The organism is Parabacteroides sp. AF14-59 (assembly GCF_003479515.1).
Classification (GTDB): domain Bacteria; phylum Bacteroidota; class Bacteroidia; order Bacteroidales; family Tannerellaceae; genus Parabacteroides; species Parabacteroides faecis.
Window position 1 is genome coordinate 57,672 of sequence record NZ_QUHH01000012.1, and the last position, 43,330, is coordinate 101,001.

Here is a 43,330-nt window from a genome sequence, read left to right on the forward strand (position 1 = left end):
GGTTTCTCTGTCGTTTGCTATCTGACCGCCAAAGCAAAAGCATCGATTGAGCCACCGGCATCGACCAAAAAGCGTTCCGAACGTTCTTCATCACAACCGGCAAAGGTTACCGTTTCCAGCGATATCTTACATCCGGATCTTTACAACAGCATCAGAAACTGGCGTTACGAACTAGCCACGGAAAAAGGATTACCGCCCTACACGATCCTACAACAGAAAGCCCTGTTAGGTATCGTCAATACATTACCGACCAGCTCCAGAGAGTTATTGGCTATTCCGGGAATAGGGAAAAAAGTAATTGAAAACTACGGAGGCGTATTGTTGGAACTTGTTGAAAAATATAAGAATAAATAAAAGAGGAACAAATCTTCTTTGAAATATCATTATGATCGTATATCAAATATATTCGATAAATTTTGACACAAATAACAGCAAAACGAAAACAGACATATTTTACAAAACGACATTACAGAGATTTGACAAATACATATTTTAACACGCCTCAATAATAAGTCATTTTGAAAATCTCATTTAAAACAAATTTCACATTCGTTTAAAACGAAATTTTTCCCGTTTTAAATGGATGTGATCTTTATTTTAAAGCAAATTTTTGTTAATTACACGAGATTTCATTCCAAACAAGCAGTATAAATAGGCCAATTTTTATGCTATATAGCATATTACCCCATCTAAAAGGGAGCTTGTCTCATGCGTTTCCACAATAACAAAATACACCTATTAAGCTTCAATATGAAAACAAACAAATACAGAAACAAGTATAGTAGTTCTTTTTGATAGCAAAACAAGTCTAACAGCATCTAAACATCAACCATAAACTCACTAATAGCGACGTACACAACACCTCAGCCGATGCCAAACCCAAACAGGAGAACCATTCGTATGTTAAATTATCATTTTGACACCAATTTATCAATCCCGATCATTTCGTTTTAATAAAAAAAACCGGATCTTTGTATATCTTTTTCATAACGACAAAAAATGAAAAGATCAGGCAAATAGAGATTTAATATGGATATAAAAGATTTATTAAAAAAGTATTCGGTTTTCATTTTAGGATTATATTTTTTAGCTGTAGGTATTGTATTGATTGTACGTTCTGCTTTAGGCACCACTCCTATTTCCAGTGTAAATTATGTGCTAAGTCTTAATACTCCCTTCTCGCTGGGAACGTGGACTTTTATCGTGAATCTCTTATTGATCATGGGACAATTCTGGCTGATCAGAAAAGACAGAAGCCGACAGGATACGATAGAAATTCTTCTTCAGATACCATTCTCTTTCATATTCTCGGCTTTTATAGACTTCAATATGGCCCTGACAAGTAATTTGCAGCCTTCCGGTTACGGCATGTCAATGGCATTATTACTCACAGGATGTCTTATTCAGTCTGTTGGCGTCGTACTCGAAATAAAACCGAAGGTAGCCATGATGAGTGCCGAAGCTTTTGTTAAATATGCATCCCGCTGTTATAATAAAGAGTTCGGAAAATTCAAGGTGTATTTCGATGTTACATTAGTTACTTTAGCCATACTAATTTCACTTATATTCACTCAAGGGATCGAAGGGATACGTGAAGGATCGCTTATCGCAGCCTGTATAACGGGATATATCGTTAGCTTTCTGAACCAGAGGATTATGACAAGAAAAACGCTTTACAAGTTATTGCCAGGTTTAAAATAAACAAAGTAATTTTATGATCATCGCTCTGAAAATGCCGGAAACTAAAATCTAAACAATTCAAGTCCCAACATCATTCCTTCATATTCATTGGCTCATTTATTAACTATCTACAATAAATCAAATTCTCCTTAACAGTCCGAAACCAAAGATACAACGATGAAAATCAAGCGTTCATAGATTATATTTTCTTTTTAGAAAAAAACTGCGTCTCTTTGCCTATAATATTTAAACAAATTGAGGACAGACATAATTCACACCTAATCAATATACTAATGATATATAAACTAACAAGCATATTATTACTAACTGTAGCTTTTTTCAGTTGTAACAATGAAGATGTAGATTCTTGCACAGATAATTGTATTTATTATTCATTCAACGAATCTGAAAAACAAATACTAAATGCAGATGATGCAATATACGGATCGATTGGGAGTACCTTTACACTCTATCTCAACTCCATCAACGATCCCAGATTCTATTTTAACTCGATGACAGATTCGTATCCCGTTAATGTCACAGATAACAAAAATGGAGAATACACCATTAACTTCACGGAAGCATCACGATTCATTGTCATAATTGAATATTATTTAGAAAAGAACAGCCTGGAAAATAAATTGTTTCGTTTTTATATAAACTTACAAACGGATTCTACTTACCAAATATTAAATAACACCTGCGTAATTGATGTTGAAAATGATTCTTTGAAAAACATTATTTCAACAGAAGTAAGAAATATATATATGCCTCTGGAACTCTGTTCATACAAGTTAAGTTATGAATACTATGATACAAATACAGAAACGGCAAGTGGAAACCTGATATATAGTTCAATCGGAGTAGAAAACGAACATTATGAAGGTTCGTTTACCAAGAAAAAAGATTCTATCAATGTGCAATACAACAACTTAAATTTAGACTTTACCAGAATAAAACGAAATTCGACTTATTATCTCAAACAAGATCTGACAGGTATATTCAAAACAAAATACTCTTTGGATACAATAAACGAAATATCAATCACCTCAGAAGTATTAATAAAGTAAATAATATGGAAATATGAAAAAGATAAATACCAAATACCGGGAAACAAAAACATTATTCACAATCTTATTTCTCTTTATTTTGATCCTAGCGGAATGGAGCTGTAAGGATGATGACACATCGATTGAACCCGACAAAAATATTAAAAACGAGAAAACTGAAATTTATTATTACAACAATAATAATAAACAAGTCATATCCGCAAACGACACATTATCCCTCAAATTAGAATCAACACTAACAATCTATATTGACTCTGTAAATAGTCCTTCAATACATGCTCAAACTCCAATAGATATCCAGAATAACAATAACTTCAGCTATGATTGCCATGCTAGGGAGGTGGCTTTATCCGGAGTAATGGTGACATGGAATAACAATACAGAATCAATGGCATTTTATATTGACATATTACCTTTAAACGCTTACTTCTATGTCCAAGGTACAAATTTCATTATAAATGTTACGGATGAAACAGTAAAAGAAGCGATTCAGGACGAACTCATCAAAAATTACATTCCGAATTATTCTGCAATCAAATTATCGTATAAAACACTATCTAATGGAGACCTGGTATTTGTATATGGATCAGAAGAATCAACCAACGGTACATTCAATGAAGATGGGGAAAATATCAGTTTATTATGTAGCGACCATTCCTATACGATTCTTTATGCAGGAGAAAACAGTAAAAACGAATATTCAATCACACAAGATTTAACCAGGAAATTTAAAGAACAATACGCTACAGAAAACATTCAGGAAGTATTGACGGTCACAACACTTCTAAAATCAAACAACTGAAAGCCAGCATGTTCTCGGACTTGATAAATATTGTCTTGAGTTGAACATTATGCTATTATACTGGATTGTTCCGCTATCTATCGATAAACATTACCATTATGATAGCGGAACAACACATTTCACAAACCGTTCTGGTTGTTATTTCTTCAATTCAAACCCTAGCATCATCCCATCATATTCACTGGCTAATTTATTCACCATTTTCAATGTGGTGTTGTCGGAAATGGAAGATATCTTCGACAGAAAATCAAGTAACTTATCGGCATTGAACAACAACGACAGTTCATCGCCGGAGATAACGACATGAGCAGTCAAAGTCGTCACTTTCAGTTTTCCGCCTAGAGCATATTTCAGCTCGACTGTTTTTTCGTCCGGATTAACAGAAAAGGTACCTTTTAAGGTTTTCTTCTTCAATGCATTCGTAAATGTACTGTCATTATTGAATACATAGTTGAACATGCCCTCTACTATACCCACTTTGGCACAATATGTCTTCAGCTTCTTTTCCAGTTCACCGGCAGCAACACTTCCGGCCACATTCTTCAAAGCATTATCACCTTCCAACTGAACAGCCGGATTCGTATACGTCCAGGTTCCCGCCAGATTCTCAACAGTCAGTTTCTTACCTCCAGTCACGGAAGTCACCGCATCTTTTACTGCAGACGAATTCAATAAATCTTTCAACGATTGTCCGTATGCCTGACCGGATACAGACAGCAGGATGCTAATAGCAACCATTAATCCCCACGCTTTTTTCATTTCTCTAGTTTTACTCTTTTTAAAAACGTACAAAGATACAAATATTATCCCTACATTTGTTCCTTACATTTATTTACGCAGCAAAAGATATTGAACTAAACAACATGAGTCTTATGGAAAATCTAACTAAACGCATTTGCATCATGCTTATTTGCTCATTAGCCTATTTGAACGGACAAGCGGCAATCGACCCGTCCATCGTACAATCGACCATTAACACGCTAACCGCAAAAGACAACAGTAACAAAAACGGAATCGAGAAAGGAGTTAACCAGGTAGCCCGTCTCTGGCTGGAAACAGACGGTGACAACGCTGCTTTCCAGACATTCTGTGAAACAAACTATATCACCGATCCGGAGGTGAAATACCAGACATTTCTTAAAATCAGTGATTATATGGAAACTATCGACGGGCATTTCAATGAAATGTCCCTTCGGCTTCAAAAGAACCTGCATCTGGATAACGGCCCATTGCTATCTATCGATGAAAAGTTCGGTTCGTACAGTCCGTCCAGTCACCTGAGCGACGACTTATATGATAATAAAATCGCCTTTATCATAGCCCTGAACTTTCCCCATCTGACCCTCGAAGAAAAAGAGGCACTCGGCACTGATCGTAAAGCATGGGCTTATGCACGTATGGGCGATCTGTTCACCGAACGTATCCCTGCTCCTTTGAAACAAGCAGCTTCAAACGCAGAAAGCGATGCCGATATTTATATTTCCCAATACAATATTTATATGGGACACGTGGCAAACAAAAAAGGACAGTTGTTGTTTCCGCAAGACATGGTCCTGTTATCACACTGGAACCTGCGTGACGAGATTAAAGCCAATTATAACAAAGGGAAAGAAGGGTTGGATAAACAACGCACAGTTTACGAAGTAATGAAACGCATCATATCGCAGGAAATACCGGTCGAAGTGATCAACTCAGGAGCCTATGAATGGGATCCGTATGCAAACACGATCAGGAAGGACGGAAAAGAGATCAAGTCGACTCCTGAATCGACTATCCGTTACCAGAAGATGCTGAATAATTTCAAAGCCATGCAAGGTATCGATAAATACACAGGAGATACCTATATCGACCGTAAATTCAACGATGACATGGAAGTTGCTTTACAGGATGTCGAAAAACTGTTTGACGAATTCCTTTCTGCCCCCGAACTGAAAGAAGTCGGTAAAATGATCTCAAAACGTCTGGGACGTAAGTTGGAAGCTTACGATATCTGGTACGATGGTTTTAAGGCTCGCAGTAACCTGGATGAAACCAAGCTGGATGCACAAACGCAAGCTCTTTACCCGGATGCAGCGACATTGGATAAGAAATTACCGGACATTCTGATAAAACTGGGATTCAGTGCCGAACGTGCTAATTATCTGGCTGATAAGATCACGGTCGATGCTGCTCGTGGTTCAGGTCACGCATGGGGAGCATCGATGAAAGGACAGCAATCACGTCTTCGTACCCGTATCCCTTCTTCCGGGATGAATTATAAAGGATACAATATTGCTATTCATGAATTCGGACATAATGTGGAACAGACCCTATCGCTCTATGACGTGGATTATTATATGCTGCATGGCGTTCCGAACACAGCTTTCACCGAAGCGTTGGCTTTTGTTTTTCAGAAACGTGATCTTGAAATTTTAGGTATCACCGATCCCAATCCAGAAAAGCAAGCAATGGATGTACTGGATAAAATCTGGAGTATGTATGAAATATGCGGTGTTTCCATGCTGGATATTTCTGTTTGGAAATGGATGTATGCCCATCCGGATGCTACTGCGGAGCAACTGAAAGAAGCAACCATCGCGCTGTCAAAAGAGATATGGAACAAATATTATGCTCCTGCTTTCGGAGTAAAGGACGAAACCGTATTGGCTGTTTATTCACATATGATCAGTTATCCGCTGTACTTATCAGCCTATGCATTCGGACAGATCATCGAATTCCAACTCGATCAGTATCTGGAAGGAAAGGATTTTGCCAATGAGGTCGAACGCATTTTCCGACAGGGATGTCTGACACCGAACCAGTGGATAATACTGGCTACCGGCAGCCCGCTGACAGTCGAACCAATGCTGGAGGCGGTAAGAGAAGTTATTAAGTAATGACGATCAAATGATATTACAAAATCACGCCATAACTGTAAATGAGAACGACGGATTACCGTTACCCAAGCGTTACTGGGCCATATTAGCCACAGCCTTGGGCGTTGGAATGTCTGTGATAGACGGCACCATCGCCAATGTGGCTTTACCGACAATAGCCCGCGACCTGGGAACTTCACCGTCCGTAACGATCTGGGTGGTCAATGCTTATCAGCTGGCGATCACCATTTCGCTTCTCTCCTTCTCTTCATTGGGAGATATTTACGGTTACCGGAAGATTTACTTATCAGGGATCGCCCTGTTCAGCATCACGTCTGCCATCTGCGCCCTCGCCGATTCGTTCTGGATGCTGACAGCAGCCCGTATCTTACAGGGATTCGGGGCAGCAGCCATCACAAGCGTGAATACAGCACTGCTCCGGATCATTTATCCAAAACGTTTCCTCGGTCGTGGCATGGGGATCAATGCCCTCGTTGTTGCCGTCTCGATTGCAGCCGGACCAACGATCGCTTCAATCATTCTCTCGCTGGGTTCATGGCATTGGCTTTTTGCCATTAATATTCCGATCGGAATCGCCGCACTCATTATCGGCCTGATGCATCTGCCTGACAATCCGGTGAAAGTAACCGGACGCCGTTTCGACAAACTCAGTTGCCTGATGAACGCAGTCACCTTCGGCCTGCTTATTTTCTCGCTGGAAGGTATTGCTCACAAAGAGAGCACAACATTGATCATAGCCGGAGTCCTTGCTTTGTTCATGATCGGTTATTTCTTTGTACGCCGTCAATTGCAACAGCAGTTTCCGTTACTTCCGGTCGACCTGATGCGTATTCCGATCTTCTCCATGTCGATCGGCACATCGATCTGTTCCTTCACCGGACAGATGCTGGCAATGATATCCCTCCCCTTTTTTCTGCAAGGCTCGTTGGGACGCAGTGATGTGACAACAGGATTGCTCCTGACTCCCTGGCCGCTGGCTACCATGATCATGGCTCCCCTTGCCGGACGCTTGGTGGAACGGATTCATGCGGGCATATTGGGTGGCATCGGCATGACGATATTCGCAGCAGGTCTTTTTTTACTAGCCATTCTACCTGAAAATCCGACAGACATGGATATAGTATGGCGTCTGTTTATCTGTGGAGCTGGGTTCGGACTTTTCCAGACCCCAAACAACAGTACCATTATCTCATCCGCCCCATCCAACCGGAGCGGCGGAGCCAGTGGTATGTTGGGAACAGCCCGTTTACTGGGGCAGACTCTGGGTGCCACATTGGTCGCTATGATATTCAATCTGGTTCCAAACAATAATACGCAAGCATGTTTATATTTAGCTACAGGTTTTGCAATTGTAGCTGCAATAGTCAGTTGTCTAAGGATCTCACAACCGCGACCGTTAAAAAGTTTTAAATGAGAATTGATGATATAGCACCAGTTATTAACTAATATTTTTATTGAGAAATAAAACAAACACAAGATGACTGAAAAACAAGTCTCATTCAACCAATTCCTTATTTTTCAACCCATACAATCAATTAGTATAGAATTTCAAAATTAACTTAGTTCTAGACGAACTCCGTCAGAATAAAAAAATACGTACTCACTATTTTTCTCTACAGACGCGAAAACATCACTGATAGCTACATTTGACAACTCCAAAGACAAACGTGTAGCTTGTGCATAGGACAACTCCGCTAAAAGAGATGAATTCACAGTAAAAAGCAAACACAACATCACACAAACGGCGTGTATTTTTCTTTTAATTTTTAGATATTCCATAATAATATAATAATTTTTTTCCTTGATATTAAAATTTCACTTGTTAACAACACAATGGTCTATTGTTTTGATACAATACTAAATTACGACATGTTTTATCTATTCATAGGCACTTATTTTTGATTATTAATACTATTTACTTCTATTAAATTATCTTTGCGATGGAATGAAATTGATAATGTTTTCTGAAGTGTTTGAAGCACTTGATCCATATTATCAAACAATACCAACTTCCCTGAACATTTTATCTGTTCTATATCGGAAGGACAACTGAATTGAACGCGATAATAACGTGAAATACTACGTAATACCTCACCCAAGTTTTTCTCATTAAATTGAAGGATACCATCTATCCATGAAATATAATCGTACACATTCACTTGTTTAACAGATATTTGATCGTTTTCAAGAACTAAAAGATCGTTAGGTTTTATGACTTGTTTTCCACCTTTATTTCCTTCGACGGCGACACTTCCTTCTTTTAGTATGACGGACTGATAATTTTCATCATTATATGCTACAACACAAAATGATGTTCCCAAAACTTTAACCTCCATTTGATTCGTTTTGACATAAAATGGACGAGATTCATCTTTGGTGACTTCCAGGTAAACTTCTCCTTCCACATAAATCATTCTTTTCTCTTTTTCAAAGATTTCAGGGAATTGAACTACCGTACCAGAATTTACCCATACTTTCGTGCCATCCGGTAAAATCAATGAAGAATGACGTCCTTTAGGCACACTCAACAGATTCATATGAATTTTCTTTTCCTCCCTGTTTTCCGCATAACTTTCACTGTCTACAGCCTCCACATTTTTATTACTTTTATCTGCAACCTTGATTTTTCCTTGTTGATCAACTAGAATAGTAGCATTATCCGCAACTTCCATTTTTTCTTCTGCCAAATGGAGCTCTACCTCTGTTTGATCAGTATCCAACTGGATATCGTCTACCAGGGAAAGAGCCTCTCCTCCTTGAAACACATTTTCTTTATTGATCAGATATAATGAACCTAATGTACATACAATAAGAATACAAGCTGCTGCATATTGCCATATCAAACGGATTTGCCTTGATTTTCTGCGTTTTTCCAAATCTTTGGTAATGTTCTTTTTGAGAGAGTCTTTTTCAAAGGATGACAACTTACTATTATTCAATTTTAGTAAACGAACCATTTGCTTAGCCTTTTCTATATTTTCTCTTTCTTCCGGATAAAGTGTAAGATAGTCATCAATCCACACCTGTTCCAGCTTTTCCGTAGGAAACAGGCACCAAAGAATAAAAGAATCGTCATGTATTAACTGATCAATCGTTTTTATATGTTGTTTTTTATTCATTTTTATTATCAATTTTGAATAAGACAAAAAACACTCTGATTTGGCCCCATTTTATTTGTTAAATAGGGTTAATAAGATACCCTCCCCTTGAATTAGTTCGTCTAGAACTAAGTAAAAATGTAAGCATTAATATCCAATCTCAAACAATTGACCAAATCTTATCTGAAATTCTGAAGAACACAGGACTGACCTATGTTCTCAACGACAGACAGGTGATGATTATACGAAAGGGAGAAACACAACAACAAAAAAGTATCTCTATCAACGGAACAGTAAGAGATGCTCAACAAATTCCACTCCCTGGTGTCAACGTCCTTATAAAAGGAACTACAACGGGTACAACTACCGATATTAATGGTAATTACTTCATTAATGTTCCGGATAAAAATGTTGTACTTGTCTTCAGTTACATCGGTTTCGAAGCGCAGGAAATCAAAGTTGGAGACCAGATCAACATCAATGTGAACATGTCTGAAGAGTCAAATAACCTGGATGAAGTAGTTGTTGTAGGTTATGGTTCCCAGAAAAAAGTATCTGTAGTAGGATCTATTACTACGATCGAACCAAGCCAGTTACAACAAGGAACGACCCGCGCTGTCTCCAACAATTTGGCAGGCCAACTTGCCGGTGTGATCGCTGTACAACGTAGCGGTGAACCAGGGTCTGACGGTTCCGAATTCTGGATTCGTGGCATTTCTTCTTTCAAAGGAACAGGTATACAACCGCTGGTATTGGTAGACGGTATAGAACGTACACTGGATGACCTTTCTGCAGCAGAAATCGAATCATTCTCTGTATTGAAAGATGCTGCAGCCAGTGCCGTTTACGGTGTACGAGGAGCGAATGGTGTTATCATCGTTAAGACCAAAAGAGGTCAATTAGGTAAGCCTAAAGTAAATTTCCACCTCGAACAAGGTTTTACACAACCTACACAACTTCCTAAATATATCGGATCGGCTGACTACCTTTCATTGATGGATGAATTATATATGGATGCCGGAAACCCGAATCCGCTCTACGGAGAAGAAAAGATCAATAACTACCTCAACAATGTCGACCCGGAGCTTTATCCTAACGTAAACTGGCTGGATGCCGTTTCTAAAGACATGGCTTCAAATACACGAGGCGACTTGACTATCACGGGTGGTAGCGATATTCTCCGCTATGCATTGGTTGCATCCTACTATGGCGAACGTGGTATCTTTGTGACCGATAAAAGCAAAAATTGGGACTCATCAACACGCTTAAACAAATACAACATCCGTTCAAATGTAGACATCAATGTAACGAAAACAACTGTCGTCGGTATTAGTATCGGCGGATATTTACAGGAGCAGAACGGAATGGCAGTCAGTAGTCAGGATATATGGAATTATGCATTCGATACACCTCCTTTCTACCACCCGATCCAGTATTCCGGTGGACGCGATGTACGTGTAACAGAACGTCATAACCCTTGGGCGGAAGCCACACAACATGGCTATCAGACAACTACCAATTCAAAAGTCGAATCCTTATTTTCTATCGAACAAGACCTAAAATTTATTACTCCTGGTTTAAAGATTAAAGGACTTTTTTCTTTCGACCGTTACTCCAGTTCATGGGTTAAACGATCAAAAACACCGACTTACTATAATCCGGCAACTGGAAGAGACCCGGAAACCGGTGACTTGATCCTGACTGTCAGCACAGACGGACAAGAATTTCTGGATAGCAAAAGTGAATCTGCATGGGGTAACAAAGCAACTTACCTGGAAGGAAATATCACTTATGACCGCACGTTTAATGAAAAACATACTGTCGGAGCTATGTTCCTCTACAACCAGCGTGATTACCAGGATGGTAATATTGTTCCTTTCCGCCGTATGGGTATTGCAGGACGTGCTTCTTATACTTTTGACAACCGTTATATCGCCGAATTCAACTTCGGTTACAATGGTTCGGAAAACTTTACGAAAGGACATCGTTTCGGCTTCTTCCCTTCTGTAGCTGTCGGCTATATGCTCTCAGAAGAAAAATTCATGGAACAGTTCAAAGAAACTTTCTCCAAAATCAAATTCCGTGCATCATGGGGGTTGACCGGTAATGATCAATTAGACGGACGCCGATTCGCTTTCTTACCCACAATCGATACGGACGGATCCTATAAATGGGGAGTCAACAACGATTACAACCGTTCATCCCGTTTTGAAGGTGAATTCGGTGTAACGGATTTGACATGGGAAACTGTTGAAAAGTTGAATGTCGGAGTAGAGTTAGGTCTTTGGAACGCCTTAGACTTACAGATAGACTGGTTCAAAGAACAGCGTCGGGATATCTTCATGCAACGTAACAATATTCCTTCTGCCGCCGGTTTCCGTAAAACACCGTGGGCCAACTACGGAAAGGTAAACAACAACGGTGTGGATCTTTCATTGACTTACAACAAACAGATAAATAAAGACCTGAATATCGGCTTCCGCGGAACTTTCACTTACGCACACAACGAGATTATCGAAATGGATGAAGCGATGGGTGTTATCGGTACAAACCGACAACGTACGGGAAGAGCTGTCAATGAACTTTTCGGTCTTGTAGCAGAAAGATTATTTACAGACGACGATTTCACTACAAACGATAAAGGAGAATTAGTACTGAAAGAAGGTATACCTTCACAAACGTTCAGCGCAGTACGCCCCGGTGACATCAAATATGTCGATGTCGATGGTGACGGTGCGATCACAAGTAAAGACGAAAAAGCAATGGGCGGAACAGTCAACCCAGAAATTGTTTATGGTTTCGGAGCTACAGCACGCTATAAGAATGTAGATTTTAATGTCTTCTTCCAAGGAAATGGTCGGACTTACCGTTTCGTCGGAGGTGTTGCTTCTAATTTCTTACCAGGTTCGTCTCAAGGTTCTATAGGAAACATTCTGACTAACTATAACGACCGCTGGACTGAGGAAAATCCAACACAGGATGCTTTCTATCCACGTCTGAGCTATGGTGCAAACACAAACAACAGCCAGAATTCAACCTGGTGGTTACGTAACATGAGCATGCTCCGCATGAAAGATATAGAAATTGGTTACACACTTCCCAAACGTTGGATCAATTCGATCGGCCTTGCCAACATCCGTGTATATGCAAAAGGCTCTAACCTTCTGACATTTTCAGCGTTCGACCTTTGGGACCCGGAATTGGATACTGCAAACGGAGCAAAATATCCGATTATGAAATCTTTCTCTTTCGGATTGGATGTTAATTTCTAATAGAGTTATAATTATAAAACACAAAAAAGATGAAACTACTCAAATATATAGGCCTATCATTTTTAGGTTTATCTCTCAATAGTTGTTCGGACTATTTAGACAATGCACCGGACGATACATTGACGATAGAAATGGTATTTAATGATAAAACCAGAACAGAAGACTGGCTTTCCGGTGTTTATAACAAAATTCCCGATCCTTATTGGGGTCTGCTGAGGGATTATGGTTATGACTCTATGGGAGACGATCTCGATCCTTCTCAACGCTGGTATCAATGGTGGGGAAATTCATTGAATTTTGTAATCGGACAATGGTTTACCAATTCGTCCTGGGACGCTGCTCTTTGGAATTCATGCCCGATACGTATCCGTTCCGCATATTTATTCATTGAAAATGCGCATGCACTTCCAGACCAGGGAGTTTCGGAAGAAAAGGTTGAAAGAATGAAAAATGAATGTCGTTTTCTGATCGCCTATTATTATTGGATGACGCTCGAAGCCTACGGTAGTATTCCCTTCTTCGACGGACTGGCGGATGTAAACGACCCGACTTTAATGCGTGGCCAAGTTCCTTTCGACGAAATGGTAGACTGGATCGACGGACAGTTAATCGACTTATCTAAAAAATTGCCGGCTTCTTGGGTAAGCGAATCGACACAGTTTTACGGACGCGCAACTTCAATTATGTGTCTTGCTGTTCGTGCCCGCATGTTATTGTTTGCAGCCAGCCCGCTGGTCAATGGCAACGATTGGTATAAAGGTTTTAAGAATTATGACGGTAAAGATCGTTTCAGTCAGACATATGATGCTACAAAATGGAAACGTGCCGCGGATGCTTGTAAAGAATTGATTGATGCAGCTCATGCTGCCGGTCATGGGCTGGTATATGCATATAATGCAGACGGAAGTATTGACCCATTCATGTCATGCTATAATGTATTGTTCTTACGTGGAGACCAGAATCCGGAAGCATTGTTCATACGTGCAGACAGCAACTATAGTGAATTTGAAAAACACGCAACTCCGCGCGGAGCATCCGGCAACGGTGGTTTGGGAGTTTACCAAAACTTAGTTGATGCATTCTCTATGAAGGACGGATCATTACCCATCACCGGCTATAAAGGCAGCTATGCTTCTCCTGTTATCAACGATAAGTCCGGTTATACAGAACGAGGCTTCTCAAACGAACCGGATATCCGTAAAACAAAATACAATCTGTACCGTAACTGCCCGGGAGCAACAATAGATTCTCTTGGTACAGACGGTAACACTTACAACCAGGTTGCAGCGGCAGGTACATATAATATGTATGTAAACCGCGAGCCTCGTTTCTATTTGACTGTTATGTGGAACAGACAATGGTATCACCAGGCTAACCGTGAAGTACAAATGATGTCTAATGAACAAGATGGAGGGCCTACGCACGATGCACCGCAGGCTGGTTATCTGAACCGCAAAAAGGTATCGTTGGAACAGAATCAACGTGACGGTATCCACCCATATCGTCCGGGAATCCTTTATCGTTTAGGTGAAGCTTACCTGAACTATGCCGAAGCATTGAATGAGGCAGATCCTGGAAATCCGGATATTTTAAAATATCTGAACCTGATTCGTGAACGTGCCGGTGTTCCACAATACGGAACCGGAGTCGATAGCAATGGTTTCAACAAAATTACTTTAAACGGACAGGAAGAAGTCAGACAGGCTATTTACCACGAACGCCGTGTAGAATTGTGCTGTGAAAACGGTATCCGCTATTTCGACCTGCGCAGATGGAAAAAAGCAGAAGAAGTGTTAAACCAGCCGATGTATGGTATGAACTTCGGCGGAACAGAATTATCTGATGATCCAAATAACGATAAGGCTTTCTTTGTCCGCAAACAATACATCAAACGTGTTTATGAACGTAAATTCTATTGGTATCCTATCTATCAGGAAGAAATAGATAAAGACCCTACGCTTGTTCAAGCACCATTCTGGGATGAATAAAGACCAATAAATAGACTGAAACTACAGGTGAGTTTTTAATTCGAAAGGGTAACTCGTGACGGGTTACCCTTTTTTTATTCCTTATACTATATACTATTCTACCAAAAAAATAAACACCAGCCAGAGCGGAGCCACTCCATCCTGCATACGCTCCAATGCGCGATAAATAATTTTGCGTACACTTTTAGGCGTTATATGAAGTATTTCCGCAATTTCCTGATAACTCAAATCCTGCATAAAATGCAGATAGACCACCTCACGTTGTTTATTCGTCAATAAACCGAATAAACTTTCCAGTTGCTCTTCATAAGCCAGCCTCTCCTCCTCGTCTTCCATTAATGCAAGGGCATCCACCTTTATCTGAAAATCATAATTCACATTGTCGTCAAGGCTTAACAAGTTCGAACTCTTTTGTTTAAAAGATATAATTCTATTTTTCAGAGAGCGAAGCAGATAAAACTTAGGATTATCCGTTATCTCTATTTTATCTGCCGATTCGTATAAATGCAAAAAAATATCATGTATAACATCCAGCACATATTCTTTCTCTATACCAAATGCCATTCCATACGAGAACAACTCATCAACGTATTGTTCATACCATTTATCGAACTCACTAATTTTCTGCTTCATTTATACCTTGCCAGTTGTCATGTAAAACCTTAATATTCAAATGCAAACTTACAAATAATAAAATACTTAATTTTATATTTACACAACAAAATAGGACAAAAAATAAAAAAGCCACTCCGCAAATGCAGAGTGGCTTTCTATATATAATCTGTAACCTGGATTAAAGTTTGTTGTCAGAACCCAAAACGTTAAGAATTTTGTGTTTGTACAGTTTTTCCATGTTGTCACGAGCCGGACCCAGATATTTACGCGGGTCGAATTCAGCCGGTTTTTCAGCGAAAGTCTTACGGATTGCAGCAGTCATAGCCAGACGAGAGTCTGAGTCGATGTTGATCTTGCAAACTGCAGACTTAGCAGCCTTACGCAATTCTTCTTCAGGAATACCGATAGCAGCCTTCAAAGCACCACCGTATTTGTTGATAGTTTCAACTTCTTCTTCAGGAACAGAAGAAGAACCGTGAAGAACGATAGGGAATCCCGGAAGTTTTTCCATTACAGCGTCCAATACTTCGAATGCCAATGGAGGAGGAACCATCTTGCCAGTCTTCGGATCGATGTGGCACTGTTCCGGAGTAAATTTGTAAGCACCGTGAGAAGTACCGATTGAGATAGCCAAAGAATCACAACCTGTGCGAGTAGCGAAATCGATCACTTCTTCAGGGTCAGTATATGTGTGATGGTCAGAAGATACTTCGTCTTCAACACCAGCCAATACACCTAGTTCACCTTCAACTGTTACATCGAACTGATGAGCATAGTCAACAACTTTCTTTGTCAAAGCTACGTTTTCTTCGTAAGGCAGGTGAGAACCGTCAATCATTACAGAAGAGAAACCTGAGTCGATACAGCTCTTACAAGTTTCAAATGTATCACCATGATCCAGGTGAAGAACAATCTGAGGATTTGCACAGCCTAATTCTTTTGCATATTCAACTGCACCCTGAGCCATGTAACGCAACAGAGTTGCATTAGCATACTGACGAGCACCTTTAGATACCTGCAGGATAACCGGAGATTTTGTTTCAACAGCAGCCTTGATGATAGCCTGCATCTGTTCCATGTTATTGAAGTTGAAAGCCGGAATTGCATATCCGCCTTTGATGGCTTTAGCAAACATATCTCTAGTGTTTACCAAACCTAAATCTTTGTAATTTACCATTGTAGTATATATTATTACGTTAATGATTGAAAATCCTGCACAAAGATAAGAACTCTCTGAAAACTTTATGCTTTTAAGCATATAAAAATAACACAAAAGTAGTTCCACAATAAAAAATAGTTGGAAATTCTTTGTTAGTTTGAAGCAAATCCATACCTTTGCAAGCCAATTTACCGGTTACCAAACTAATAAGAGTATAAATTAAATTAGATAAAGAAGCAATGAAAAAAGGAATTCATCCTGAAAACTATCGTCCTGTAGTATTCAAGGACATGTCAAACGAAGATGTATTTATCACTCGTTCAACTATCAATGCAAAAGAAACTATCGAAATTGACGGTGTTACTTATCCGTTGGTAAAGGTCGAAATCTCTAACACTTCTCACCCGTTCTACACTGGTAAGTCTAAACTGGTGGATACAGCAGGACGTGTTGATAAGTTCATGAGCCGTTACGGTAACCGCAACAAAAAATAATTGGAAGTTGACCTGAGTCAACCGACAATTCAAATGAATTTATAAAAAAGGCAGCGAACAGATTCGTTGCCTTTTTTATTTTATCAAAGATTATTTTTACATTTGCAAGCATGATTGATTATGACACAGTAACCGGTCGTTTCCAATCTGCATTTATCAATTGTCAATTAATAAAATACCATGGCAAAAACAAAAGAAGAATTACTGAACATTCTCGACCAGTTCACACTGGCAGAAAAAGTTGTTTCCGCTGAACCTTTCGGAAACGGACACATTAACGATACGCTGAAAGTAACGAACGAAAAAGGCGAAATCAAATACGTATTACAACGTATCAACCATCTGATATTTACAAATGTAGATATGTTACAGAGCAATATCAACACTGTAACGACACATATCCGTGAGAAACTGGAAGCAAAAGGCGAAAACGATATCGACCGTAAAGTGCTGACTTTCCTTCCGACAAAAGATGGCAAACCTTATTACTTCGACGGCGATAGCTACTGGCGTGTATGCCTGTTCATCCCGAACAGCAAAAGCTATGAAGAAGTGACTCCCGAACTGTCTTATGAAGCAGGAAAAGCTTTTGGTGATTTCCAATCCATGTTGTCAGACTTGCCGGAAGGATCGCTGGGCGAAACAATTCCTAATTTCCATAATATGGAATTCCGCCTGCAACAATTCCATGATGCAGTAAAAGCAAATGCCGCAGGACGTCTGGAAGAAGTAAAAGACCTGATCGAAGAAGTAGAAAAACGTGCGGAAGCCATGTGTATCCAGGAACGTTTATATCGCGAAGGAAAACTTCAGAAACGCACAAACCATTGCGATACAAAAGTGAACAACATGATGTTCGATGCCGACACAGACAAAGTGCTTTGTGTGATCGACCTCGACACCGTTATGCCGGGATTCGTTTTGTCGGATATCGGTGACTTTATCCGTACAGGAGCAAACACCGGTGCAGAAGACGATGAAAATCTAGACAACGTAAATGTGAATATGGATATCTTCAAAGCATATACCCGTGGTTACATGGAAACAGCAAAGGCATTCCTTTCTCCGCTGGAAATCAGTCTGCTTCCTTATGGCGGCCGTCTATTGACTTATATGCAAACCGTACGCTTCCTGACAGACTATATCAACGGTGATACCTATTATAAGATACACAGTCCGAAACACAATCTGATCCGTACAAAAGCTCAGTTCAAACTGCTGCAAAGCCTCGAAGAACATGCTGAAGAGATGGACGGCTTTATGAAAGAATGGCTGTAAACAGGTGATAGTGGACAGATGACAGTGGACAGTTAATAGACACTCGGCGTTCAGCCATACTATTCAACTATTAACTGTCATCTGTCACTTGTCAACTCAATAGGTGAAAATAAAGAAGCAACGGCAAATAATCTTTCAAATCCTTTTTTAGTATTTCAATTGCCTTTGCTTTATAACGTTCCACCGTACGTAAAGGTATATTCAGTTTTTCGGCAATCTCTGTATTGCTATTGTTCTCCAACCGACTCATTTCAAAAATAAGACGATACGTCTGCGGTAGTTTTGCCAGTGCTTCATCCAGGAGTTTCTGAAGTTCGGTCAGCAGATAAAATTCATCATAATCGGACTGATCTGCATTCTTTGCCAGATAAGCATCGATATAATTTTGCTTGTACCCTTCCCGCTTCAGGTAATTGAGGCATTGATTCCTGACACTGACAACCAAATAATTTCTGGCAGACGATTCCACTCTTATTTTCTTCCTGCTTTCCCACAAAGTTACAAATACATCCTGAACCAGATCTTCGGCAACAGCCCGCTCTTCGACATAGCGTTTGGCAAAGAGACATAATGCCGGATAAAAAAGATCAAAAAGTATTCGATAAGCCTCTTTATCATCGTTTATGGCAATCTTCCATAACAATTCATCAGGATTCTGTATTTGAGTAGTCATTTTCATACAGATACAAATGTATTGAAAATTTTCTGAAAAAAAATCATGAAATAACTGGCGGTCTTTTTACAGTCAGTTATCCTATATATAAAGAAGCATATTTTTCATCTATCAAAGACAACATAATCGACAATGAAAGAAAAAGATTTTTTTGATTTGGAAAAGGAGACATTATTAATAAAATATACGCAGAAGCAAACCACACCGGAAGAAACCAGGCAAGTAGAATTCTGGCTGAAAGAATCGGATGACTGTCAAAAGGAATCAGACGTTCTCCGTCAGGCCCTGGAATTAAAAACGAAGATAAACGAGCATAATTCGTTCAATTCGCAAGAGGCATTTGCCGAAGTGAACAGAAAGCTGGAAAAGAGAAACAGAAGAAGGAGCCTGGTAAATTATTTATCGCGTGTCGCTGCGATTATTAGTATACCTCTCCTACTCTCTACACTGACTTTCGGATATCTGTTCTTTGAACGACAAGCACCGGCGATCGAAAGCTCCGTACAATTCATGGAGGTTCTTTCCGCCCCGGGTATGGTCACACGGCTGGAACTGCCGGATCACTCGAAAGTCTGCCTGAACGCAGGAAGTACATTACGTTACCCGACCGTTTTCACCGGAAACACCAGGGAAGTGGAATTGACAGGAGAAGGTTATTTCGAAGTGCAATCGGATAAGGAACACCCTTTCTTCGTCACTACCAAATCCGGTCTGAAAGTGATGGCACACGGTACGCAATTCAATGTAAACACATACGATGAACGTGAAGAAGTCGAAGCAATCCTGGTAGAAGGACTGGTGGATATTCACTCATACGATAAGTTCATTGCCGAGCTGAAACCGGGAGAAAGGTTGTCTTACAACAAACGAACGAATAAATATGAGATCCGGAAAGTCAACATCTATGAGAATACAGCCTGGAAAGACGGTAAAATCGTTTTCAGAAATACTTCTCTTGATGACGTATTCCGGGTGCTCGGTCAGCGTTTCAATGTAGAAATAGTGCTTCACAATCAGAAGAAGGATAAGGAATATAATTGTTGGGCCACATTTACCGACGAAACGATCTATCAGATATTCAGTTATCTGGAACAAGCCACACCGATCAGGTGGAAAGTGAATGCGATGAAACAAAACAGTGATGCCACATTTGCTAAACAGCGAATCGACGTTTGGTTAAAATAAAACAGAATGAATTGTTAAACTTAAATGATTAAAGCCTATGGAGAGAGATTGAAAATACAGTCATAAGAAAAACAAGAGCGAGGTGCAACTCACTCTTGTTCGCGAAAATCACATCTTTGGCACAAGATCCAAAGACATAATTAATCACTAAATCAGCAACAAAGTTATGAAAATCCAGAAATTATTCGGGGATATAGGATCCCTATATTTCTTTAAAACTTGTCGAAAAATGAGAATAGGCATATTTTTATTGTTAATCACGATCCTGCAGATAAGAGCAGAAGAATCCTATTCACAATCTGTGTCGTTATCGCTCGCTTTTTCAAATGCGACGGTCGAACAGGTATTGGAACAAATCGAAAAGGAGACCGAGTTTACCTTCCTGTTTACCGACAATACGCTCGATATCAGTAAACCGGTAAACATACAGGTTAAAAATCAGGAGATAGGCAAAGTACTGAACCAACTATTCAAAAACACGGATGTACAATACAGCATTGTAGACCGTCAGATCATTTTGTCTAAAAAAGGAGCTCCGTTTACCACCCAGCAAAGTAAACGGGTACAGGGAACAGTCAGAGATGAAGCCGGCATTCCCGTTATCGGTGCCAACGTTTCCGTCAAAGGAACTACGATCGGCACTATTACGGATATGGACGGGCACTTCAGCCTGGATGTTCCCGAGAACTCCCTCCTGTTGATATCATATATCGGATATCTATCCCGGGAAATCAGAGCCGAAGCCGGTAAAGCACTTACCATCACACTTTCAGAAGATACACAAAGCCTGGATGAAGTCGTGGTAGTAGGTTTCGGTACACAGAAGAAAGTAAACCTGACAGGTTCCGTCGGGATCGCTAATGCAAAAGACCTGGAAGCACGTCCGGTAACCACCGCTACACAAGCCTTACAGGGTTTAGTCCCGGGTTTGCAGATCACACAACGTTCCGGCGACCTGAGCCAGACAGCCGATATAAACATCCGTGGTATCGCCACGATCGGACAAGGTTCAAGCGGCAGCCCGCTGATCCTGATCGACGGGATGGAAGGAGATATCAATGCACTGAACCCGCAGGATATAGAAAATATCTCTGTATTGAAAGATGCGGCAGCTTCCTCCATCTATGGTTCGCGTGCACCTTTCGGTGTGATACTGATCACCACGAAAACCGGTGTCAGCGGCAAACCCGTCATCAACTATAACAACAGTTTCCGCTGGAACGATCCCGTTCTGTTACAGGACCAGGTAGACTCCTATAAATTCGCTTTATACTTCAACGAAGCGAGAGCGAATGCCGGACAAACACCTTATTTTGATGCAACATGGTTACAACGGATCAAAGACAACCGCGATGGACATCCGTCCACTCCGACCATGATCGAAAACCCCAGCAATCCGGGTTACTGGATGGACCCTTACAGTTCGGGTAGCGCCAACCAGGATTGGTATAACACGATTTTCGGGCATTGGGCTTTTTCACAAGAACACAATTTCAGCCTGAACGGAGGGAATGACAAAGTGACTTATTATCTGTCTTTGAACTACCTCGATCAGAACGGTTTGCTAAAGATTTCCGATGATAATTTCGGCCGCTATACCGCTACCGGAAAGATCAACGTCAAGATGACGGACTGGGCGCAACTGAATTACAGCAGCCGTTTTATCCGCGAAGATATATCCAAACCGACGACACTGGACGGTGTTTACGAAGGTTTAACCCGCCAGGCATGGCCATTTATGCCGGCTTACGACCCGAACGGTTATCTTTACAGTGCTCCTACTCCGGCACTCGACCTGGTGGAGGGCGGCAGGATCAAGAAACAGGCCGACTATCTGTATCAGCAGGCACAGTTAGTTCTGGAACCGATCAAAGACTGGAAAACATTCGTCGACGTAAACTATCGTATCTACAACTCGACACAGCATACAGACCGCCAGATCACCTATAACCACAATGTTGCCGGCGACCCGTATGTTTATAATTCAACCAGCTATGTATCCGAAGACATGTCGAAAGAAAATTATTTAAACTTCAATGCCTATACGGAATACAGCAAGCAACTGGAATCTGGTCATAACTTCAAAGGCATGTTCGGTTTCCAGTCTGAGTTATCGAAGAAAAAGTATACCTACCTGCAACGCAACGGTATCATCGTGCCGGGATTACCGAAAACAGATATTACTTCCGGCGTCGATATCAATGGCAACCCGATCACACCGACTGTAAAAGGCTCTTCCGATCATTGGGCTACTGCCGGTTTCTTCGGACGTATCAACTATGATTACGAGGGAAAATACCTGGCAGAAGTCAACCTGCGTTATGACGGGACATCACGCTTCCGTTCATCGGAACGATGGAACCTGTTCCCCTCTTTCTCACTGGGGTGGAACCTGGCACGTGAAAATTTCTGGGAACCGATCGCCGATCACGTAGGCACATTCAAACTCAGAGGTTCTTACGGAGAATTAGGGAACCAGAATACGACAAGCCTGTACCCGACATATGCACAGATGCAATTCCAGGCCTCGAACGGAACGTGGCTGATCAACGGAATGAAACCTAATATCGCTATCACACCGGAACTGATCGCCTCCTCCCTGACGTGGGAAAGGGTAAAAACATGGAATATAGGTCTCGACTTCGGTGCATTGAACAACCGGCTGACCGGATCGTTCGACTACTTCGTCAGAAACACACTCGATATGATCGGCCCGGCTCCGGAACTACCGATCACGTTAGGAACAAACGTACCGCGCACCAATAATACCGACTTGAAAACCTACGGTTGGGAACTCTCTGTCGGCTGGAACGACCGCCTGCAAAATGGACTGGGTTACGGTGTACGGCTAATGCTGTCCGACTCACAGACTGAGATCACCCGCTATCCGAACAAAACCGGTGTCATCGCAAGCGATACATACCGGAAAGGAATGAAAGTCGGAGAAATATGGGGTTATACCACAGTCGGCATCGCCAAGACACAGGCCGAAATGGACCAGCATCTTGCCAGCCTGCCTAACGGCGGACAAAGTGCCCTTGGTTCGCTCTGGGCAGCCGGTGATATTATGTACGCCGATACGAACGGTGACGGCAAAGTAGATGCCGGTGCCAACACGATCAGCGACCACGGCGACCTTTCCATCATCGGAAACTCGACACCGCGCTACCATTTCGGTATCGACCTGACAGCCGATTGGAAAGGTATCGACTTCCGCGCCTTCTTCCAGGGTGTGATGAAACGCGATTACTACCAGAACAGTTCTACGTTCTGGGGAAGTCACGGCGGCATCTGGTGGTCGACCTGCTATGCACCTCATCTGGATTATTTCCGTGACGAGAATTCAGTTATGGTACAGGCTGGTGAAGCCGGTGTGAATCTGGATGCTTATTTCCCGCGCCCCAGTTTCCGTACGAACATGAACCATAACATACAGACCCGTTACCTGCAAAACGCAGCTTATATCCGTCTGAAGAACGTACAGTTAGGCTATACATTGCCTTCGTCTCTCACCAACAAATTCTATGTATCCAAACTGAGAGTATTCGTCTCCGGCGAAAACCTCTGGACAGGAACCGGTTTATTCAAAACCCTCGACCCGGAAACGATCGATGCCGGTTACGGTGGTAGCGGATATCCTTTGTCCAAGACTTTATCGTTTGGCTTAAGTGTAACCTTATAAAACAGAATCATTATGAACCGTATAAATAATATATGCAAACAGACAGCAGGCATTATCCTGGCCGGACTCTTATTCTCGTGTAACGATTATCTGGACAGAGAGCCGCTCTCACAGATCACACCCGAATATTACCTGACGGAAGAAAGCCAGCTAGCTTCCTATATAAATAACGTGTATCCGGATATCCTGCCTTCACACAATACAGACATCAACTGGTACGGCACATTCGGATGGGATGTCGGAACAGACAATATGATCGCCAAAGGTGATTATAAAGACTATGTTCCCGGCGAGTTGAAAACAGCACAGACCGGTGGCGACTGGGAGTTCACCAAGATATACAAATGCAATTATTTCCTCAGCAGAGTTGTAGATAAATGGAAAGCCGGAGAGATCAGCGGAAACGAAGAGAATGTGAAACATTATATCGGTGAAGTCTATTTCCTCCGTGCCTATGAATATTTCAATAAGCTACAAGCTTTCGGCGATTTCCCGATCCTTTACCGTCCGGTCATCGACGAACAGGAAGCATTGACCGAAGCCAGTAAACGGGCACCGCGCAACGAGGTGGCACGTTTCATCCTGGCAGACCTCGATTCGGCGATCGTTATGCTGAAAGACGCTTCGCCCGACGGTAAAAAGAACCGCCTCTCCCGTAACTGCGCCTATCTGTTCAAATCGAGAGTTGCATTGTTCGAGGGTACCTGGTTGAAGTATTTCCGCAATACCCCATTCGTGCCCGACGGTAGCGGATGGCCCGGAAAAAGCAAAGAGTATAATGCTAACTTCCAATATCCTTCAGGAAGTATAGACAATGAGATCGACTATTTCCTCGGCCAGGCTATGGATGCGGCAAAAGTCGTAGCCAATGCCGTTTCATTGACAGAAAACAATGGTATTTTACAACAAAGCACGGAAGATACCTCGAATCCATACTATAATATGTACGCTGATGAAAATATGGCTGGTTATGACGAGATTCTCATGTGGCGCCAGTATGACAAAGGATTAACATTGACACATGGTGTCGTTCAATTCGCACAAAAAGGAAATGCAGGCCAGGGTATCACACGCGGTATGGTCAATACCTTCCTGATGGCTAACGGATTACCTATCTATGCTGCCGGTTCGGGTTACGCCGGCGACGATTATGTCTCCGATGTACGTAAAGAACGCGACGGCCGCCTATGGCTCTTCCTCAAAGAACCGGGACAGACCAACGTGCTCTATCCTTCTTCCGACGGAACACATGCCACCCCGGTTGAACCGGTTCCCGACATCACTATCGGTAACGCCGACGTGTATTATTCCACAGGATATGCCATCCGTAAAGGCGGCAACTTCGATGCCAAGCATTGCGCCAACTTCGGTTCGTATATCGGTAGCATCACCTTCCGCGCAGCCGAGGCTTACCTGAATTATATCGAAGCCTCTTACGAAAGAACCGGGGCGATCGACGGAACTGCCGCTTCCTACTGGCGGGCCATCCGCACCCGGGGCCATCTCGATACTGATTACAACAAAAGTATCGCAGCTACCAATATGAGTGAAGAGGGTAAATATAACTGGGGAGCCTATTCTGCCGGTCAATTGATCAGTCCGACGCTTTACAATATCCGTCGCGAACGCAACTGCGAACTGATGGCCGAAGGTTTCCGCCATATGGACCTGAAACGCTGGCGTGCGATGGATCAACTGATTGCCAGCCCGTATCATATCGAAGGCTTTAAACTTTGGGGACCGATGAAAGACTGGTATAAAGACAGTGAAGGAAACAGTATCCTGATCTATGGTGCAAACGATTCCAGATCGAACGTCTCCGCACCGGAACTGAGCCAGTATCTGCGTCCGCAGGAAGTGGCAGGTAATTCACTGATTATGCAACAGGGAGGTTTCAAATGGGCGATGGCTCATTACCTTTCACCGATCGCCATACAGAATTTCCTGAATACCTCTGCAGACGGTAGCGATGTGGGTACCTCTCCGATCTATCAGAACCCGGGATGGCCAACCTCTCCGAATCAGGGAGCTGAAAATCTATAATAGGGATAATTTTAAAGAGCAGACATCGTGTTTAGGGTGATACGATGTCTGCCCCCTATCGTAACATTGTCCATCTTTTAGATGGTTTTATCTATTTAATCTTTATACAGAATCCTGTTAATTTGCAGAATATGCACACTATATCTCATTTATAATTCAATACTCATGAAAAAGTACTTGTTGATCTTATTTTCCTTTTTAGCTCTGACAGCCTGCCGTCAGGCCGATAATAAACAATCCCTGCAAGGAGAATGGCGCTTTGCCCTCGACCAGGACGACCGGGGATTGACAGAACAATGGTACACTCGGTCATTAACCGATACGATCCATCTGCCCGGTTCGCTTCAGGAGCAGGGATATGGCGATGAGGTCGGGATTGAAACGCCCTGGACCGGACAGATCGTCGACAAGTCATGGTACGACTCCCCTTTATATGAGAAATTCCGCCAGCCGGGAAATATCAAAGTACCCTTCTGGCTGAATCCGGACAGACATTATGTAGGAGTCGCCTGGTACCAGAAAGAGATCGATATACCCGCTTCATGGACCGGCAATCCGGTACAACTCGAACTGGAACGTACGCATTGGGAAACGACACTTTTTCTGGACGGTGTCGAAATGGGAAAACATGAATCTTTGTCTACTCCCTATCGCTATACATTCAAAGAGTTGACGCCCGGAAAACATACGCTGACCCTTCGTGTAGACAACCGGGTCAATATTGAAGTCGGTGTGAATGCACATAGCGTTTCCGACCATACGCAGTCGAACTGGAACGGTGTAATCGGAACGATCAGTCTGACTGCTAAACCGTCCCTTTATATAGACGACATACAGATATATCCGAACATCGCCGATAAAACGATTAAAGTAGCCGTATCGTTGGACGGTACGACTACAACGAACGATGCCACCCTCCTTCTTCAGGTAGAGAAAAAAGACGGCGGCGTGATTGGCAAACCTCATAAAGTCACCGTTGACCCTGAAACCGGGATGACGCAGGAAATCACTCTATCGATGGGAGAAGATGCCCTGCTCTGGTCGGAACACAGTCCGAACCTATACACGCTGCGTGCCGTTGTTGAGAGCAATGGAAAGCAAGAAGAGCAATACCGTACTTTCGGTCTCCGCGAGTTCAAGGCAAACGGTACACGTTTCGAAGTAAACGGTCACCCGGTATTCCTCCGGGGAACCCTGGAATGCTGTATATTCCCACTGACCGGATATCCCGCTACGGATCGCGCTTACTGGACAAAAATATATAACCAGTGTAAAGCATACGGTCTGAATCATGTCCGTTTCCATTCCTGGTGTCCTCCTGAAGCAGCCTTTGCCGTTGCCGACAGCATGGGATTCTATCTGCAGGTCGAATGTGCAGGTTGGGCAACCGTAGGCGACGGTGGTTACTCCGACCAGTGGTTCCGCGAGGAAAGCGACCGCATCCTGAAAGAATACGGCAACCATCCTTCTTTCTGCTTGATGGCCTACGGGAATGAGCCCGGTGGAGCAAACCAGGTAAAATACCTTTCCGAACTGATCGACCACTGGAAATCGAAAGATCTGCGCCGCGCCTACACAAGTTCCGGAGGATGGCCTTACGTAGAAAATGCAGACTACTGGAATGCCCCCGATCCGCGTATACAAGGATGGGGAGAAGGATTGCGCAGCATCATCAATGCACAATCACCCCGTACCGATTACGATTTCGCCCATATCATCCGGGAAAATATGCCGACAGTCAGTCATGAGATCGGGCAATGGTGTGTATATCCGAACTTAAAGGAAATAGATAAATACACCGGTGTCCTGAAAGCTAAAAACTTCGAAATATTCCGCGAAACATTGAAAGATCATCACATGGCCGACCTTGCCGACGCATTCCTGTATGCTTCCGGCCGGTTACAAACGCTCTGTTACAAAGCCGATATAGAAGCAGCATTACGTACTCCGGGCTTTGCCGGTTTCCAACTGCTCGACCTGCATGATTTTCCGGGACAGGGAACGGCGCTTGTCGGTGTTCTCGATCCTTTCTGGGATGAAAAAGGATATGTAACAGGCGAAGAATACAGCACATTCTGTAATAATACAGTTCCGCTTATCCGCTTTCCGAAAATGGTCTGGCTGAACAATGAAACATTGAATGTCCCGGTCGAAATAGCCCATTTCGGAGAAAAGCCTTTACAGGCCGCCCATATCAACTGGCAGATCAGTGACCGAGCCGGTACAAAACTGGCACAAGGCAGTTTCACGAAAGACCTTCCAGTAACCAACTGTATCCCGGCCGGTAAAATCGAATACGCCCTTTCCGGTATCGGTAAACCGTCGCAACTGATTGTCAGCGTGGAAGTGAAAGAGACAAACAGTAAGAACCAATGGAATATCTGGGTATATCCCGCCAAACAGGAAGCCGTAAAACAACTGCCCTATATAACCTCTACACTCGACAACCAGACGATGGCACGCCTCGACAAAGGCGAAAATGTGCTGCTCCTGTTAGCTCCCGGAAGCATCCTGCCGGAAAAAGGCGGAGATATCCGTGTCGGTTTCTCTTCCATCTTCTGGAATACAGCCTGGACAAACAAGCAACCTCCCCACACATTGGGAATCCTCTGCGACCCGGCACATCCGGCACTGGCAGCCTTCCCTACCGAAGGATACAGCGATTATCAATGGTGGGACCTCGTAAGCAATTGCAATGCAATGGTACTGGATGACTTTCCGGCAGATTACCGTCCGGTAGTGCAGCTGGTAGACGACTGGTTCACGAACCGGAAACTGGGAATCCTGCTGGAAGGCAAAGTAGGCAACGGCAAACTGATGGTATGCAGTGCGGACCTTCAAAAAGACCTGGATAAACGCCCGGCAGCACGCCAGCTCCGACAGAGTATCCTGCAATATATGGCATCCGGCCGTTTCAATCCGTCTACTTCGCTCGACCCGGCATTGGTGAAGGCTTTATATCAAAAATAAAGATTTCAGTGATCAACATTAAAGCGAATATTCATGAAACAAATAACTTTAACCATACTTATTCTCCTGTCCTTCCTATCTCCGGTAGCACAAGGACAGGAGAATAAGATTCCCTTGCCGACGGAAGCACAACTGCGTTGGCATAATTACGAGCGTGTGATGTTCGTCCATTACGGTCCGGCAGCCTGGCAAGGAAGGGAATATGATAATTTTACCACCCCGCTCGACCGTCTGAAAGTACCCGACCTGAATACCGACCAATGGTGTGAAGTGGCCCGGTCGTGGGGAGCCGGAATGGTTCTTTTCGTAGCCAAACATTGCGGCGGCTTTTGCTGGTGGCAAACAGAGACGTCCGATTACGGAGTCAAGGAAATACCCTGGCGGAACGGTAAAGGCGATGTGCTGAAAGACCTCTCCGAATCCTGTAAAAAGTATGGTCTCGACCTGGGTGTCTACATCTATCCGGGCGACGACCGCTGGGGAGCCGGTATCGGTAGCGGAGGAATTACGCAAGACCCGTCCAAACAGGAAGCCTACAACAAAGTCTTCCGTACCCAGCTGATCGAAGTCCTCACCCAATACGGTCCGATCAGCGAAGTCTGGTTCGACGGTAACTGCCGCATCCCGGTGAAAGATATCCTCGATAAATATGCTTCCAACTCCGTCATCTTCCAAGGGGAACAGGCAAATCTCCGATGGGTGGGGAATGAGGATGGCTATGCCCCTTATCCGAACTGGTACACGGTAAAGAAAGAGGACCTTACTTCCGGTGTCTCCACCGCCCTTCACTCGGATGTGGAGGGTGATTGCTATGCACCCGTGGAAGTCGATGTTCCGTTACTCAAGAACAAAGGACACAAATGGTTCTGGGCACTCGGATGCGATACGCTATTGATGACACAGGAGCAACTGATGAACCTGTATTATAAATCAGTCGGACGGGGTTCCGTCCTTCTCCTTAATTCCACACCCGATACGACCGGAGTCATCCCCCGTACACATGCCGCCGTCTATCAGGCTTTCGGCAAAGAAATAGAGAACCGGTTCGCCCACCCGCTGAAACAAACGGCAGGCAATGGCGACATGCTTGAACTTGAATTTTCCGGGCCGACAACCGTCAACCATTGTATTCTACAGGAAGACCTGAGCGGAGGACAGCGCGTTCTCACCTATCAGCTGGAAGGATATACGGAAGACAATCAATGGATACCTGTTTACAAAGGTAGTTCCATCGGAAATAAAAAGATAGATCATTTCCCTTCACTCCGCCTGAAAAAGCTACGTGTTCATTTCACGCAATCGAAAGCAACACCGCTCATAAAGAAATTCTCCGCGTTTCATGTGGTCAGCGAACTCGATGATCTGCAAAACGATCGTCTACAGGATAAACCCCAGGTCATAGAAACCTGGTCTGCCAAGACATTCAACCCTGACCGATGGACAGAGATCAGTCTCGACCTCACTCCTTACGTCAATCAGATCGGCGAATATGAGATCGTTTTCTCCCGGCTGGCGACCGATTATCTGAGTAACAAACCCTCTGATCTGGAATTTAAAGACCCCGTACTTTTCATGTATGGAGAAAAACAAGTATCTTCGCTCGCCCTTTTACCAAAGAAACACACTTTCAGGATTACCCGTTCACAACAAACACTGGATGAATTTCCTACTACCCTGAATGTAAAAGTAAAAAACAAAGGGGCATCATCAATCGGCGAGATAACGATCAAAAGGTTAACATATTAAACAAATGAACATGAAACAACTCTCTCTAATCGGCAGAATCGTTCTGCTTTTCGCATTCGCACTGGTCTTTCAGGCCGGGGCACAGAATGTAAATCTAAAAACTCGTTCTACTCAAATCGGAATCAATAACGAAGGTTATTTCTCTTCCATCCAAGTAGAAGGCAAAGATATCCTCCATACAGGAAAATATCCGCTCGTAACAGCTTGCACAGGAAACGAACTGGTCACCCCGACAAAATTGACTTCCAGCGGAAACCAACTAAAACTAACGATGTCCGATGGCGGTACCATCGCCCTGAAACATAAGGAAAGCGATGTCTGCATCACGCTGGAAGTGGCTAATATCCCGGAAAAATATGAAGTATTGCTATTCGGCCCATTAGCCGTTAATATCAATGAAGTGGTCGGCGATGTAGTCGGTGTAGCCCAGGGCAACGGCGTTGCATTCGGCATACAGGCACTGAACATCAAGACGAATGCGGGTATCCCGGAAGAATACGGTCAACTGGTCACACAGACTTACGGTTACACCGGAAAGTCAGCCGAACTATCCGTTGCCAGCATTCCCGACTATAAACTGGCAGCTGCCGATATCTCCGACGGTACAGTATTCCATTTCTCCGCTCGCAGAAGGAACAAACAGGAATACCGCAAAGTACAACAGATCGGAAAATCGCTGGTTCTCCCGGTAGAAGGAGAAGACGGCCTGATCAAAGGTTCGAAAATAGCGTTCTTCGGAAGCAAGCATACGGATGCACTGGCCCGTATCGGTGAAATTGAGATCGAACAGGGGCTTCCTCACCCGTTGTTTGACGGAGAATGGGGTAAAACAGCCCGTGCAGCCATGAAATCTTATCTGATCTCCGATTTCTCGGAAGATAATCTCGATATGATCCTCGATAAGGCTAAGATTGCCGGATTCGAATATGTATACCATAGCGGCCCGTTCCTGGACTGGGGACATTTCAACTGGGATCCTAAATTCACGAAAAACGGTGACGAGGGTGTAAAGAAAATGGTAGACAAGGCAAAGGCGGAAGGTATTGCCATCGGTGTACATACCCTCAGTAACTTTATGACTACCAACGATGCCTATGTAACTCCCGTCCCCTCCGACCATTTATTGAAACAAGGCGTATTGTCACTCACCTCCGATCTGGACAAGGATCAAACGGAGATGACAATCAAGAAATCAGACCTGTTCTCTATGCCGATGAGCCTGAACGCCATGCAGATCGACAAAGAACTGATCACTTACGGAAGTATGGAAGACAAAGGGGAAACATTCCTGCTGAAAAACTGTAAAAGAGGAGCATACGGTACGACAGCCGTAGCCCATTCACAAAAAACTCCGCTTTACAAGCTATGGGATTATCCGTACAAAACTCTGTTTCCGGATCTGGTCCTGCAGGACAAATTCTCCGACCGACTGGCGGAGATCATGAATAAAACAGGACTTTGCCAGATCTCTTTCGACGGCCTGGAAGGATGCTCTTACACCGGACAGGACGAATATGCAAACAATCGCTTCGTCTATCGCTGGTACAATCAGCTGAACCATAACGTACTGAACGATGCCAGCCGCCTCAGCCATAACTTATGGCATATCCATACCCGCATGAACTGGGGTGAACCCTGGGGAGAAGCAATGCGTACAGGCCAGGTAGAAAACCGTATCAAAAACCAAGCATTCTTCAAACGTAATCTTTTCCCGCGTATGTTGGGATGGTTCCTGATACGCCTGGCAGACCGCAACTTCGAATGCTCTTCTTTGGAAGATTTGGAATGGGCATTATCCGAGTCAGCCGGTTTCGATGCCGGTTATGCTATGACGATCAACAGCAACACATTGCGCCGTCACGGACAAATCGACAAGTTGCTGGGAGCCATCAAAGACTGGGACAAATTGCGCGAAGCAGAAGCCTTCACCGAAGAACAGAAGGCCCGCCTGAGAGATCCGCAGACCGAATGGCATCTGGAGAAAACAGACGAACAGAATTATAACCTCTACCCGCTCCATATCTCCAAGCATTATCGTTGTAACCTGGCAGAAATGCAACCGGGACAACCGGGGGGAGCCGACTGGTCATGGGAAAGTCCTTATGAAAGTGTGTATGCTATCCGTCTGAAAGTGGATGGAGACGGCACGATCAAAGATCCGTCTTTCACAACCCCTAAAGGAGTGATCAAGTTCCCTTGCGAGATTTCCGACCGCCAGTATCTGCTTTATACTTTCGATGGAAAGGCTGTAGTTACCGACAAGAATTACAATGTGATCAGCGAAGTGCAACCCCAGGGAAATGCGGTACTTCCTGCCGGTTCATCGGCCGTCGCATTCTCCTGCGAACAGATCAGCGAAGATGCACCGGAGGTGATTATCCGTTATATTACCAAAGGGACACCGGAAGTAATAAAGCTGAAGAAGTAACAAAGGCATAGTCGCCTACTTTATTTCAAATAGTTTCTCCCTAACGGAACATTAGTTTCATCAGGGAGAAACTTTTGTTTCATGCCTAAGATGGTTATCCGATTTCAGTGCATTGAATTGTCTCAGGCGGTACTCTCTCGGGGAACAACGGATCATCTTCGAGAACAAACGGGAGAACTGGGACAGATTACTGATCCCAACTTTTTCCGCTATCTCTACGATCGACATGTGAGAAGTGAGCAATAAAGTCTGCGCCCGCTCGATCCGTTTCAACTGGATATATTCGCAGGGAGGCATACCTATGATCCGTTTGAACACTTTGGAGAAATGGTCGGAAGTAATGCACATCAAATCGGCCAGGGTTGAAACGGAGATGCGTTGCTCCAAATTTTTATTGATATACTGTATCGTCACATCCAGCTTCTCATACAGACTGTTCCCTTCCGGCAAAAGTAGGCATTCTTCTGTTATGAAACGGGAAAAGAGCTGTAACAGGATGCCGCTGCTCTCCACACGGTTGGAGAATGTCGAAATAGAAACACCATCTTCTTTGGTATAAATATTCCGGTTGTTATCATACTGTTTCGGGTCCACCGCCGGTAACGACTTATACGGATTAAGAGCCAGAAAACGTTCCATCAGGGAATAATCCATCGCAGTGGCCTCCACCTGCAAATTCATTTTCATAGGATTACTGATGCCTTTTCCTCCAGTCGTTTCATCGAAAAAACAGATATAATAATGTTCCATGAAATCGTCACACTCATAACTATGGAATGCAAATTTAGGTATCAGGAACAGTTGGCCGGGCAGCAATTCATATCCTTTCTGGTTGATATAAACCTTCCCTTTTCCTTTGGTAATCAGGTAAAGCCTATAAAACGGACTGATAACATCCTGATAATTCCACCAGGTTTCCACCCGGGAATGATCGGCATAAAGCAAAGGCAGTGACAAGTCGTACGGAGAATAAGAAACAAGCATATCAGATGTTTATTAGTTAACCGTCGTAAATATAGGAATTAAATTCAAATCACAATATCGGATTATGCAAAGTATTCGTCTTATTTTGTCAATGTTTGGAAAAAGAGAAGCTTTATTTTTGTAACTACTAAACTTCATCTTATATAACATAATTCTAACACACTATGAAACGGATCATTACAGCACTGATCATCTTTTCCGGACTATGTAGTCCGTTGCTGCTTTCAGCACAGGATTCCTGGCAAGGCCTGATCGACCGGCTTACCTATTATTCACCGGAAAAATACAAATCAGCAATAGATAATCTGAAGAAGAAATATCCCGACAGCTATCGTCCGGATAAAAGCTGGGAAAAAGCACTCGAAGAACTGAAGACAGACAAAGAAACACTGATCAACGGTTTGAAGGCCAAAGACCCGAAGGCTGAAAAACAAGCTCAGAAGTTATTGAAACAACTGGACGCAGCCCTATTGGCAAACCCTCTTCTGGCAGATAAGCAAGTGGTTGCAATCCGCAGGACACTCGGTGAGAAGGCACGTAAAGCCATGAGCGGCGAACTGGGTATCGCCCCCTCCAATTTCCAGAATAACTCCGAGATATGGAATCCTAAAACAGGTTGGACCAACGAGTTTGTCTCGCTTACCATCAATCCCGGTAAAATCAAACAATCGACCTTATACAAACCGGAAGCGGGAATGATCGTTACCGATCCGGAACCTTATTTCGACGGAAAGAAACTGATGTATTCCTCTATCGGCTCCTCCGACCGCTGGCATTTGTTCGAACTCGACATCACAACAGGAAAAACCCATCAACTAACCCCGGATACATATAAAGATTTCGACAGTTTCGACGGTTGCTATACACCGGACGGACGTTATATTTTCTGTTCGACAGGAACCTTCCTGGGATTGCCTTGTACGGATGGAGGAAATAAAATGTGCGGATTATTCCTGTATGATCCGAAAACAAAACAAACCCGCCAGTTGACATACGACCAGGACAGCAATTGGGGACCGGTCATGATGGATAACGGTACCGTGCTCTACCAGCGTTGGGAGTATGCAGACCTGCCCCATTCCAATTCGCGCCTGTTGTTTACCATGAATCCGGACGGCACCACGCAATCGGCTTTCTATGGTTCCAACTCCTACTTCCCGACTTCATTCTTCAATGCCCGCCCCATACCAGGACGACCGTCAGCCGTGGTCGGCATTGCCTCCGGTCATCACAGCGTTTCACGTAGCGGGCGCATGCTGATTATCGATACCAATAAAGGGCGTCACGAAGCGGACGGAGTCGTTGCCGAAATCCCGTATGCCGGTAGAAAAGTGGAAGCAGTCGTTCGCGACCGCCTACCCGACGGTATATGGCCGCAGTTCCTGCAACCGTATCCATTGAACGATACATACTATCTGGTTTCCATGAAGGAAAATCCGGAAAGCCTGTGGGGGCTTTACCTGGTCGACACGTTCGATAACCGTACTCTAATTGCCGAAGAGGAAGATGTAGCCTACCTCGAACCAGTATTGATGGATAATCGTAAATCACCGAATGTAATCCCCGACCGTATCAATCTGGCATCTTCAACTTCCACAGTTTTCCTGCAAGACATTTATGAAGGTGAAGGACTAAAAGGAATTCCGCGTGGTACAGTAAAGAAACTACGCATCGGTTCTTTCAACTTCAGTCCGTGGGGTCAAGGCGGATTGCTGGGCACCATCGGTATGGACGGACCGTGGGACATCAAACGGATCCTGGGCGAAGTGGATGTCGAAGAAGACGGCTCGGCCATGTTTACCATCCCCGCCAATACGGCCGTATTCGTACAACCGCTGGATGCAGAGGGAAAAGCATTACAGGTCATGAGAAGCTGGTTCACCGGAATGCCGGGCGAAACGGTCTCTTGCATCGGTTGCCATGAGGAAAAATCGACAATAGCCATTCCGAAACGGACGAAAGCATCCCAACAAAAACCGCAGGCCATCAAAGAATGGTACGGGAAAGAGAGAGGATTCAGCTACCGTCACGAAGTACAGCCTGTTTTGGATAAATATTGCATCTCCTGTCACAATCAGGACAAACCTGGAAAACCGTACCTGAAAGGAGATAAATGGATCGATGACTGGACTTCGGACATATCGGGAAGAGCCTGGAAGAACGGCGGACATTTTACACTTTCGTATGCCAACCTGCATCGTTACGTGCGTCGGCCGGGTATCGAGAGCGATATGCACATGCTGGTTCCGATGGACGTACATGCCGATCAGACCGAACTGATGCAGATTCTCCAGAAAGGTCATTACGGTGTCAAGCTGGACAAAGAGTCTATGGAGAAGCTGGCCTGCTGGATAGACTTCAACGCTCCTTTCCACGGACGCCGTTCTGACATCCCGAAGTTTGAAGATGCAGAAAAGAGCAATGAATTGCGCGAACTATACCGCGAAATGTTCGGTGCACCGGAGTCGACCGCTGAATGGCTGCCGGAGATTCCACAGAATATCGAACCGGTCCGGTTTGAGAAGGAACAGAAAGCTATAGGCGATACCTTACTAGAGAAATGGCCGATCTACAACCCGACAGAAAAAACATATGCACAGTGGGGAGCAACCCATCAGAAACAACTAAATCTAGGGAATTTCCAGAAAAGCATTCCGCTGGGTAACGGCATTACTTTGGAACTGGTAAAAATACCGGCCGGTTCTTTTATTATGGGAAGCAACCGGAACCCGGACGAACTGCCGCAAACGATCGTACAGATAGACAAACCTTTCTGGATGGGACGTTTCGAGATAACGAACGCACAGTTCAGAGCTTATAACCCGGCACACGACAGCCGCGACGAACATCGCCACGGTTACCAGTTCGGACGGAAAGGTTATTCGATGAATCATCCGGATCAGCCTGCCGTACGCCTCTCCTGGCAGGAAGCAATGGACTATTGCAAGTGGTTATCCGAAAAGACCGGTATGAAGTTCTCCCTTCCTACGGAAGCGCAATGGGAATGGGCTTGCCGGGCGGGAAGCGACACGCCTTTCTGGTATGGTGACATGTCGGCCGATTTCTCCCGTTATGCCAACCTCGGAGATATCAAACTGAAAGAATTTGCCGCCTGTACCGCCTACAAATTCTATGAAAGTGCTATGGTCATTGAGAATCCGAATAAATACGACGACTGGATTCCACGCGATACGACTTATAATGACGGAGGATTTATTTCCGAACCGGTAGGGCGTTACGTCCGCAACCCCTGGGACCTGTTCGACATGCACGGAAATGTATGGGAATGGACCTTATCTTCCTACCAGCCCTATCCTTACAATGAAAAGGACGGGCGAAACGAAACCGTTTCAGAAAACGGTAAACGGGTTGTTCGTGGCGGTTCCTGGTACGATCGTCCTTACCGCTCGACCTCGTCTTTCCGTCTGCCGTACCGTGAATATCAGAAAGTTTACAATGTAGGATTCCGTGTAGTAATGACAGAAGAATGATATACCGATATTTCAGATACTTGTTTTTCATAGCAATGATTAGCACTTATTGCTCATGTAATGACACCAGAGAAAAGCTACTCGTTTCCGGCTGCGGCTGGAAACAGGTAGCGATTCTCGACAAAAAAACAGGAGAGATCGAATGGAGCCATCCGCTGGCAGCTCATGAGGATTGCAACGATGTTGAAATAACCCAAGAAGGGAATATCCTCTATGCCTATACCTCCGGTGCCCGGCTGATCAACCGTGAACAGCAGACGCTGTGGGACTTCAAGGCCAAGAAGGGGGAAGAATTATTTACTGCCACCCAATTGCCGTCCGGCCGTTACATGCTGGCCATCTGCGGTACGCCTTCCCGAATCATCGAACTCGATCCGCACGGGCAACCCGTAGAAGAAATAGAGTTCGATACCAGTATTACCGGCGTACATGACCAATTCCGTCAAATTGTAAAAACGCCTCAAAACACCTATCTGATACCGCTGATGGGAAAAGGAGAGGTTATAGAAATGAATAAGGAGAAAGAGGTCATCAACAAGGTCGAGTGCGGAGGAAATCCTTTTGCTATCCAGATATTGAAAAACGGGAACTGGCTGGTTTCATGCGGGGATGCGCACTATTTCGTCGAGATTGCCCCGGAAAGCAAACAGATTGTCTGGAAAGTCGGAAACGATGACCTGTCAAACATCTCTTTATTATTCGTAGCTGAACTGGTTCGATATAAGAACGGGAACACATTGATAAGCAACTGGAACGGACATAGCCAAGATAAATCGCAACCTTTGCTGATAGAAGTCGATCCGGATAACCGGGTCGTATGGACGCTTCCCCTTCATCCGGATATTGTGAACATATCGGCTGTTTATTCTTTTAAAGAGTAGAAAGCCTCCTGTCGATCGAGTAAATAATCTTATTCGAAAAGGATACGGAACCGGGTCAGGCCATCCGTATAGGTACGAAGGGAGAAAGAACAATTCTGCTTCTGTAGTACCTCGCGGATAAAGATCAACCCGATGCCCTGTCCGTTGGGTTTGGTAGAGAAGAAAGGACTGAACAGTTTCTTTTCAGTCTCTTTATCTATGCCCTTACCTGTATCGGTAATTTCCAGACAGACCGGATTGCGTGAAGTACGAATATAGATCTGGCCGTCATGCCCGATAGACTCCGCTGCATTCTTGATAATATTGACCAGGACCTGTTCGAAGAGCGAACTATCCAGCTTCACAACCGGAGAAATTTCATCCAATTCCATGATGATCCGGATATTACGATTCTGACAGATCGTTTCCATAAACCGTTTACAGGAGGTCACCACCGTATTCAATTCATGGTTACGCAACTGCGGCTCCGGAATACGCACGACATCGGCGAAGTTCGTTATGAAATGGCTCATGCTGTAACAACGTTCGATAGAGACACGTAACACGTCGCATATATCTTCCGTGTTTTCCATCTCGCTGAAAGTCGACTCCAGGGTATCCAGGGTAGAAGTGATGCCTGCTGTTGTATTGTTTACCTCATGCGCAATCATACGGATCACCTTTTCGTAGGCTTTCTTCTCCGCCTTGAATACCTCCTGTGTCAGTATCTCCACCAGATAGAACGAATGATGAAATCCCCTGTCCACAAAAGAAGAATGCGTACATTTATATATATTGGCATCATTCAGGCGGACAGTCTGCGATTCATACAAAGGGATGCGCGCCAACTCCACTGCTAACGGAGAGTCTATTTCTGCAAAAGATTTCCCGGCAAAATCGACAGACGACGGTTGACCGAACATCATACGGGCCGACAGATTAAGCGAAATGATCTCACCGTCCAGGTTCAGCATGATCACACCCATAGGAGATGCGTTGATCAGCAAATCCAGGAAATGATTCTGCTCCCGCAGATGCAGACGCTCGTTCTTCAGCTGTTCCATCATCTTATTGAAAATATCCACGATACGGTCGGCTTCCTTCTGTCCGACGCGGCTCAGACGGGAACTGAAGTCCTGTTCTTTCAGCAACTCCATACCATTACCGATAATATCCAACGGTTTGATGATGCGGCGATAAAAGAGGAAAAGATACAGAATAGTTATCAGGATAAGTCCCTCTACAAGGAAGAACAGGGCAGAAGATAAATTGTAGAAGACATAATAAGTGATCACTCCTAAAATAGTCAGCAGTAACCCTGTCAATATCCAAAACAATCCTTTGATCTTCATCTGAATATCATTTACTTATCGGTAGGTATTCCATATTTTTCCAGCCTGCGGTACAGGGCCGCCCGACTGATGCCCAAAGCGGAGGCGACATGCGAAAGATTCCCTTCATGTGTTTCCAGCGCTTGCAAGATGGTCTGTTTTTCTATCTCATCCAATGTCATTCCCTCGAAATTGACGCTTCCGCCTTTCCGTACCGGCTGGTTGTTACCCAGATTCAGGCATTGCCCTTCAAAGTCGGAAACATCCAGCAACGATTTGCCGGATACCAACATGGTCCTTTCCACCAGATTCTTCAACTCACGGATATTTCCGGGATAAGGAAGACGCTGCAGAAAACCGACGGCATCGGAAGAGAAAGAAACTCTCGGCAAACCGTTTATATCCGATTGCTTATCCGCAAAATAACGGGCAAGCAAAGGAATATCGTCTTTTCTTTCACGAAGTGCAGGCAGATGAATGGTGATCAGGTTGATCCGGTAGAACAGATCCTCGCGAAAAGTACGTGTTGCCACCATTTCCGGCAGATTACAGTTAGTTGCGCTGACCACCCGGATATCGACCTTGCGGGGACGGCTGTCACCCAGCACTTCAAATGTCTGATCCTGCAGTACACGTAATAGTTTTACCTGGCAAGACAATTCCAGGTCGCCTATCTCATCCAGAAAGATAGTTCCCTTATTGGCCATTTCAAAACGTCCTGTACGGTCGATATAGGCATCTGTAAACGCTCCCTTTTTATGTCCGAACATCTCACTTTCAAAAAGGCTTTGCGACAGTCCACCCAGATTAACCTTTACGAAGGCTTCTTTCATCCGCGGACTATTGGCATGGATCGCTTCAGCGATCAACTCCTTCCCCGTTCCACTCTCGCCGGTGATTAACACGGAAGCATTCGTTGGGGCTATACGTGAAACAGTACCCAACACCTCCATCAAAGCATCACTCTGGCCGATTATCTTTTCAAAGTGGAATTTATTATCGGCATCACTCCGGTTCAGGGGCGAATTCTTTTCCTTTTTCTGTTCATTCAACTCAAGCGCCGTACGGATCGACTTCAGCAACACGAGGTTATTCCAGGGCTTGGTGACAAAATCGAAAGCTCCTGCCTGCATACCTTGTACAGCCAGTGAGATAGACCCCCAGGCAGTCATCAATATAACCGGGACGTCCGGTTGAAATATCTTTACTTGCTTTAATAACTGTATTCCTTCTTCTCCCGTCGTAGTCAAGGTAAAGTTCATATCCATCAAAATCAGCTGCGGCGCTTCCCGACGCACGATAGCCAACGCTTCATTAGGCCCCGGAACAGCTTCCGGTTCAAAGCCTGCCCGCTTCAACAAAAAGGTAAGCGAAGAACGGACAGCAGCGTCATCATCAACAATCAATATCATATAGGTTTCTTTTAAGATTGGTAAAGATACAAATAAGTTGACAGATGACAGTTGACAGTTGACAGATTTGTTTACTAAAGACGAAGCTCACCTGTCAACTGTCACTTGTCAACTGTCAACTATTTTCTGACGATATCCTCAAAGTCTGCATCGAGATTGCGATCGTTCAGGAAATCATAAAGTGTCACACTACGGACATTATAGAAATAACTCCAGAACCCGTACAACTCCTGGATATGTTTCTGTTTTGCCTCGTCTTTCGATTGTTGGGCGTCATTCAGGTCAAGGATATTAATCTTTCCGATCATAAATGTTTCGATAGATGTCCGGTAACGCTTCTGGGCAATCTCGTCCGCCTCTTCCGCTATTTCCAGCTGGGCAGCCTGATTATTAAAATTCTCCACCAACAGGAAGATATTCTGATTGAAGGTCATCTGGTCCTGCCGGTTTTTGGAGAGTACGACTTCGCGGTTGGACTCGGCTACCTTTACTTTACCTTTCCGCTTCCCCCAGTCCAGCAAAGGAATACTAAAACCGACCTCGACCACCTGATTGTCTCGCAACGGATTATAAGCACCTCTGAAGTCACTGTCTTTTCCCGTATATCCTACGGACGCAAACAGATTGATATCGCGACGTTTTCCTCTCGCTGTCGCTACGGCGTAATCGGCTTCCAGTTGTTCGCGTAAAATACGTTTTGCAAATGAGTTGTTTTCCTGCGCCTTCTCCAACACTTCCTGATATACAAGGCGCATATCCGGTACCGATTCAGGAACGACAGGTTCTATCACATCGTCCTCGCTCAACCCGAGGAAAGAGCGCAACTGGAACATCTTGGCATTCAGATTGGACTGTGCCTCCGTCAATTTACCCTTTGCCTGCAATGCCGACAATTTCAATTGCATCAGTTCACTTTCGGATATATGTCCGATCTTTCGTTTGGCGATGGCAATATCATAGAGTTTGTTCGCATTATCCAGATTCTGGACAGAGGTTACCAGGTTCTCTTTTGCCAGCAACAGATTGAAGAAATAAGCGATCGTAGAGATCGTTACCCCTTCCACACTTTCGATATAGGCTGCCTTTGCCTCCTGGTAACGGACAGGCTCGATCCGGCGGTTCCATTTCTGGTCGTTCACTCCGAAGATCGGTTGCGTCAGGGTCAGGCCGATCGGTACACTCATATATTCATTGAAAGCTCCATCTCCCAATTGGCGGGAGAAATTAAGGGAAGAATTCAACGATATTTTACCACCGGTCAACGCTATATTCTGATCGACAGAGATCGCACCGCTCATCGACAGGTTATTATCCTGCACAAAGGCATAGGTTCCGTCCGACTGCTGGTAACGGGTATATTGCTTGCTATAACTGGGGATCGTTCCTTTGAAATTAACCTCCGGCAACTGGTCGGCTACATGGGTACGGTATTCCCAGTAGGACGTTTTCAACTCATTCAAAGCGACGGCGGCATCTACAGATTGGTGTTGTGCCAATGAGATCGCTTCTTTCAACGTCAGATGGACAATATTATCTTGTTCTTCGGCTCGCAAACCAAAGCTTGTCAGCAATAAGTAAGTAATGGCTATATAGATCTTTTTCATCGTAATATATGTTTTACCCAGCTATAGGCAAAAGCTATGCCAAAAACTTATACCATTGATTATCTGCCCTATACAAACAAAAGAAGTGTCCGATAATGAACAGTCTGTCCGATAATGAAGTCATTGAGGGAATAGGACGTAGTTCGTTAAGAACTAAGGAAAATTCAGTAAACTACATGCTATTTCATAGGGAGAGTCCTATTATCTTCTCCTAATGGTAATAAAGAGGTATAAGAGAAAGAGGTTCCAGCTAGATTGTGACATGGTAGTGACACTATAATGGCCCAGTTGTGCCACTAGGGTGGCATTACAGTGCCACTGCTATGCCACTACCTTTAGCATATAATGAATATTACATCTCTCTATCAGAGGAAACATAATTTACTTCTACCTCTTATTCATTCTTATATGGTACTTCAATAGAATCCGGATTCTTCTCAATAATCATTGGTACGAAGGACTTAACGAAGCATATGAGATGAATTTTAGCTGATATTTGATTGTGGATCCTTTGTATTTGTTATCTTTGCCGACATAAATAACAAAGTTCTTAACGAACTCCATTAAATTCAATAAACCTGTTTCACGT

The 43,330-nt window shown here is 43.8% G+C and carries 27 protein-coding genes (1 of these 27 running past the window's edge); 18 read left to right on the forward strand and 9 right to left on the reverse strand.

Features of this window, described 5'->3' with window-relative positions:
* The 4 genes from DWW23_RS14035 to DWW23_RS14050 all read left to right on the forward strand — a co-directional run.
* Window positions 1–354: the 3' end of an HRDC domain-containing protein gene (locus tag DWW23_RS14035; RefSeq protein ID WP_187576721.1), read on the forward strand. It extends 1,767 nt beyond the left edge of the window; 354 of the gene's 2,121 nt are visible here — the last part of the coding sequence; the start codon falls outside the window, past its left edge; its stop codon occupies window positions 352–354.
* Window positions 355–1,029: 675 nt separating this feature from the next.
* A complete protein-coding gene (locus DWW23_RS14040) occupies window positions 1,030–1,701 on the forward strand; it encodes a YitT family protein (protein ID WP_122353911.1) in 672 nt (223 codons plus the stop codon).
* Between the two features lie 272 nt (window positions 1,702–1,973).
* Window positions 1,974–2,750, forward strand: a complete 777-nt coding sequence (locus DWW23_RS14045; RefSeq protein ID WP_122353912.1) for a hypothetical protein — start codon at window positions 1,974–1,976, stop codon at window positions 2,748–2,750.
* A gap of 13 nt (window positions 2,751–2,763) precedes the next feature.
* A complete protein-coding gene (locus tag DWW23_RS14050; RefSeq protein WP_122353913.1) occupies window positions 2,764–3,552 on the forward strand; it encodes a hypothetical protein in 789 nt (262 codons plus the stop codon).
* Between the two features lie 138 nt (window positions 3,553–3,690).
* Here the strand turns inward: DWW23_RS14050 and DWW23_RS14055 are convergent, their stop codons facing one another.
* A complete protein-coding gene (locus tag DWW23_RS14055; RefSeq protein ID WP_122353914.1) occupies window positions 3,691–4,311 on the reverse strand; it encodes a DUF4923 family protein in 621 nt (206 codons plus the stop codon).
* A gap of 143 nt (window positions 4,312–4,454) precedes the next feature.
* On the opposite strand from DWW23_RS14055, the gene DWW23_RS14060 reads away from it, so the two are divergent.
* Both DWW23_RS14060 and DWW23_RS14065 read left to right on the forward strand, forming a co-directional pair.
* A complete protein-coding gene (locus DWW23_RS14060) occupies window positions 4,455–6,428 on the forward strand; it encodes a hypothetical protein (RefSeq protein ID WP_122354011.1) in 1,974 nt (657 codons plus the stop codon).
* 10 nt (window positions 6,429–6,438) lie between these two features.
* The gene (locus DWW23_RS14065) at window positions 6,439–7,842 is read left to right on the forward strand and encodes an MFS transporter (RefSeq protein ID WP_122353915.1); all 1,404 of its coding nucleotides are present in this window, start codon (window positions 6,439–6,441) and stop codon (window positions 7,840–7,842) included.
* A gap of 478 nt (window positions 7,843–8,320) precedes the next feature.
* Here the strand turns inward: DWW23_RS14065 and DWW23_RS14075 are convergent, their stop codons facing one another.
* A complete protein-coding gene (locus DWW23_RS14075) occupies window positions 8,321–9,547 on the reverse strand; it encodes a FecR family protein (RefSeq protein WP_122353917.1) in 1,227 nt (408 codons plus the stop codon).
* A gap of 62 nt (window positions 9,548–9,609) precedes the next feature.
* Here DWW23_RS14075 and DWW23_RS14080 point away from each other — a divergent pair, with 62 nt between their 5' ends.
* Together DWW23_RS14080 and DWW23_RS14085 are read left to right on the forward strand one after the other, a co-directional pair.
* A complete protein-coding gene (locus DWW23_RS14080; protein WP_370449273.1) occupies window positions 9,610–12,798 on the forward strand; it encodes a TonB-dependent receptor in 3,189 nt (1,062 codons plus the stop codon).
* Window positions 12,799–12,827: 29 nt separating this feature from the next.
* Window positions 12,828–14,786, forward strand: coding sequence for a RagB/SusD family nutrient uptake outer membrane protein (locus tag DWW23_RS14085; RefSeq protein ID WP_122353919.1), 1,959 nt, complete (start codon window positions 12,828–12,830; stop codon window positions 14,784–14,786).
* A 93-nt stretch (window positions 14,787–14,879) separates the two neighbouring features.
* Here DWW23_RS14085 and DWW23_RS14090 read toward each other — a convergent pair whose 3' ends face one another.
* Both DWW23_RS14090 and DWW23_RS14095 read right to left on the reverse strand, forming a co-directional pair.
* A complete protein-coding gene (locus tag DWW23_RS14090; RefSeq protein WP_122353920.1) occupies window positions 14,880–15,419 on the reverse strand; it encodes an RNA polymerase sigma factor in 540 nt (179 codons plus the stop codon).
* Between the two features lie 160 nt (window positions 15,420–15,579).
* Window positions 15,580–16,578, reverse strand: coding sequence for a class II fructose-bisphosphate aldolase (locus DWW23_RS14095; RefSeq protein ID WP_122353921.1), 999 nt, complete (start codon window positions 16,576–16,578; stop codon window positions 15,580–15,582).
* A gap of 221 nt (window positions 16,579–16,799) precedes the next feature.
* Here DWW23_RS14095 and DWW23_RS14100 point away from each other — a divergent pair, with 221 nt between their 5' ends.
* Window positions 16,800–17,054: a type B 50S ribosomal protein L31 gene (locus tag DWW23_RS14100; protein ID WP_007659112.1), complete on the forward strand. Its 255-nt coding sequence runs from the start codon at window positions 16,800–16,802 to the stop codon at window positions 17,052–17,054.
* A gap of 180 nt (window positions 17,055–17,234) precedes the next feature.
* Window positions 17,235–18,332, forward strand: a complete 1,098-nt coding sequence (locus DWW23_RS14105; RefSeq protein ID WP_122353922.1) for a phosphotransferase enzyme family protein — start codon at window positions 17,235–17,237, stop codon at window positions 18,330–18,332.
* 91 nt (window positions 18,333–18,423) lie between these two features.
* Here the strand turns inward: DWW23_RS14105 and DWW23_RS14110 are convergent, their stop codons facing one another.
* Entirely contained in the window at window positions 18,424–19,011 is a 588-nt protein-coding gene (locus DWW23_RS14110; protein ID WP_122353923.1) for an RNA polymerase sigma-70 factor, read from the reverse strand.
* Between the two features lie 126 nt (window positions 19,012–19,137).
* On the opposite strand from DWW23_RS14110, the gene DWW23_RS14115 reads away from it, so the two are divergent.
* From DWW23_RS14115 to DWW23_RS14140, 6 genes are all read left to right on the forward strand, one after another.
* On the forward strand, window positions 19,138–20,190 hold the full coding sequence (locus tag DWW23_RS14115) for a FecR family protein (RefSeq protein WP_122353924.1): 1,053 nt from the start codon (window positions 19,138–19,140) through the stop codon (window positions 20,188–20,190).
* A gap of 229 nt (window positions 20,191–20,419) precedes the next feature.
* The gene (locus DWW23_RS14120) at window positions 20,420–23,872 is read left to right on the forward strand and encodes a TonB-dependent receptor (protein ID WP_122353925.1); all 3,453 of its coding nucleotides are present in this window, start codon (window positions 20,420–20,422) and stop codon (window positions 23,870–23,872) included.
* Between the two features lie 12 nt (window positions 23,873–23,884).
* Complete coding sequence (locus DWW23_RS14125) at window positions 23,885–25,915, forward strand: RagB/SusD family nutrient uptake outer membrane protein (RefSeq protein ID WP_122353926.1); 2,031 nt, start codon at window positions 23,885–23,887, stop codon at window positions 25,913–25,915.
* Window positions 25,916–26,080: 165 nt separating this feature from the next.
* Window positions 26,081–28,885 carry a sugar-binding domain-containing protein gene (locus tag DWW23_RS14130; protein ID WP_122353927.1) on the forward strand — a complete coding sequence of 935 codons (2,805 nt, stop codon included), beginning with the start codon at window positions 26,081–26,083 and terminating at the stop codon, window positions 28,883–28,885.
* A 33-nt stretch (window positions 28,886–28,918) separates the two neighbouring features.
* Window positions 28,919–30,631: an alpha-L-fucosidase gene (locus DWW23_RS14135; RefSeq protein ID WP_122353928.1), complete on the forward strand. Its 1,713-nt coding sequence runs from the start codon at window positions 28,919–28,921 to the stop codon at window positions 30,629–30,631.
* A gap of 10 nt (window positions 30,632–30,641) precedes the next feature.
* On the forward strand, window positions 30,642–33,059 hold the full coding sequence (locus DWW23_RS14140) for a hypothetical protein (protein WP_122353929.1): 2,418 nt from the start codon (window positions 30,642–30,644) through the stop codon (window positions 33,057–33,059).
* Window positions 33,060–33,119: 60 nt separating this feature from the next.
* Here DWW23_RS14140 and DWW23_RS14145 read toward each other — a convergent pair whose 3' ends face one another.
* Complete coding sequence (locus DWW23_RS14145; protein ID WP_122353930.1) at window positions 33,120–34,043, reverse strand: AraC family transcriptional regulator; 924 nt, start codon at window positions 34,041–34,043, stop codon at window positions 33,120–33,122.
* 164 nt (window positions 34,044–34,207) lie between these two features.
* Here DWW23_RS14145 and DWW23_RS14150 point away from each other — a divergent pair, with 164 nt between their 5' ends.
* Together DWW23_RS14150 and DWW23_RS14155 are read left to right on the forward strand one after the other, a co-directional pair.
* On the forward strand, window positions 34,208–37,534 hold the full coding sequence (locus tag DWW23_RS14150) for an SUMF1/EgtB/PvdO family nonheme iron enzyme (protein ID WP_122353931.1): 3,327 nt from the start codon (window positions 34,208–34,210) through the stop codon (window positions 37,532–37,534).
* Window positions 37,535–37,569: 35 nt separating this feature from the next.
* Window positions 37,570–38,415 (forward strand): hypothetical protein, encoded by an 846-nt coding sequence (locus tag DWW23_RS14155; RefSeq protein ID WP_233564338.1) that lies wholly within the window; start codon window positions 37,570–37,572, stop codon window positions 38,413–38,415.
* A 29-nt stretch (window positions 38,416–38,444) separates the two neighbouring features.
* On the opposite strand, the gene DWW23_RS14160 is transcribed toward DWW23_RS14155, so the two are convergent.
* The 3 genes from DWW23_RS14160 to DWW23_RS14170 all read right to left on the reverse strand — a co-directional run bounded on the left by DWW23_RS14160 (window position 38,445) and on the right by DWW23_RS14170 (window position 42,741).
* The gene (locus DWW23_RS14160) at window positions 38,445–39,746 is read right to left on the reverse strand and encodes a PAS domain-containing sensor histidine kinase (protein ID WP_122353933.1); all 1,302 of its coding nucleotides are present in this window, start codon (window positions 39,744–39,746) and stop codon (window positions 38,445–38,447) included.
* An 11-nt stretch (window positions 39,747–39,757) separates the two neighbouring features.
* Window positions 39,758–41,137 (reverse strand): sigma-54 dependent transcriptional regulator, encoded by a 1,380-nt coding sequence (locus tag DWW23_RS14165; protein WP_122353934.1) that lies wholly within the window; start codon window positions 41,135–41,137, stop codon window positions 39,758–39,760.
* 119 nt (window positions 41,138–41,256) lie between these two features.
* Entirely contained in the window at window positions 41,257–42,741 is a 1,485-nt protein-coding gene (locus DWW23_RS14170) for a TolC family protein (RefSeq protein WP_122353935.1), read from the reverse strand.
* Window positions 42,742–43,330 lie beyond the last annotated feature (589 nt).

What these genes read in the sequence shown, in the direction of transcription:
- DWW23_RS14040 (WP_122353911.1), top strand. Translation starts at nt 1,030, where the DNA reads ATGGATATAAAAGATTTATTAAAAAAGTATTCGGTTTTCATTTTAGGA.
- DWW23_RS14045 (WP_122353912.1), top strand. Translation starts at nt 1,974, where the DNA reads ATGATATATAAACTAACAAGCATATTATTACTAACTGTAGCTTTTTTC.
- DWW23_RS14050 (WP_122353913.1), top strand. Translation starts at nt 2,764, where the DNA reads ATGAAAAAGATAAATACCAAATACCGGGAAACAAAAACATTATTCACA.
- DWW23_RS14055 (WP_122353914.1), bottom strand. Translation starts at nt 4,311, where the DNA reads ATGAAAAAAGCGTGGGGATTAATGGTTGCTATTAGCATCCTGCTGTCT.
- DWW23_RS14060 (WP_122354011.1), top strand. Translation starts at nt 4,455, where the DNA reads ATGCTTATTTGCTCATTAGCCTATTTGAACGGACAAGCGGCAATCGAC.
- DWW23_RS14065 (WP_122353915.1), top strand. Translation starts at nt 6,439, where the DNA reads ATGATATTACAAAATCACGCCATAACTGTAAATGAGAACGACGGATTA.
- DWW23_RS14075 (WP_122353917.1), bottom strand. Translation starts at nt 9,547, where the DNA reads ATGAATAAAAAACAACATATAAAAACGATTGATCAGTTAATACATGAC.
- DWW23_RS14085 (WP_122353919.1), top strand. Translation starts at nt 12,828, where the DNA reads ATGAAACTACTCAAATATATAGGCCTATCATTTTTAGGTTTATCTCTC.
- DWW23_RS14090 (WP_122353920.1), bottom strand. Translation starts at nt 15,419, where the DNA reads ATGAAGCAGAAAATTAGTGAGTTCGATAAATGGTATGAACAATACGTT.
- DWW23_RS14095 (WP_122353921.1), bottom strand. Translation starts at nt 16,578, where the DNA reads ATGGTAAATTACAAAGATTTAGGTTTGGTAAACACTAGAGATATGTTT.
- DWW23_RS14100 (WP_007659112.1), top strand. Translation starts at nt 16,800, where the DNA reads ATGAAAAAAGGAATTCATCCTGAAAACTATCGTCCTGTAGTATTCAAG.
- DWW23_RS14105 (WP_122353922.1), top strand. Translation starts at nt 17,235, where the DNA reads ATGGCAAAAACAAAAGAAGAATTACTGAACATTCTCGACCAGTTCACA.
- DWW23_RS14110 (WP_122353923.1), bottom strand. Translation starts at nt 19,011, where the DNA reads ATGAAAATGACTACTCAAATACAGAATCCTGATGAATTGTTATGGAAG.
- DWW23_RS14115 (WP_122353924.1), top strand. Translation starts at nt 19,138, where the DNA reads ATGAAAGAAAAAGATTTTTTTGATTTGGAAAAGGAGACATTATTAATA.
- DWW23_RS14120 (WP_122353925.1), top strand. Translation starts at nt 20,420, where the DNA reads ATGAGAATAGGCATATTTTTATTGTTAATCACGATCCTGCAGATAAGA.
- DWW23_RS14125 (WP_122353926.1), top strand. Translation starts at nt 23,885, where the DNA reads ATGAACCGTATAAATAATATATGCAAACAGACAGCAGGCATTATCCTG.
- DWW23_RS14130 (WP_122353927.1), top strand. Translation starts at nt 26,081, where the DNA reads ATGAAAAAGTACTTGTTGATCTTATTTTCCTTTTTAGCTCTGACAGCC.
- DWW23_RS14135 (WP_122353928.1), top strand. Translation starts at nt 28,919, where the DNA reads ATGAAACAAATAACTTTAACCATACTTATTCTCCTGTCCTTCCTATCT.
- DWW23_RS14140 (WP_122353929.1), top strand. Translation starts at nt 30,642, where the DNA reads ATGAAACAACTCTCTCTAATCGGCAGAATCGTTCTGCTTTTCGCATTC.
- DWW23_RS14145 (WP_122353930.1), bottom strand. Translation starts at nt 34,043, where the DNA reads ATGCTTGTTTCTTATTCTCCGTACGACTTGTCACTGCCTTTGCTTTAT.
- DWW23_RS14150 (WP_122353931.1), top strand. Translation starts at nt 34,208, where the DNA reads ATGAAACGGATCATTACAGCACTGATCATCTTTTCCGGACTATGTAGT.
- DWW23_RS14155 (WP_233564338.1), top strand. Translation starts at nt 37,570, where the DNA reads ATGATTAGCACTTATTGCTCATGTAATGACACCAGAGAAAAGCTACTC.
- DWW23_RS14160 (WP_122353933.1), bottom strand. Translation starts at nt 39,746, where the DNA reads ATGAAGATCAAAGGATTGTTTTGGATATTGACAGGGTTACTGCTGACT.
- DWW23_RS14165 (WP_122353934.1), bottom strand. Translation starts at nt 41,137, where the DNA reads ATGATATTGATTGTTGATGATGACGCTGCTGTCCGTTCTTCGCTTACC.
- DWW23_RS14170 (WP_122353935.1), bottom strand. Translation starts at nt 42,741, where the DNA reads ATGAAAAAGATCTATATAGCCATTACTTACTTATTGCTGACAAGCTTT.